Source organism: Rhodococcus sp. NPDC058521, assembly GCF_042719695.1.
Classification (GTDB): Bacteria; Actinomycetota; Actinomycetes; order Mycobacteriales; family Mycobacteriaceae; genus Rhodococcus_F.
This window is the reverse complement of sequence record NZ_JBHXNL010000006.1, coordinates 173015-228823: the sequence shown is the minus strand read 5'-3', so window position 1 is coordinate 228823 and position 55809 is coordinate 173015. Positions and strand designations below refer to the sequence as shown.

60 protein-coding genes, 3 tRNA genes and 2 pseudogenes (1 of these 65 running past the window's edge) are annotated in these 55809 nt (G+C 65.0%); 27 read left to right on the top strand and 38 right to left on the bottom strand.

The annotated features are described in order from the left end of the window. Positions 1–41 precede the first annotated feature (41 nt). The 4 genes from ACFWO3_RS12585 (at position 42) to ACFWO3_RS12570 (ending at position 2605) form a co-directional block, all read left to right on the top strand. Entirely contained in the window at positions 42–854 is an 813-nt protein-coding gene (locus ACFWO3_RS12585) for an alpha/beta hydrolase (protein ID WP_378577754.1), read from the top strand. Between the two features lie 2 nt (positions 855–856). Next, positions 857–1384 (top strand): DUF1697 domain-containing protein, encoded by a 528-nt coding sequence (locus ACFWO3_RS12580; protein WP_378577752.1) that lies wholly within the window; start codon positions 857–859, stop codon positions 1382–1384. Between the two features lie 7 nt (positions 1385–1391). Continuing rightward, on the top strand, positions 1392–1661 hold the full coding sequence (locus ACFWO3_RS12575) for a hypothetical protein (RefSeq protein ID WP_378577750.1): 270 nt from the start codon (positions 1392–1394) through the stop codon (positions 1659–1661). 89 nt (positions 1662–1750) lie between these two features. Further along, a complete protein-coding gene (locus tag ACFWO3_RS12570; protein ID WP_378577748.1) occupies positions 1751–2605 on the top strand; it encodes an ArsB/NhaD family transporter in 855 nt (284 codons plus the stop codon). Here the strand turns inward: ACFWO3_RS12570 and ACFWO3_RS12565 are convergent. The 4 genes from ACFWO3_RS12565 to cobC all read right to left on the bottom strand — a co-directional run bounded on the left by ACFWO3_RS12565 (position 2515) and on the right by cobC (position 6680). After that, positions 2515–3657 carry a bifunctional RNase H/acid phosphatase gene (locus tag ACFWO3_RS12565; protein ID WP_378577746.1) on the bottom strand — a complete coding sequence of 381 codons (1143 nt, stop codon included), beginning with the start codon at positions 3655–3657 and terminating at the stop codon, positions 2515–2517. The two genes, ACFWO3_RS12570 and ACFWO3_RS12565, sit on opposite strands and share 91 nt — an antisense overlap. Next, positions 3654–4391: a zinc ribbon domain-containing protein gene (locus ACFWO3_RS12560; RefSeq protein WP_378577744.1), complete on the bottom strand. Its 738-nt coding sequence runs from the start codon at positions 4389–4391 to the stop codon at positions 3654–3656. Before ACFWO3_RS12560 ends, ACFWO3_RS12565 begins: the two co-directional genes overlap by 4 nt. Before the next feature lie 79 nt (positions 4392–4470). Beyond that, entirely contained in the window at positions 4471–5613 is a 1143-nt protein-coding gene (locus ACFWO3_RS12555; protein WP_378577742.1) for a Nif3-like dinuclear metal center hexameric protein, read from the bottom strand. Beyond that, the gene (gene cobC / locus ACFWO3_RS12550) at positions 5610–6680 is read right to left on the bottom strand and encodes an Rv2231c family pyridoxal phosphate-dependent protein CobC (RefSeq protein ID WP_378577872.1); all 1071 of its coding nucleotides are present in this window, start codon (positions 6678–6680) and stop codon (positions 5610–5612) included. The genes ACFWO3_RS12555 and cobC overlap by 4 nt, the downstream gene beginning before the upstream one ends. Before the next feature lie 53 nt (positions 6681–6733). On the opposite strand from cobC, the gene ACFWO3_RS12545 reads away from it, so the two are divergent. The 3 genes from ACFWO3_RS12545 to ACFWO3_RS12535 all read left to right on the top strand — a co-directional run bounded on the left by ACFWO3_RS12545 (position 6734) and on the right by ACFWO3_RS12535 (position 8893). Next, complete coding sequence (locus ACFWO3_RS12545; RefSeq protein ID WP_378577739.1) at positions 6734–7414, top strand: HAD hydrolase-like protein; 681 nt, start codon at positions 6734–6736, stop codon at positions 7412–7414. Further along, on the top strand, positions 7407–7889 hold the full coding sequence (locus ACFWO3_RS12540; protein ID WP_378577737.1) for a low molecular weight protein-tyrosine-phosphatase: 483 nt from the start codon (positions 7407–7409) through the stop codon (positions 7887–7889). Before ACFWO3_RS12545 ends, ACFWO3_RS12540 begins: the two co-directional genes overlap by 8 nt. A gap of 92 nt (positions 7890–7981) precedes the next feature. Further along, positions 7982–8893, top strand: coding sequence for an SURF1 family protein (locus ACFWO3_RS12535; RefSeq protein ID WP_378577735.1), 912 nt, complete (start codon positions 7982–7984; stop codon positions 8891–8893). On the opposite strand, the gene ACFWO3_RS12530 is transcribed toward ACFWO3_RS12535, so the two are convergent. Both ACFWO3_RS12530 and ACFWO3_RS12525 read right to left on the bottom strand, forming a co-directional pair. Continuing rightward, positions 8804–9814 (bottom strand): cobalamin biosynthesis protein, encoded by a 1011-nt coding sequence (locus ACFWO3_RS12530; protein WP_378577733.1) that lies wholly within the window; start codon positions 9812–9814, stop codon positions 8804–8806. The genes ACFWO3_RS12535 and ACFWO3_RS12530 overlap by 90 nt on opposite strands. A gap of 93 nt (positions 9815–9907) precedes the next feature. Next, positions 9908–10147 (bottom strand): hypothetical protein, encoded by a 240-nt coding sequence (locus tag ACFWO3_RS12525; protein WP_378577731.1) that lies wholly within the window; start codon positions 10145–10147, stop codon positions 9908–9910. Between the two features lie 163 nt (positions 10148–10310). Here ACFWO3_RS12525 and ACFWO3_RS12520 point away from each other — a divergent pair, with 163 nt between their 5' ends. Beyond that, positions 10311–11111 (top strand): thioesterase family protein, encoded by an 801-nt coding sequence (locus tag ACFWO3_RS12520; protein WP_378577729.1) that lies wholly within the window; start codon positions 10311–10313, stop codon positions 11109–11111. 46 nt (positions 11112–11157) lie between these two features. Here ACFWO3_RS12520 and ACFWO3_RS12515 read toward each other — a convergent pair. From ACFWO3_RS12515 to ACFWO3_RS12500, 4 genes are all read right to left on the bottom strand, one after another. Continuing rightward, positions 11158–11232 (bottom strand) — tRNA-Val (locus ACFWO3_RS12515). 29 nt (positions 11233–11261) lie between these two features. Beyond that, the gene (locus tag ACFWO3_RS12510; RefSeq protein ID WP_378577727.1) at positions 11262–11726 is read right to left on the bottom strand and encodes a peroxiredoxin; all 465 of its coding nucleotides are present in this window, start codon (positions 11724–11726) and stop codon (positions 11262–11264) included. Between the two features lie 44 nt (positions 11727–11770). Next, complete coding sequence (locus ACFWO3_RS12505) at positions 11771–12196, bottom strand: DUF3052 domain-containing protein (protein ID WP_378577725.1); 426 nt, start codon at positions 12194–12196, stop codon at positions 11771–11773. Positions 12197–12365: 169 nt separating this feature from the next. Continuing rightward, the gene (locus ACFWO3_RS12500; protein ID WP_378577723.1) at positions 12366–12899 is read right to left on the bottom strand and encodes a hypothetical protein; all 534 of its coding nucleotides are present in this window, start codon (positions 12897–12899) and stop codon (positions 12366–12368) included. A gap of 363 nt (positions 12900–13262) precedes the next feature. Here ACFWO3_RS12500 and aceE point away from each other — a divergent pair, with 363 nt between their 5' ends. The 6 genes from aceE (at position 13263) to ACFWO3_RS12470 (ending at position 21619) form a co-directional block, all read left to right on the top strand. Beyond that, positions 13263–16004, top strand: a complete 2742-nt coding sequence (aceE, locus tag ACFWO3_RS12495) for a pyruvate dehydrogenase (acetyl-transferring), homodimeric type (RefSeq protein ID WP_378577870.1) — start codon at positions 13263–13265, stop codon at positions 16002–16004. Positions 16005–16082: 78 nt separating this feature from the next. Continuing rightward, complete coding sequence (locus ACFWO3_RS12490; RefSeq protein ID WP_378577721.1) at positions 16083–17354, top strand: PucR family transcriptional regulator; 1272 nt, start codon at positions 16083–16085, stop codon at positions 17352–17354. Positions 17355–17481: 127 nt separating this feature from the next. Next, on the top strand, positions 17482–18399 hold the full coding sequence (locus tag ACFWO3_RS12485) for an ACP S-malonyltransferase (RefSeq protein WP_378577868.1): 918 nt from the start codon (positions 17482–17484) through the stop codon (positions 18397–18399). A 110-nt stretch (positions 18400–18509) separates the two neighbouring features. Beyond that, positions 18510–18821, top strand: coding sequence for a meromycolate extension acyl carrier protein AcpM (gene acpM / locus ACFWO3_RS12480; protein WP_378577719.1), 312 nt, complete (start codon positions 18510–18512; stop codon positions 18819–18821). A gap of 8 nt (positions 18822–18829) precedes the next feature. Beyond that, positions 18830–20077 (top strand): KasA/KasB family beta-ketoacyl-ACP synthase, encoded by a 1248-nt coding sequence (locus ACFWO3_RS12475; protein WP_378577717.1) that lies wholly within the window; start codon positions 18830–18832, stop codon positions 20075–20077. 108 nt (positions 20078–20185) lie between these two features. Beyond that, positions 20186–21619, top strand: coding sequence for an acyl-CoA carboxylase subunit beta (locus ACFWO3_RS12470; protein WP_378577715.1), 1434 nt, complete (start codon positions 20186–20188; stop codon positions 21617–21619). Positions 21620–21841: 222 nt separating this feature from the next. Here ACFWO3_RS12470 and ACFWO3_RS12465 read toward each other — a convergent pair whose 3' ends face one another. Then, positions 21842–22024, bottom strand: coding sequence for a hypothetical protein (locus tag ACFWO3_RS12465; protein ID WP_378577713.1), 183 nt, complete (start codon positions 22022–22024; stop codon positions 21842–21844). Positions 22025–22254: 230 nt separating this feature from the next. On the opposite strand from ACFWO3_RS12465, the gene ACFWO3_RS12460 reads away from it, so the two are divergent. Then, entirely contained in the window at positions 22255–22731 is a 477-nt protein-coding gene (locus tag ACFWO3_RS12460; RefSeq protein ID WP_378577711.1) for an acetyltransferase, read from the top strand. Between the two features lie 31 nt (positions 22732–22762). On the opposite strand, the gene ACFWO3_RS12455 is transcribed toward ACFWO3_RS12460, so the two are convergent. From ACFWO3_RS12455 to ACFWO3_RS12440, 4 genes are all read right to left on the bottom strand, one after another. After that, positions 22763–23272 (bottom strand): DUF3145 domain-containing protein, encoded by a 510-nt coding sequence (locus ACFWO3_RS12455; protein ID WP_378577709.1) that lies wholly within the window; start codon positions 23270–23272, stop codon positions 22763–22765. A 129-nt stretch (positions 23273–23401) separates the two neighbouring features. Next, a complete protein-coding gene (locus ACFWO3_RS12450) occupies positions 23402–24241 on the bottom strand; it encodes a serine hydrolase domain-containing protein (RefSeq protein ID WP_378577707.1) in 840 nt (279 codons plus the stop codon). A gap of 22 nt (positions 24242–24263) precedes the next feature. Further along, positions 24264–25391: an NDMA-dependent alcohol dehydrogenase gene (locus tag ACFWO3_RS12445; protein WP_378577705.1), complete on the bottom strand. Its 1128-nt coding sequence runs from the start codon at positions 25389–25391 to the stop codon at positions 24264–24266. 114 nt (positions 25392–25505) lie between these two features. After that, entirely contained in the window at positions 25506–27746 is a 2241-nt protein-coding gene (locus ACFWO3_RS12440) for a glycoside hydrolase family 3 C-terminal domain-containing protein (protein WP_378577703.1), read from the bottom strand. A gap of 99 nt (positions 27747–27845) precedes the next feature. Here ACFWO3_RS12440 and ACFWO3_RS12435 point away from each other — a divergent pair, with 99 nt between their 5' ends. Together ACFWO3_RS12435 and ACFWO3_RS12430 are read left to right on the top strand one after the other, a co-directional pair. Next, entirely contained in the window at positions 27846–28391 is a 546-nt protein-coding gene (locus ACFWO3_RS12435; RefSeq protein WP_378577701.1) for a YdeI/OmpD-associated family protein, read from the top strand. Next, a complete protein-coding gene (locus tag ACFWO3_RS12430; RefSeq protein ID WP_378577699.1) occupies positions 28388–28927 on the top strand; it encodes a GNAT family N-acetyltransferase in 540 nt (179 codons plus the stop codon). Before ACFWO3_RS12435 ends, ACFWO3_RS12430 begins: the two co-directional genes overlap by 4 nt. A gap of 110 nt (positions 28928–29037) precedes the next feature. Here the strand turns inward: ACFWO3_RS12430 and ACFWO3_RS12425 are convergent, their stop codons facing one another. Continuing rightward, positions 29038–29445: a VOC family protein gene (locus ACFWO3_RS12425; protein WP_378577697.1), complete on the bottom strand. Its 408-nt coding sequence runs from the start codon at positions 29443–29445 to the stop codon at positions 29038–29040. A gap of 75 nt (positions 29446–29520) precedes the next feature. Between ACFWO3_RS12425 and ACFWO3_RS12420 the strand changes: the two genes are divergently transcribed. Further along, positions 29521–30099, top strand: a complete 579-nt coding sequence (locus ACFWO3_RS12420) for a TetR/AcrR family transcriptional regulator (protein WP_378577695.1) — start codon at positions 29521–29523, stop codon at positions 30097–30099. Positions 30100–30135: 36 nt separating this feature from the next. Here ACFWO3_RS12420 and ACFWO3_RS12415 read toward each other — a convergent pair. Beyond that, positions 30136–30209 (bottom strand) — tRNA-Ile (locus ACFWO3_RS12415). A gap of 123 nt (positions 30210–30332) precedes the next feature. Next, positions 30333–30405 (bottom strand) — tRNA-Asn (locus ACFWO3_RS12410). 137 nt (positions 30406–30542) lie between these two features. Between ACFWO3_RS12410 and ACFWO3_RS12405 the strand changes: the two genes are divergently transcribed. Then, positions 30543–30791: a hypothetical protein gene (locus ACFWO3_RS12405; protein WP_378577867.1), complete on the top strand. Its 249-nt coding sequence runs from the start codon at positions 30543–30545 to the stop codon at positions 30789–30791. 25 nt (positions 30792–30816) lie between these two features. Here the strand turns inward: ACFWO3_RS12405 and dnaG are convergent, their stop codons facing one another. From dnaG to ACFWO3_RS12385, 4 genes are all read right to left on the bottom strand, one after another. Beyond that, entirely contained in the window at positions 30817–32742 is a 1926-nt protein-coding gene (dnaG, locus tag ACFWO3_RS12400; RefSeq protein WP_378577693.1) for a DNA primase, read from the bottom strand. 16 nt (positions 32743–32758) lie between these two features. Then, complete coding sequence (locus ACFWO3_RS12395; RefSeq protein WP_378577691.1) at positions 32759–32974, bottom strand: hypothetical protein; 216 nt, start codon at positions 32972–32974, stop codon at positions 32759–32761. Between the two features lie 380 nt (positions 32975–33354). Next, positions 33355–34650, bottom strand: coding sequence for a deoxyguanosinetriphosphate triphosphohydrolase (locus tag ACFWO3_RS12390; RefSeq protein WP_378577689.1), 1296 nt, complete (start codon positions 34648–34650; stop codon positions 33355–33357). Positions 34651–34657: 7 nt separating this feature from the next. Then, positions 34658–35266, bottom strand: coding sequence for a YdcF family protein (locus ACFWO3_RS12385; protein WP_378577866.1), 609 nt, complete (start codon positions 35264–35266; stop codon positions 34658–34660). 147 nt (positions 35267–35413) lie between these two features. Between ACFWO3_RS12385 and ACFWO3_RS12380 the strand changes: the two genes are divergently transcribed. Then, positions 35414–37438 (top strand): TPM domain-containing protein, encoded by a 2025-nt coding sequence (locus tag ACFWO3_RS12380; protein WP_378577687.1) that lies wholly within the window; start codon positions 35414–35416, stop codon positions 37436–37438. On the opposite strand, the gene ACFWO3_RS12375 is transcribed toward ACFWO3_RS12380, so the two are convergent. Then, a complete protein-coding gene (locus tag ACFWO3_RS12375) occupies positions 37439–38233 on the bottom strand; it encodes a helix-turn-helix domain-containing protein (protein ID WP_378577685.1) in 795 nt (264 codons plus the stop codon). It abuts the gene before it with no gap. 133 nt (positions 38234–38366) lie between these two features. On the opposite strand from ACFWO3_RS12375, the gene ACFWO3_RS12370 reads away from it, so the two are divergent. Further along, entirely contained in the window at positions 38367–38729 is a 363-nt protein-coding gene (locus ACFWO3_RS12370; RefSeq protein ID WP_378577683.1) for a nuclear transport factor 2 family protein, read from the top strand. Next, positions 38726–39052 carry a DUF1330 domain-containing protein gene (locus ACFWO3_RS12365; protein ID WP_378577681.1) on the top strand — a complete coding sequence of 109 codons (327 nt, stop codon included), beginning with the start codon at positions 38726–38728 and terminating at the stop codon, positions 39050–39052. Before ACFWO3_RS12370 ends, ACFWO3_RS12365 begins: the two co-directional genes overlap by 4 nt. 56 nt (positions 39053–39108) lie before the next feature. Here the strand turns inward: ACFWO3_RS12365 and ACFWO3_RS12360 are convergent, their stop codons facing one another. Next, the gene (locus ACFWO3_RS12360) at positions 39109–40494 is read right to left on the bottom strand and encodes a glycine--tRNA ligase (RefSeq protein ID WP_378577679.1); all 1386 of its coding nucleotides are present in this window, start codon (positions 40492–40494) and stop codon (positions 39109–39111) included. A 239-nt stretch (positions 40495–40733) separates the two neighbouring features. On the opposite strand from ACFWO3_RS12360, the gene ACFWO3_RS12355 reads away from it, so the two are divergent. Beyond that, complete coding sequence (locus ACFWO3_RS12355; RefSeq protein WP_378577865.1) at positions 40734–41102, top strand: ArsR/SmtB family transcription factor; 369 nt, start codon at positions 40734–40736, stop codon at positions 41100–41102. Between the two features lie 5 nt (positions 41103–41107). Then, positions 41108–41527 carry a Fur family transcriptional regulator gene (locus ACFWO3_RS12350; RefSeq protein ID WP_378577677.1) on the top strand — a complete coding sequence of 140 codons (420 nt, stop codon included), beginning with the start codon at positions 41108–41110 and terminating at the stop codon, positions 41525–41527. A 69-nt stretch (positions 41528–41596) separates the two neighbouring features. Here the strand turns inward: ACFWO3_RS12350 and ACFWO3_RS12345 are convergent, their stop codons facing one another. The 5 genes from ACFWO3_RS12345 to ACFWO3_RS12325 all read right to left on the bottom strand — a co-directional run bounded on the left by ACFWO3_RS12345 (position 41597) and on the right by ACFWO3_RS12325 (position 45092). Further along, positions 41597–42235: a hypothetical protein gene (locus ACFWO3_RS12345; RefSeq protein ID WP_378577675.1), complete on the bottom strand. Its 639-nt coding sequence runs from the start codon at positions 42233–42235 to the stop codon at positions 41597–41599. Positions 42236–42335: 100 nt separating this feature from the next. Then, positions 42336–42728, bottom strand: a complete 393-nt coding sequence (locus ACFWO3_RS12340; RefSeq protein WP_378577673.1) for a YbjN domain-containing protein — start codon at positions 42726–42728, stop codon at positions 42336–42338. Then, positions 42725–43534: an isoprenyl transferase gene (locus ACFWO3_RS12335; protein ID WP_378577671.1), complete on the bottom strand. Its 810-nt coding sequence runs from the start codon at positions 43532–43534 to the stop codon at positions 42725–42727. The genes ACFWO3_RS12340 and ACFWO3_RS12335 overlap by 4 nt, the downstream gene beginning before the upstream one ends. Continuing rightward, the gene (gene recO / locus ACFWO3_RS12330) at positions 43500–44315 is read right to left on the bottom strand and encodes a DNA repair protein RecO (RefSeq protein ID WP_378577669.1); all 816 of its coding nucleotides are present in this window, start codon (positions 44313–44315) and stop codon (positions 43500–43502) included. The genes ACFWO3_RS12335 and recO overlap by 35 nt, the downstream gene beginning before the upstream one ends. A gap of 48 nt (positions 44316–44363) precedes the next feature. Next, positions 44364–45092: a DUF998 domain-containing protein gene (locus ACFWO3_RS12325; protein ID WP_378577667.1), complete on the bottom strand. Its 729-nt coding sequence runs from the start codon at positions 45090–45092 to the stop codon at positions 44364–44366. Positions 45093–45340: 248 nt separating this feature from the next. Here ACFWO3_RS12325 and ACFWO3_RS12320 point away from each other — a divergent pair, with 248 nt between their 5' ends. Together ACFWO3_RS12320 and ACFWO3_RS12315 are read left to right on the top strand one after the other, a co-directional pair. Continuing rightward, the gene (locus tag ACFWO3_RS12320) at positions 45341–46789 is read left to right on the top strand and encodes an amidase (RefSeq protein ID WP_378577665.1); all 1449 of its coding nucleotides are present in this window, start codon (positions 45341–45343) and stop codon (positions 46787–46789) included. Positions 46790–46808: 19 nt separating this feature from the next. Further along, positions 46809–47399 carry a TetR/AcrR family transcriptional regulator gene (locus ACFWO3_RS12315; protein WP_378577663.1) on the top strand — a complete coding sequence of 197 codons (591 nt, stop codon included), beginning with the start codon at positions 46809–46811 and terminating at the stop codon, positions 47397–47399. A 250-nt stretch (positions 47400–47649) separates the two neighbouring features. On the opposite strand, the pseudogene ACFWO3_RS12310 reads toward ACFWO3_RS12315, so the two are convergent. From ACFWO3_RS12310 to ACFWO3_RS12280, 7 genes and pseudogenes are all read right to left on the bottom strand, one after another. Further along, positions 47650–47739: pseudogene (locus ACFWO3_RS12310) on the bottom strand (pyridoxamine 5'-phosphate oxidase family protein); the annotation flags it as partial. 95 nt (positions 47740–47834) lie between these two features. Then, positions 47835–47957: pseudogene (locus ACFWO3_RS12305) on the bottom strand (pyridoxamine 5'-phosphate oxidase family protein); the annotation flags it as partial. 76 nt (positions 47958–48033) lie between these two features. Next, the gene (era, locus tag ACFWO3_RS12300) at positions 48034–48951 is read right to left on the bottom strand and encodes a GTPase Era (RefSeq protein ID WP_378577661.1); all 918 of its coding nucleotides are present in this window, start codon (positions 48949–48951) and stop codon (positions 48034–48036) included. A gap of 55 nt (positions 48952–49006) precedes the next feature. Next, positions 49007–50341, bottom strand: a complete 1335-nt coding sequence (locus ACFWO3_RS12295) for a hemolysin family protein (RefSeq protein ID WP_378577659.1) — start codon at positions 50339–50341, stop codon at positions 49007–49009. A gap of 23 nt (positions 50342–50364) precedes the next feature. Next, on the bottom strand, positions 50365–50910 hold the full coding sequence (gene ybeY, locus ACFWO3_RS12290; protein WP_378577657.1) for an rRNA maturation RNase YbeY: 546 nt from the start codon (positions 50908–50910) through the stop codon (positions 50365–50367). Between the two features lie 33 nt (positions 50911–50943). Then, a complete protein-coding gene (locus ACFWO3_RS12285; RefSeq protein WP_378577863.1) occupies positions 50944–51942 on the bottom strand; it encodes a PhoH family protein in 999 nt (332 codons plus the stop codon). Positions 51943–52068: 126 nt separating this feature from the next. Continuing rightward, positions 52069–52728 carry a TetR/AcrR family transcriptional regulator gene (locus tag ACFWO3_RS12280; RefSeq protein WP_378577655.1) on the bottom strand — a complete coding sequence of 220 codons (660 nt, stop codon included), beginning with the start codon at positions 52726–52728 and terminating at the stop codon, positions 52069–52071. Between the two features lie 137 nt (positions 52729–52865). On the opposite strand from ACFWO3_RS12280, the gene ACFWO3_RS12275 reads away from it, so the two are divergent. Then, positions 52866–54497, top strand: coding sequence for an MFS transporter (locus tag ACFWO3_RS12275; protein WP_378577653.1), 1632 nt, complete (start codon positions 52866–52868; stop codon positions 54495–54497). Here the strand turns inward: ACFWO3_RS12275 and ACFWO3_RS12270 are convergent. Both ACFWO3_RS12270 and ACFWO3_RS12265 read right to left on the bottom strand, forming a co-directional pair. Continuing rightward, positions 54462–55217 carry an alpha/beta hydrolase family protein gene (locus tag ACFWO3_RS12270; protein WP_378577651.1) on the bottom strand — a complete coding sequence of 252 codons (756 nt, stop codon included), beginning with the start codon at positions 55215–55217 and terminating at the stop codon, positions 54462–54464. The genes ACFWO3_RS12275 and ACFWO3_RS12270 overlap by 36 nt on opposite strands. Before the next feature lie 10 nt (positions 55218–55227). Continuing rightward, positions 55228–55809, bottom strand: the 3' portion of a protein-coding gene (locus tag ACFWO3_RS12265) for a 16S rRNA (uracil(1498)-N(3))-methyltransferase (protein ID WP_378577649.1). Its footprint extends 180 nt past the window's final position; the window shows 582 of its 762 coding nt (coding positions 181–762); the start codon falls outside the window, past its right edge; it ends in the stop codon at positions 55228–55230.

Below are 55809 nucleotides of genomic sequence, written 5' to 3'. Positions count from 1 at the left end.
GGACACGATCACCACGCGGCTCGTAGGCTTGGTGCGTGCCGATGAGCCTTCCCTCCCGCCTGACGCGGAATCACCTGCCACGGACGCCGATGCCACGCCTGGATTACGTCCACGGCGCACCTGGCGACGCCGACCTGGTGATCGTTGCACACGGCGGGCAGGAGAACTCATATGCCCGAGCTCATGCGCATCGCCCCGCGGCGCTGCGCATGTGGCCGTTCGTTCGGGCCGCTCACCGCGGTGCGCCGGGCGCCGCTGTCGCCCTGGTGCGCTATCGGTATCGAGGATGGAACGGCGACAGTTCCCATCCACTCGAAGATCTTCGGGCGGTCCTCGACGCGCTACCCACTTCCGTACGGCGGATCGTCCTGGTCGGACATTCGATGGGTGGTCGCACCGTCGTACAGTGCGCCGACGACGCGCGGGTGTCGGGAGTACTCGCACTCGCGCCGTGGCTACCGGACACCGATCCGACACCCGTTCCCGCCCGTCCGACGGAATCGTTGATCGTCACGGCTCACGGCACACACGACAGCGTGACCAGCCCGCGTGCGACATCGAAGTTCGTCCGCCGACTTCGCGAATCCGGCGTCCCGGCAGCCGAATTCCTCGTCCACGACGACGGTCACCCGCTGCTGGAGCGCCACGGCGACTGGGACGAACTGGTTCGCCGGTTCGTTGCCACTGCGGCCGACACGGACCCGGAGCCTGTTCTGCTGGGCGCCCGCACCGCCGACCCCGCTCACGAACCCGACGCACTACCGTCCTGGAGCGCCGAACGGGGAACGGCTCGAGCTGCGTTGTCGATTGCCCGTACTCGACTGAAGCTGTCGGACCGACGGTCTATCGTCTGAGAATGACCCGCTACACCGCACTCCTGCGAGGCATCAATGTCGGCGGTATCAACATCAAGATGGCCGACCTGCGTAACGTCTTCTCGGAGCTGGGTTTCACCGAGGTTCGAACGGTACTCGCCTCGGGCAACGTGCTCTTCGAAGCGGCCGCATCCGACACTCGACAGTTGAAAGCAACCATCGAACATGCGCTGTCGGAGCGCTTCGGATACGACGCGTGGGTGTTCGTATTCGAGCTTTCCGTGATCCGCGAGGTCGTGGCTGCGTATCCGTTCGATCCCGATCGCGAAGGTTGGCACGCGTACGTGGTGTTCGTGGATGGGAGCGAGCCTCTTGCGACCCTCCTCGAAGGGGCAGAGAACCTGGACCCGGCCTCGGAACGGGTCCAACTCGGCGACGGTGTCGTGTACTGGGAAGTCGAACGTGGACACACTCTCTCGAGCCGGTTCGGGAAGGCATCGGGCAAGGCGAAATTCAAGGCAGTGACCACCACCCGAAATATCCGTACACTTCAGAAGCTCCTGAAATGATCTGCCGTTGACGGTCCTCGCCGTCGGTCTCGTCTCACCCGAACGTGCGTGGTCCGAAATCTCCGAACTGGCACCGACGGTCGCGTTCCTCGTCGCCATCCTGGTACTGGGGCACCTTGCGGATGCGATGGGCGTGTTCGCCTGGTTGACGGAGGTGCTCGGCCGCCGATCCGCTGGTTCACGGCAGCGCCTGTTGACCTGGTGTTCGTGGTTGCCGCCGCGACAACGGCGATTCTCAGTCTCGACGCGACCATCGTTCTGCTCACCCCGGCCGTGATCCCAGCGGCGTGATCGGCCCGTACGAAAGTCGAGACACACTCCTACGCCGCAGCGCACCTGGCCAACAGCGCGTCCACGCTGCTGCCGGTGTCCAACCTCACCAACCTCACCAACCTCATCGCCTTCTCGGCGACGGGCCTCGGCTTCACTCGATTGGCCGCCCTGATGGCGTTGCCGTGGATCGTCACGATCGTCGTGGCGTATGCCGCTATTCGATTGTTCTTCCACCGTGCACTCTCTGCGCGACCTGCACTCACTGCACCGATCCGAGCCGTGCAGCAGAAGCCTGTGCCGTCGTTCGCGCTCGTCGTCATCGCCGCGACCCCCATCGAGTTCGGTCTCAGCGGTGTCGTGGGCGTCTCGCCGTTCTGGCCGGCCCTGGCGGGCGCCCCGGTTCTGGCGGTCCAGGCTCTCCGCGACGGTCGCACCGCGTTGCGGCGAATCTCCTATGCCGCCGACCTGTGGTTCTGCGGTTTCGTTCTCTTGCTGGGTGTGGTGGTTGCGGGGCTCGCGGACGGCCCCGTCGGATCCACGATCGCGAGCGTTCTCCCGTCCGACGTCGGTTTCCCGTCACTGCTCACGGTCGGCGTGGTGGCCGCCCTCGCCTCGAACCTGATCAACAACCTCCCGGCCACCCTGCTACTACTGGCCGCTCTCGGACCCGACGCTCCCCCAGCTCTCGTTCTCGCCCTCCTCATCGGAGTCGACCTCGGGCCGAACCTCACTTGTGTGGGTACCCTCGCGACGATGTTGTGGCGGCGTGTGACCGCACGATCGGGAGCACCGGCAGACCTACGCACCTACCACACTGCTCGGCCTGACGACGATCCCACTCACGCTGATTGCCGCGATCACCGCGCTGTGGGGAGTGGTGTGATCGCTGGATCAGGCAGATGCGAGGTGTCGTTGACGAGTCGTACCGACGCTCCACCGTCACGGTAGAACTCCGCGATGCTCAGCGAAGCCAGGTCCAGGTGCAACCGGTACAGAAGCGCCGGTCCCGCATCCAGAGCCAGTTGAAGCAGTGTCTTGATGGGGGTGACGTGAGTGACGACCAGAATCGTGCGACCGGAGTAGGTGCTGACGAGCTCGTCACGAACGTCGACGATGCGGGCACGAACCTCGTCGAAACTCTCACCTCCGGGCGGCCGGACGGAGGTGTCCGACAACCATTTCCGGTGATCCTCGGGGTACTGCTGGGCGGCCTCGCGGAAGGTGAGACCTTCCCACCTGCCGAAGTCGGTCTCGGTCAATCCGTCGTGCACGACGACGGGAAGACCCAGTGCGTCGGCGACCGCACCGGCCGTCTGCCGTGCCCGCCCCAGGGGCGAAGTCACGACGGCATCGATGTCATCGCGGGCACTCAAGCGCGCGGCCGCTCCCCTGGCTTGCGCCCGACCGAGGTCGGTGAGGTCCGGGTTGCCACGTCCGGAGTATCGGCGCTCCACCGACAACGGCGTCTGACCGTGACGGAGGAGCAACATCCGGGTAGGTGTTCCGACCTCGCCCATCCACCCGGGAGAAGTGGGAGGCGTCTTCGAAGCGGTTGCGTCCTCGACTGCGCCGGGTACCGCGTCGATGTCCGAATCACGGTCCATCGCCTTGTTGGCCAGCCGGTCCGCATGTGCGTTCTCCGCGCGCGGAATCCACGTATAGGTGACCTGATCGAACCCGGATGCCAGCTCGGCGGCACGGCGCTGCAGCGGAATCATGTCCGGGTGTTTCACCTTCCAGCGGCCGGACATCTGTTCCACGACCAACTTGGAATCCATGCGAACCGCCACGTCGACGGCCCCGAGTTCGGCCGCCGCACTCAAACCGGCCACCAGGCCCCGGTACTCCGCGACGTTGTTCGTCGCGACACCGAGACTCTCCATTCGCTCTGCGAGGACCCGGTGGTCTTCGGCGTCGAAGACCACCGCACCGTAACCGGCCGGACCCGGATTACCTCGTGATCCGCCGTCGGCCTCGACGATCACCCGGGTCGAACTCACAGACCGGACTCCTTGGTGCGCACCAGGATCGCGCCGCACTCCGAGCATCGAACGACGACCTCCGGAGCCGTGCCCGCGATGCGCGCGATTTCACCGCGATCGAGTTCGATCCGGCATGCACCGCAGCGCCGGGCCTGCAGCAGAGCCGCGCCGATCCCGTTGGATGCCCGCTGACGTTCGTACACGGCGGAGAGGTCCTCCGGGACCCCCTCCGCCAATCGCGCGCGATCTGCGCTGCGAGCCTGCTCGGTGGAGTCCAGGTCGGCGAGCGCATCGTCTCGGCGGCGCCGCGCGTCGATCAGTTCGTCTTCGATCTGCGACAGCTGAGCTCCCGCATGCTCGTGATCCGCTTGCGAGGCCTCACGCCGTTCCATCACCTCGAGGAGCTCGTCCTCGAGCAGACTCTGTCGTCGCACGAGGCTGCCGAGCTCGTGCTCGAGTTCCGTCAACTGCTTGGCACCGACGGTTCCGCTCTCGAGCAGCTTCCGATCTCGGTCCTCGCGTTGGCGCACCGCGTCCACTTCGCTTTCGAGCTTGCGAATGTCTCGGTCCAGATCGTCCAACACGATCTCCACGGCCACGGCTGCATCCTTGCGAGTGACCCGCTCGGCGTCGAGCGTGTCGACTTCCTGCTGTTCCGGAAGCGTCTTGCGCCGATGTCCGATCCTCGACAGCTCCGCATCGACGCCGGCGAGTTCGAGAAGCTTGGACTGCACCTGTGGTTCGACGTTCACGCGTGGTAACTCCTGCTGTCTGCTGTTGAGGTCGTGGGCCGTAAGGCGGTTCCTGCAACCGTACCCCGCTGACCGGCCGTCACCGTGCGCTGTGCGACCAAGGGTCCGTCCGAATCTCGCAAACTCGAACCGTGAGGCCCGCTGCTTCGCCGAACGCGCCGTCGAGCACGCCTTTCGCCTGGCCGCACCACGGAAACTCGCTCGCCCAGTGTGCAACGTCGATCAGGGCCGGGCCGCCTGCCCGCATGTGCTCGTCGGCCGGGTGATGGCGCAGATCGGCAGTGACGTACGCGTCCACACGCAATGTCCCGACCCGGTCGAGGAAGGAGTCGCCGGCGCCGCCGCACACGGCCACGGTCGAGACCATCCGGTCGGGATCACCTGCGGCGCGGACGCCCCAGGTCGTTGTCGGCAGTGCGCGTGCCACGCGTTCGGTGAAGTCACGCAACGAGACCGGCTCCTCGAGTACCCCTACCCGACCGAGCCCACGCGAGCTGGGCAGTGCCGCGATCTCGAAGAGGTCGAACGCCGGCTCCTCGTACGGGTGGGCGGCACGCAGCGCAGCGAGAATCGCAGACCGCGAGCGCCTCGATGCGACGACTTCCACACGATCCTCGGGAAGTTGCTCGAGTTCCCCCACCGTGCCGATGGCCGGGTTGGCCTCGCCCACTGGTAGGAATTGCCCGAACCCACCGGTCGACCAACTGCACTGCTCGTAGTTCCCGACACGGCCCGCACCCGCAGCGAACAACGCGGATCGGACGTGCGCGGCGTCATCGCGGGGCACCATCACCGCCCACTTGTCCAGCGGTTCGTCGGATTTCGGATCGATAGGACCGGTGACCTCGAGTCCGAGCGCCGCGGCCAACGCATCGGACACACCGGGATCCGCAGAGTCGGCGTTGGTGTGCGCGGTGAACAACGCACAGCCCGCCCGCACGAGCTTGTGAATCAGCGCACCCTTCGGCGTGTGCGCCCCGACCGTATCCACACCGCGCAGCAACAGGGGGTGGTGGGTGACGAGCAGCTCGGCTCCCCATTCGATCGCCTCGTCGACGACCTCGGCGGTGGGGTCGACCGCGAACAGGACCTTCGTCACCGGATCTGCCGGATCGCCACAGACGAGACCCACCGAATCCCAGGACTCGGCGAGCGCCGGCGGATACGCATGTTCGAGTTCGGCGATGACGTCCGACACTCGCAGCACTCGGTGTTCGGTCACAGAATCTCCTTCAACGCGTCGACCAGCATGTCGGTTTCGGTGGGTTCCCGGACCGCCACCCGCAGGTGGTCCGAGGACAGGCCGGGGAACGTATCGCCGCGCCGGACGGCGATTCCGCGGCTGCGCAACTCATCCCGCACTGCGTTCCCGTCCGGCACGTTCAGCAAGAGGAATGGCGCTGCAGCGGGGGTGTGAACACTGACGCCGATCGAGTCGAAACGCTCGATCATGGATCTCCGGAGAACGCCGATCCTGTCGGCCTTTTCGCGTGCCAGATCGACCGCGAACGTCTCGCAGCACGCCGTTATCGCCTCGACCTGAAGGCTTCCCAGGGGCCAGTGCGCCCGCCCACGTCGCAATCGTGCCAGCACGTCGGGGTGGCCGAGCGCATACCCGCACCGCAATCCTGCGAGCGCCCAGGTCTTGGTCAGACTGCGCAGGACCACGACATCGCGGAGGGATTCACCGGCCAGCGACTCCACTTCTTCGGGGATCGCATCCGCGAATGCCTCGTCGACCACGACAATTCGTCCTGGACGCCGGAGCCGGTGGATGTCCTCCGCCGAATGCAGAACCGAGGTGGGATTGGTCGGATTGCCGACCACCACCAGATCCGCAGTGTCGGGAATCTCCACGTCCAACCGGTACGGGTGTCCCAGAATCACGCGGACGATCGGGACGCCCGCCTCCCGCAGCATCCATTCCGGTTCCGTGAACGACGGATGGATCAGGGCCGCCAGGCTCGGTTCGAGGCGGGGCAGCATCGCGAATCCCTCGGCGCCGCCGGAAAGCAGGAGCACTTCTTCGGGCGACCTGCCGTGCCGAGCGGCAACGGTCTCTCGTGCGCGCAGGTTTGCTGCAACCGATGGGTACGACCCGAGACCATCCAACGACGACACCAGGCGGCGCTTCAACCACTCCGGCGGTCTCGTCCCCTGCACGTTGACTGCGAAGTCCAGAAGCCCCGGACCGGTTTCGGCATCGCCGTGATGACGCAATGCTTCCACGTCGGCTGCTTCGGTCTTCACAACCACCGAGCCTACGACGCCCGCACATCCGTCGTTCACGGCGCGGCCGATGCCCACCGGTCACTCGCCGCGAGGTGTAGGACAATACGGGAGTGTCTGTTGAACCCGCCTCCACCGCGACCCGCATCGTCCTCTTCGATCTCGACGGAACCATCACCGATTCGGCCCCGGGCATCCACGAAGGGTTCCGACGTGCACTGGCGGCGGTCGGGATGCCCGAACCCACCGAGAAAATGCTCGATCGGGTCGTCGGGCCACCGATGGTCGACACGTTCCGATCGTTCGGCCTCCACGATGCGACGGTGGACCGCGCGATAGCCGCGTACTTCGGGTACTACGACGCTTCGGGCTGGATGGAGAACACCGTATTCGACGGCATCGGGGGTCTTCTCGCGGAGATCGACCGATCATCGACACGCCTCGCCGTGGCGACATCGAAGAACGAGACGATCGCCGTGCGCATCCTCGAGCATTTCGGTCTCGCCGATCACTTCGAGTTCATCGGCGGTGCCAGCGAAGACGGCACGAGGCGCGCCAAATCGGATGTCATCGCACATTCACTCGCGGCGCTGGGAGTGGAGACGGCCGAAGGAGCCACCTCCGGTGTGGTGATGGTGGGCGATCGAGACCACGATGTCGACGGCGCAGCGCGCTGGGGCATTCCGACCGTGTTCGTCGAGTGGGGTTACGGCGCACCTGAGGAGTCGACGCACGCCGCATGGACTGCGGCCGACACCACCGAACTTGGCAGGATTCTCGCCGACCATGTCTGAGTCATCGACCACTCCCCTGCACGTCTCCTTCGTGTGTACCGGCAACATCTGCCGGTCGCCGATGGCGGAGAAGATCTTCGCCGAACACGTCCGCCGGGAGAACCTTCAAGACGTGGTGACCGTGAGCAGCGCGGGCACCCACGGCTATCACGTGGGCCGTGAAGCCGACATTCGCACGGACAAGGTTCTGCGCGCACATAACTACCCGACGGGCCATACCGCGGCGATGCTCGGGGACTTCCATCTGGATGCCGACCTCGTCGTCGCTCTCGCGACCGGGCACGACCGCCATCTCGCTGCGCTCGGCGTGCCGTCCGATCGCCGCCGTTTGCTCCGCAGCTTCGACGCCAACGCCGACTCGGACTCGGTCGCCGACCCGTACTACGGCGACGTCGACGACTTCGAGCGCGTCTACGACGAGATCGTCGCAGCGGTCCCGGGGATGCTCGACTGGGTACGCGAACGTCTCGGGTAGCCCCTTCGACCACCGGGAACAGCCAGGGACGAGGCTCACACCGTTGAGCCCCACGAACACGCACCCAACCACAGGACCGCTACCGTGGAGCTGTGCGAAGACTGAAGTTTCTGTTGCGTCCGGGCTGGGTCGTTCTGGCTTTGGTGGTCGCCGGCTTCGCATTTCTGTGCTTCACGGTCCTCGCACCGTGGCAGCTCGGCAAGAACACCTCCACCGAACACCGGAATCAGCAGATTGCCGATTCGGTGGACGCGGACCCCGTCGCGGTCGAGTCGCTGTTCGACGACGGCGTGGCCGAAGAGAACTCGGAATGGCGGCGAGTCAACGCAACCGGTTCCTATCTGCCCAACAGTGACGTACTCGTCCGTCTACGCGCAATCGACTCGCAACCCGCCTACGAAGTACTCACCCCGTTCCGCCTGGACGACGGCGCAACCGTCCTGGTCAATCGGGGTTACGTGCGCCCGGTCCAAGGAACCGAAGCTCCTCCGATCGACCCGGCGCCGACGGGACAACAGACGCTGGATGGCCGGATCCGAAACTCGGAGGGCACGGTTGCGGGCAAGGAGCCGTTCGAGGAGGACGGCCGGAAGCAGGTCTACTTCATCGACACAGGCCAGGTCGCGGCATTGACCGGAACCGACCTGCTCGACGCATACGTCCAGCTCGAACCCGATCAACCCGGCGGACTCGGCACCATCCCGTTGCCTCAGCTCGATGCCGGGCCCTATCTCTCGTACGGGTTGCAGTGGTTGGCCTTCGGAATCATGGCGCCCCTCGGGCTCGCCTACTTCGTCCGCGCGGAATGGCTCGAACGGCGCAAGGAGAAGGCCGCTGCGTCTTCGGCACCCAAGCCGGGCGACGACGCTGCGAGCGCTCACGGAGCCGGTGCGCCGACGACCCGTACGGAACCGTCAGCGACGGAGTCGAGCGCGGCCGATTCGGCCACCACGCTCACGGCCACGCAGGCGAAGCTCGCCGATCGCTACGGCAAGCGCCGCTGACCCGACGGCAGCCCCGACCTGCACAGCACGCGACAGTTGGACACCGCGGCGAAGATCTCGCGGCGAAGGCGGGTTGCCACGGCCGAGGACCGGCCTCATCTCGACCCCGTGGGAGTACTCGGTGCGTCCACCCAGCGAGACCCCCAGCGCTCCGGCGGCCGTCGCCTCGGCGACACCGGCGTTGGGACTCGGGTGGTTGGCAGCGTCGCGTCGCCACGCCGACACCGCGCCCGCGACGCTCCCGCCCACCGACGGCGCAACCAGCGCGGTCAGTACGCCGGTGACCCGTGCGGGCACCAGGTTCACGACGTCGTCCCAACGGGCGGCCGCCCATCCGAAGTTCGTGTACTTCGCCGACCGGTATCCGATCATCGCGTCCAAGGTATTCGTCGCCCGATATGCCAGTAGTCCGGGCACCCCACACAGTGCGCCCCAGAAGACTGCCCCGACCATCGCGTCGGACGTGTTCTCCGCGACCGATTCGAGTGCTGCTCTCGCGAGGGCGCCAATGTCCAACTCGCTCGGGTCCCGTCCGCACAGCGACGGCAGCAAACGTCGTCCGGCGGCCGTGTCCTCTCGCTCGAGCAGGACCGCCATGTCTTCGCCTGTCCGCGCCAGGGAGGTCCCACCGAGCACCGACCATGCCGCGACCGCGGTAACCAGTGCTCGGCCGCCCCACCCCGCCCGACTCGACGCGGCTTCCACGACTGCACCCGCGACCACCGTTCCACCGACGAGCACGACCACGTGCACGAACCCGGCCGCTTTCGCATCGCGGTACGTCTTGGTTTCGACGCTCGACGCGAGCGTCCCGAACCCGGCAACGGGATGGAATCGGCGTGGATCGCCCAGCATGCGGTCGGCGACGAAACCGACCAGCAGACCAGCTGCGCGGGCTCCACTCTCACTGCTCCAGAACACCCCGTAGTTCTACCGTGTCCGCCGCACGAGCATCCCGCGCAGGTGGGTGCGTTCTACCGAACAGCACCCACCTGCGCGGGACAACGGGATGACTCAGGGCAGCGGCACCCAGCTGCCGAAGATCCAGAATCCGTGGCCCTGCGGGGCCGGCCGTTGGTGATTCTGCTGAGGCGCAGGCTGCTGATGCTGATGCTGATGCTGCTGTTCCTGTTGCTGCTGTGCAGGGGCGGGGGCGTGATCGACCGGTGAGGCATTGGCTACGCCCGCCCCTATGCCGAGCGCTGCAAGAGCGACTCCACCGGTGGCAACGGACTTCGTGACGATCGACTTCATGGATTCCTCCTGTGATGAGCGTCGGCGCTTTCCCGACACCGACCACAGTGGTCACCGTCGCTGGCACCGGGCTTGGCCCAACCTGTCAATTGCCTGGCGGGGTGGTCGATCCAATACACGCCAGGTTGTCTACTGTGACGAAAGGCGAGAAGAGGAGTCCGAAATGAGCGTCGAGACCGAAACTGGGAGCTACTTCCGACGAGTCGGCGAGCATCGTTTCGCACCGACACGTCACGTCGGCGGCGCGTGGACCACGGACGAACAACACTTCAGCCCGTTGGCCGGGCTGGTCGTCCACGAAATCGAACGGGTGCGTGAGAGCGAACAACGACCTCCCCTCACACCGAGTCGGTTCACGTTCGACATTCTCGGCCGAATAGCGCTCGAGGAGTTCGATGTTCACGTCGAGACCATCCGTCCGGGACGCACCATCGAGCTCACCCAGGCAACCGTGACCATCGCAGGACGAGTCGCCGTGACTGCTCGGGTCTGGCTACTCGACGATGGCGACACCGCCTCGGTCGCGGGTGGCGAGCCGGCCCGGCTCCCCGATCCAGAGACCGTCGACTCCTGGTCGTTGACGTCCGTGTGGCCCGGCGGGTTCATCGAGTCTCTCGACACCCGGGCCGTCGGCACGCCGCAGCCCGGACGCACCACAGCGTGGATCACCACACCCGTTTCACTCGTCGCCGACGAGGACGTCAGCATGCTCGCGTCCTACATCGCGCTCGTCGATACCGCCAACGGCATTGCCGTGCGGCAGGATCCCCAGAAGTGGATGTTTCCCAACGTCGACCTGAGCATCCACCTCCACCGCCAACCCGAGGGGCAATGGACCGGACTCGATACCACCGTCACCTTCGGCGGTGCCGGGCAAGGTTTGACCACAACCGTCCTACACGACATCCACGGACCGGTCGGCCGGGCGCATCAGATCCTCACCGTGCGACCGCAGCCCTCGTGAGAGATTGCACTCCGCGCCCTCGAAGGCGACCTGATGATCTCGAACTTGGTGGGCGCGGAGGGTTTCGAACCCCCGACCGCTGGTGTGTAAAACCAGAGCTCTACCACTGAGCTACACGCCCGAGCGTTCGGCGAATCCGCCGAACGCGCATCAGGACTCTAGCGCGGCGAGCGCCTTCTCCCAAGCTCCCTGGTCACGGGGCTCTCCGGGGCCGTTCATTTCCGAGAATCGGACGATGCCTTCCTTGTCGATCACGAACGTTCCGCGATTGGCGAAGCCGAGTTTGTCGTTGAAGACGCCGTAGGCCTGGGCAACCTCGCCGTGCGGCCAGAAGTCCGACAACAGCGGGAAGGTGTACCCCTGCTCCGCAGACCAGATCTTGTGGGTCGGTGAAGCACCGACCGAAATCGCCAGAATTGCCGTGTCGTCGTTTTCGAACTTCGGAAGTTCGTCCCGCACCTTGCACAATTCGCCCTGGCACGTGCCGGTGAACGCGAGTGGATAGAACACCAGGAGCACATTCTTCGCACCCCGGTAGTCGGAGAGCGTCACTTCCTGATTGTTCTGATCCTTGAGGGTGAAGTCCGGGGCAGTACTGCCCACGTCGAGTGGCATGTCAATCCTTGATCGGAGAAGGAACCGGTGTCGATGAGAACCGGTCAGCGCTTGTTGGCCGGCCGTGACTTCGGTTGCACCAGCCGGCTGCCCGACCACTGGCCGAGGTTGGCGGCCGAGGTCTGTGTCAGGCCGGCGGTAGGTGCAGACTCTGCGATCTCGCTGGGCTCGACGTGCCCCGGCTGCCCTGTCTTGGGGGTGAGGACCCACACGAAGCCCTCGTCCGACAAAGGACCGATGGCATCCATCAAGGCGTCCACCAGGTCACCGTCTTCGTCACGCCACCACAGCAGCACGACGTCGATCACCTCGTCGGAATCGTCTTCGAGAATTTCGCCACCGATCATGTCCTCGACCGCTGCACGCAGGTCGTCGTCGGTGTCCTCGTCCCAGCCCAGTTCCTGTACCACCATGTCGGCGGTGATTCCGAGTTTCTGAACATAGCTCTGGGCGTCCGCCGCGGCGACCACGGTGAGGTCCTCCTTTTGTCGTTGGTTCCCGGTAACCGGGCTCCGTACGGGTGAAGATCAATATGTGAAGCGAACATGCTCGACGGCTTTCGCGCAAGCCGACCACGCAGAAAACTTCCAGAAATGCACGAATTCGCAATTCGTCTCGACACTACGGCGTTGCGTGGTTCTAGGGGCATTCCGCGCCGATAGCGTCTTTGATGTCATCGCCGCGGTGGGCGAGATCGTTGAGGGCGTCCCCGGTCTGACCGCCGTCCACGGCACCAGCCAGGTCGCGATACGTGTTGGCGTAGTCGGTCAACAGACCCGCCAATTCGGGCGGCACTTTTGCCGCTTCCCCGGCCGCCACATCCGCTGCGGTGCGCAACGCGGCAGCAGCTCCCGATGCCTTCGCCTTCGCATCCGGTGCATCGGCATTCGCGGCGTCGATAAAGAGGTTGTAGGTGTCGACCGCTGCGTTCGACTCCTGGTAGAAGGCCGAACACGCCTCGTCGACGACTGCCTGTGCGTCGGCCGCAGCTCTGGACGACGATGCCGCCGCGGACGACGAAGTGACCTCGGCGGCGTATTCGGACGCCTCGGCGTCGTTCTGACGCGGGGTCCCGTCGACCGCCGTGCTGCACCCGGCAATCAGGGCGACACCGATCGCCACGGCGCCGACCGTGCTCGTCAGACCGAGGCCACGTGGTGCGTTGCCCCGCATGAATCTCCCCCTCCCGCGTCGACGGTGTGCCACCTTCCGACGGCACTGTCCGATTCAACAAGCTTCACCCGTACCAGCGCAAACTCTACTCGCGAGTAACCGAAGGGGGGCGTGCCGACCGTCACGCAATGGGGAAAGATGAGGGTTGCGCCATAGATACCGAAGACGCGACGGACCGAGCCCACCATTGCCCGGTCGCATGGAACGAACGCCGCACCAGGTGTTCAACCACAACGAGGAGCAACCTTGTCAGACCTGATTCAGGAGCCCGCTTCGCAGTCGAACCCCGCCACACCCGGTGGAGCGAAGAACGAGACCTCCGGTCGTGACGGCACCCCCGCGCCACACGGTGACCGTGTCCGCGTGATCCGAGAGGGTGTTGCGTCGTACCTGCCGGACATCGACCCGGACGAGACCCACGAGTGGCTCGAGTCGTTCGACGGTCTACTCGACCGTTCAGGGCCCACCCGGGCCCGCTATCTGATGCTGCGCATGCTCGAGCGCGCGGGCGAGAAACACGTGGCACTGCCGGCATTGACGTCCACGGATTACGTCAACACCATTCCGACGGAGAACGAGCCGTGGTTCCCCGGCGACGAAGAGGTCGAGCGCCGCTACCGAGCGTTCATCCGCTGGAACGCCGCCATCATGGTGACTCGCGCTCAGCGCCCCGGTGTCGGGGTGGGCGGCCACATCTCCACCTACGCGTCGTCCGCTGCGTTGTACGAAGTGGGTTTCAATCACTTCTTCCGCGGCAAGGACCATCCCGGCGGTGGCGACCAGATCTTCATCCAGGGTCACGCATCGCCCGGCATCTACGCGCGCGCCTTCCTGGAGGGTCGCATTCCGGCGGAACAACTCGACGGATTCCGGCAGGAACACAGTCATGCCGACGAAGGCGGCGGACTGCCGTCCTACCCCCATCCTCGGCTGCTACCCGATTTCTGGGAGTTCCCCACCGTCTCGATGGGCCTCGGCCCCATGAACGCGATCTATCAGGCGCGGTTCAACCACTATCTCCACGATCGCGGCATCAAGGACACGTCCGATCAGCACGTGTGGGCGTTCCTCGGCGACGGCGAGATGGACGAACCCGAGTCGCGCGGCCTCGCGCACGTCGCCGCGACCGAAGGCCTCGACAACCTGACGTTCGTCGTCAACTGCAACCTCCAGCGTCTCGACGGCCCGGTTCGCGGTAACGGGAAGATCATTCAGGAACTCGAATCCTTCTTCCGGGGTGCCGGCTGGAACGTCATCAAGGTCGTGTGGGGCCGCGAGTGGGATGCACTTCTGCACGCCGACCGCGACGGCGCCCTCGTCAACCTGATGAACGTCACCCCCGACGGTGATTACCAGACCTACAAGGCCAACGACGGAGCGTTCGTCCGCGACCACTTCTTCGGTCGCGATCCCCGCACGAAGAGCCTCGTGAAGGACCTTTCCGACGCGGACATCTGGAACCTCAAACGCGGCGGCCACGACTACCGCAAGATCCATGCCGCGTATGCGGCCGCAATGGCACACAAGGGTCAGCCGACGGTCATCCTCGCCAAGACGATCAAGGGATACACGCTCGGCAAGCACTTCGAGGGCCGCAATGCGACCCACCAGATGAAGAAGCTGACCCTCGAAGACCTCAAGTACTTCCGCGATCAGCAGCGCATTCCGATCTCCGACGAAGAGTTGGAGAAGAACCCGAAGATGCCGCCGTACTACCACCCGGGGCCCGATGCCCCGGAGATTCGGTACATGCTCGAACGTCGGCGCGCACTCGGCGGGTTTCTCCCGTCGCGCAACACGAAGGCATCCCCGTTGCCGCTGCCACCGGACAAGACCTACGACGTCGTGCGGAAGGGTTCCGGGAAGCAACAGGTCGCCACCACGATGGCCTTGGTGCGAGTTCTGAAGGAACTTCTTCGCGACAAGGAGATCGGCAAGCGAATCGTGCCGATCATCCCGGACGAGGCACGGACCTTCGGTATGGACTCGTGGTTCCCCTCGCTGAAGATCTACAACCGCAACGGCCAGCTCTACACCGCCGTGGACGCCGATCTGATGCTCGCCTACAAGGAGAGCGAAGTCGGGCAGATCCTGCACGAGGGCATCAACGAGGCCGGTTCCACGGCGTCGTTCACGGCGGTCGGGTCGTCGTATGCGACGCACGGCGAGCCGATGATTCCGCTGTACATCTTCTATTCGATGTTCGGTTTCCAGCGCACGGGCGACGGCTTGTGGGCTGCGGCCGATCAGATGGCGCGAGGATTCGTTCTCGGTGCGACCGCCGGCCGGACCACGCTGACAGGCGAGGGACTGCAGCACGCCGACGGGCATTCGTTGCTGCTCGCCTCCACCAACCCGGCCGCCGTTGCCTACGACCCTGCCTTCTCCTACGAGATCGCGCACATCATCAAGGACGGACTGCGCCGCATGTACGGCGGCACGGAGGGTGTCGAAGGGTTCGGCGGAGAGAACATCTTCTACTACATCACCCTGTACAACGAGCCGTACGTGCAGCCGGCCGAGCCTGAGAATCTCGACATCGAGGGGCTCCTCGAGGGCATCTATCGGTACAAGGAATCCTCCGGGTCAGGGCCGAAGGCGCAGATTCTGGTGTCCGGTGTCGCCATGCCCGAGGGACTGCGCGCACAAAAGCTTCTGGCCGACGACTGGGGTGTGCAGGCCGACGTCTGGTCCGTCACCTCGTGGGGAGAACTCCGCCGCGATGGCGTCGAGTGCGAGAAGAAGGCACTCCTGTCCGCCGGTCAGGAGACGCCGGTGCCCTACGTGACAACGGCACTGTCCGCAGCCGAAGGCCCGGTCATCGCAGCATCGGACTGGATGCGTGCCGTAGCGGACCAGATTCGGCAGTGGGTTCCCGGCGACTACACCACGCTGGGAACGGACGGATTCGGGTTCTCCGACACCCGGCCCGCCGCGCGACGGGTGTTCAACGTCGACGCCGAGTCGATCGTGGTCGCCACCCTCGTTGCCCTGGCGAAGGAGGGGTCCGTCGACTCTTCCAAGGCAGTGGAGGCCGCCCGTCGCTATCGCATCGACGACGTCCACGCCGCCGCCGTGTCCTACACGGACCCCGGCAGCGCCTGAGCTGCAGCTCGAACCGACGATCACGCCCACCGCCGTGTTGCTTCATGAGCGCACGACGGTGGGCGTAGGTTCGTGAGCATGGCCGAGCAGAGTCCGTTGGTGTCCCGCCGAAAGCAGACGCGCGATCCCTTGCCCGACGCGCTGCTCCGCCGGGTCAAGCAGTTCTCGGGACGACTGTCCACCGAGGCCGTCACGACGATGCAGGATCAGCTGCCCTTCTTCGACGACCTTGACGCCTCCCAACGCGCCAATGTGCAGTTGCTGGTGCAGACGGCCGTCGTGAACTTCCTCGAATGGCTCAAGGACCCCGAGAACGACATTCGCTTCAGCTTGGACGCCTTCCAGGTCATCCCCCAGGATCTCGCTCGGCGCCTCACTCTGAGTCAGACGGTGGACATGGTCCGAGTGGCCATGGAGTTCTTCGAACAGTGGCTGCCGGCTCTCGCCCGCAACGACGAACAGCTCGTGGCACTCACCGAGGCAGTATTGCGGTACGGCCGCGAGCTCGGGTTCGCGGCGGCATCGGTGTACGCGAGCGCGGCCGAGTCCCGTGGTGCGTGGGACACGCGCCTCGAGGCGTTGGTCGTCGATGCGGTGGTTCGTGGGGACACCGGCTCCGACATGCTCTCGAGGGCGGCGACGCTCAACTGGGATGCGACTGCCCCGGCAACCGTCATCGTCGGCACTCCCCCTCCGGACGAGCGCGTGTCGGTGGTTGGGACCATGCACACGATCGCCGAGAAGCATCAGCGCGCCGCGTTGGCCGTGGTGCAGGGGTCGCGCTTGGTGATGGTGGTCAGTGGCGAGCTCCACGAGCCTGCGGGTCGCTCACCTTTCATGATCGATCTGCTCACCAAGTTCGCAGACGAGCCGGTTGTCATCGGCCCTACGACCCCCACTCTGGGTGCGGCTCATTTCAGCGCCGTCGAGGCCCTGTCGGGTCTGCAGGCGGTGTCCGGTTGGCGGGGAGCTCCTCGACCGGTCTTCGCAGCCGAGTTGCTACCCGAACGTGCACTTCTGGGCGATTCGGCGGCCGTGGCGGCCCTCAACGATTCCCTGGTCGCGCCGCTGTCAGCGACGGGTTCGGTCCTCACGGACACTCTCGACGCATACCTGGACTGCGGCGGCGCGGTCGAGACATGTGCTCGGCAGCTGTTTGTTCATCCAAATACTGTGCGGTATCGACTCAAGCGAATCGCAGAAGTTACCGGTCGGGAACCTACGAATCCCCGTGATGCGTACGTTCTCCGGGTCGCGGCCACTGTCGGTCGTTTGACTCAATCTCATCACGAACCGACCCCTCGTTTAACAGCTGTCACACCATTCACATATGGAGAAGTCGTCTTGTAACGCCCAGAGGCTTACCGACGATGCGTGATTCCCACGTGGGAATTTGTGGAAACCCTACAAATCTGGTCGGCAGAGTTCATGGCCTACGACATCTCGCATCCCGGGTGTGACGGTGTTCTCTTGAATGGTGATTTCGTTGCTCGCCCCGGGTCAGGGCTCTCAGACGCCCGGGATGCTCAGCCCTTGGCTGGAGCTTCCCGGTACACAGGATCGACTCGAACTCTGGTCGAAGGCTGCCGGCCTCGACCTCGTTCGTCTCGGCACCACCGCAACCGCAGAGGAGATCACCGACACCGCGGTGACCCAGCCACTCGTCGTGGCAGCGGCTCTGCTCGCCTACGAAGAGATCGAGCGCCAGGGCTTGCTCCCCGACGACACGATCGCTGCCGGACACTCCGTCGGTGAACTCGCAGCTGCCGTCGTTGCCGGTGTGCTCACCGCAGACGACGCCGTCGCGCTGGCCGCGATCCGCGGAGCGGAAATGGCGAAGGCCTGTGCGGTCGAGCCAACCGGTATGTCTGCCGTGCTGGGCGGAGACGAAGCGGCCGTGCTCGGCCGCCTCGAGGAGCTCGGACTCGAGCCCGCCAACCGCAATGCTGCAGGTCAGATCGTCGCTGCAGGTCTTCTCACTACGCTCGAAGAACTCGCTGCGAACCCGCCGGAGAAGGCGCGCGTCCGCGCACTGCCGGTCGCCGGCGCATTCCATACTCGCTTCATGGCGCCGGCGCAGGAAGCTGTCACCGCCGCCGCCGCGAAGATCACCCCCTCGGAGCCCACGCGAACCCTGTTGTCCAACGCGGACGGCGCGGCGGTCGCATCCGGCGCCGATGCTCTGACTAAGCTGGCCGCGCAGGTCACCAAACCTGTGCGTTGGGACCTGTGCACCGCGACATTGCGTGACGCCCAGGTTTCCGCGATCGCGGAACTCCCCCCGGCCGGAACACTCGTCGGCATCGCCAAGCGTGAAATGCGTGGCACGCCGACGCAGGCACTCAAGACCCCCGGGGACATTCCCGCACTGGCCGAGCTGAGCAAAGTCGGTTAGTTTGCTGCGCGCACCTGCGGGTGCGCGCAGGGCCGCGAGTCCGAACCACCCGGTTCGGGCCTGCACAACTGGAAATTGACCATCTACACCGAACCAGAAGGGAGCCACCCGTGGCACTCACCCAGGAAGAAATCGTTGCCGAACTCGGACAGATCATCGAGGAGGTCACCGGCATCGAACCCTCCGAGGTGACCGTCGAGAAGTCCTTCGTCGACGACCTCGACATCGACTCCCTGTCCATGGTTGAGATCGCTGTCCAGACCGAGGACAAGTACGGCGTCAAGATCCCCGACGAGGATCTCGCGAGCCTCCGCACCGTCGGTGACGCAGTCGGCTACATCCAGAAGCTCGAGGCCGAGGGTGGCGCCGAGGCAGAAGCTGTGAAGGCGAAGCTCGAAGCATCCAAGAACGACGAGGAGTGAGCCTTACCGTGACTTCCGCAACCCGCAACGGGAATTTCCCCAACATCGTCGTCACGAGCCTTGCAGCTTCGACGTCGGTCGCCGGTGATGTGGATGGCACGTGGAAGGGCTTGCTGGCCGGCGAGAGCGGCATCGACGTCCTTCACGACGCCTTCATCGAAGAGAACGATCTCCCGGTGAAGATCGGTGGCCACCTCAAGGTGTCCCCCGACGAGTCGCTCTCCCGCGTCGAACTCCGGCGTATGAGCTTCGTCGAGCGCCTCGCCCTCGTTCTCGGCCGCAAGGTCTGGGGCGAGGCGGGATCGCCGGAGGTCGACAAGGATCGTCTCGGTGTCGTCATCGGCACCGGGCTCGGCGGCGGTGAGGCTCTCGTCGAGGCAGTGGACAAGATGAAGACCGGCGGCTACCGCAAGGTGTCCCCGTTCTCCGTCCAGATGGTCATGCCGAACGGCCCGTCCGCAACGGTCGGGCTCGAACTGGGTGCCCGGGCAGGAGTTATCACTCCGGTCTCGGCATGCTCCTCCGGTTCCGAGGCCATCGCTCACGCCTACAGAATGCTCGTGATGGGCGACGCGGACATCATCGTGGCCGGTGGTGTCGAGGGCTACCTCGACGCCGTGCCGATCGCAAGCTTCGCGATGATGCGTGCGCTGAGCACCAACAACGAGAACCCGAAGGCTGCGTCGCGTCCGTTCGACAAGGATCGCGACGGCTTCGTCTTCGGTGAGGCAGGCGCGCTCATGGTCCTCGAGACCGAGGAGCACGCCAAGGCTCGCGGCGCGACCATCCACGCTCGTCTTCTGGGCGCGGGTATCACGTCGGACGGCTTCCACATCGTCGCGCCGGACCCTTCGGGCTCCGGTGCAGCACGGGCGATGACACGGGCCATCCAGACAGCAGGCCTGACGAAGCAAGACATTCAGCACATCAACGCGCACGCCACGGCAACTCCGATCGGCGACACTGCAGAGGCCAACGCCATCAATTCTGCTGTCGGTAATCACGCCGCGGTGTACGCACCGAAGTCCGCGTTGGGGCACTCGATCGGCGCGGTCGGCGCGCTCGAATCGGTGCTCACGGTCCTGAGTGTGCGGGACGGAATCATTCCGCCCACGCTCAATCTCGAAAATCAGGATCCAGAAATCGACCTCGATGTCGTCAAGGGCGAAGCCCGTACCGGCCAGATCGATTTCGCGCTCAACAACTCGTTCGGGTTCGGTGGGCACAATGTCGCGCTCGCCTTCGGCCGGGCATAAGAGCTCGGCTCGAAACAGCTAGATCGCGGGTGGAGATTCCGCACGACGCGTAACGCGGAATCTCCACCCATCGACAGCCCCAGTGAGGGCCCGCTACAGGAGGACGCGATGACAATTCTGGCACCGTCGACGAAATCTGATCCGTCGACCGACCCCCGCGACCCCCTGGCCCGCCTGGAGCGTCTTTTCGACACCGGCACCGTCACCACACTTCACGAGGCCGACAAGTCCGGCGTACTCGCCGCGGTCGGCACCATCGACGGCGTTCGCAGCGTCGCGTACTGCTCCGACGCCACCGTCATGGGCGGCGCAATGGGCGTCGAGGGCTGCAAGCACATCGTCAAGGCGATCGACACGGCCATCGAGGAAGATGTCCCGATCATCGGCCTGTGGCACTCCGGTGGCGCCCGTCTCGCGGAAGGCGTCGAAGCCCTTCACGCGGTGGGACTCGTCTTCGAGGCGATGGTACGAGCGTCCGGTCGCATCCCCCAGATTTCCGTCGTACTCGGCTTCGCCGCAGGTGGCGCCGCCTACGGGCCGGCCCTCACCGACATCGTGATCATGGCTCCCGAAGGGCGTGTCTTCGTGACAGGCCCCGACGTGGTCCGCAGCGTCACCGGTGAGCAGGTCGACATGGTCTCGCTCGGCGGACCCGACACTCACACCAAGAAGTCCGGTGTCGCGCACATCGCAGCCCGCGACGAGGACGACGCCTTGCACCGCGCACGGCGACTCGTCTCGATGATCGCCGAGCAAGGCGAGTTCGATCATTCCGCGGCCGAGCACGGCGACACCGATCTCCGCGCGTTGATGCCCGAGTCGGCGAAGCGCGCCTACGACGTACGCCCGATCGTTCACGAACTCCTCGACAACGTCGAAGGCGAGTCCAGCTTCGAGGAACTTCAGGGCAATTACGCCCGCAGCATCGTCACCGGTTTCGGGCGCCTCGGTGGGCGCACCGTCGGTGTCATTGCCAACAACCCACTTCGACTCGGCGGTTGCCTCAACTCCGAGAGCGCCGAGAAGTCTGCACGATTCGTCCGCCTGTGCAATGCGTTCGGAATTCCGCTGGTCGTCCTCGTCGATGTGCCCGGATACCTGCCCGGGGTCAGCATGGAATGGGAGGGCGTGGTTCGTCGTGGCGCCAAACTGCTGCACGCCTTCGCCGAGGCCACCGTTCCGCGCGTCACGGTCGTGACTCGCAAGATCTACGGCGGCGCCTACATCGCAATGAACTCCCGCGCATTGGGTGCAACAGCGGTGTACGCCTGGCCGGGCGCCGAGGTCGCCGTCATGGGCGCGAAGGCCGCAGTCGGCATTCTGCACAAGCGGGCACTGGCCGCAGCACCGGAAGAAGAGCGTGAAGCTCTTCACGACCGCCTCGCCATAGAACACGAGGCCATCGCCGGCGGCGTCGCACGTGCCGTGGAGATCGGCGTCGTAGACGACGAGATCGACCCCGCGAAGACCCGAAGCGTCGTGGCAGCAGCACTGGCGGCCGCACGTCCGGCACGCGGCGACCACAAGAACATTCCGTTGTGACGGCGAGCTGACTCGGGCTACGTCGTGCCCTCCTGATCGAGTAACTCCTCGCCGTGGGTGTCGATGCCGACGAGCGCGAGTTCGACCGGCAGCCGACGCTCGTCGAGACCCTGACCTAGTAGGTGCGTAGCGTTTCTCGCAGCCGGGCCGGTACCGCACCGGTCGCCGCCAGGCCGTCCAGTTCTCGACGAACGAGTGCACGAAGGGTGTCCCGATCGTCCGTCATGAGACATGCGACCTGCACCGAGTCGTACAGCGTGACCGAGCCGGTTTCGAGGCACCTGTGCCGATGCGACGCACGGCGAGTGCTTCACGGTGGCTACGCGCGAACCCTGCAACGCCGTGGCCGGACGTGCCGATCGCAACGTGCAGTCCCTGCCCCGCGGGCAGGTTCTCGGACAGCAACTGTTCCGTGCACCGGAAGTCGCAGGATTCTCACTGTGGGCGTGCCACGCCCACAGTTCACGAGCCCCCCGAGGGCATACTCAGCGGGCGCGTTTCTCCCGCGACGTTGCGCGCACACTCGGTCAGAGTGCCGAGAATGTCCGACAGCGGATCCGCCTGCGCGGTCCGCACGACGAAGGCAGTGTGATGCCGGCGCAGCGGGTGATCGAAGGTAGTGGGAACATGTGCCCATGTCCCCTCGGAATGACCCCACGGTGGCTCCCACGAACATTCGTCCATCGATCGGCGCCGCCGAGTATCCAGCACTCGCTGCAATCTGGCGTAGCGCCGTGGACGCAACGCACGACTTCCTCGCAGACGTGGATCGAGGCGAGATCGAGGCGAAACTACAGTCCGATTACTTTCCTGCAGTTCTGCTCTCGGTCGCAGAGCGAGACGGTCGACAAGTTGGCTTCTCCGGAGTACTCGACGGAAGGCTGGAGATGCTGTTCGTCGACGCAGCCCAACGCGGCAGTGGCATCGGCACGGCACTTCTTTCCCATGCAATCAGAGAACACGCAGTTGCGGGCGTCGATGTCAACGAGCAGAACGTCTCGGCTGCGGAGTTCTACGCTCACCATGGATTCGAGGTTGTCGGTCGCAGCGAAACAGACGAGGCAGGGCGTCCGTATCCGTTGCTCCACCTACAGCTCACCAAGGTGTCATGATCCGCTGATCGCGACGTCCGGCCAGCTTGTTTCAGCCCACCTGTCTGGGCAGCCAGGTCACCTCGGCGCCTTCACCACCATTGCGGAACGGCTCGAGCGCGGCATCCCATTCGGATCCGAGCGCACGGTCGAGTTCCGCGGCCACGTTGCCGCCGACGGACATGATCGCCCGAAGGCGCATCTCCCCCACGACCACATCACCGTTGGCACTCGTCGAACCGTGCCACAGGCCGAGTCCGGGAACGTGACTGTACCGCTCCCCGTCCACGCCTTCACTGGCATCCTCGGTGACCTCGAAGCGCAGCATCGGCCACGCGCGGAGGGCGTTGACCAGGCGTGCGCCGGTTCCCACCGGGCCGACCCAGTTGCTCGTCGCCTGCAAGACGCCGCTCGACGCGGGCTGCGCCGCCCACTTCAGGTCCGCACGACTGTCCAGGGTGGCCGTCAGGGCCCACTCGATGTGTGGACACAGCGCGGCCGGCGACGAGTGGATGTAGACCACTCCGGTCGTCACGTCCGCGAACTGATTCAATGCGCGCACTTTGAGCCTCCTGCAATTCGACGAGGGACGTCTTCCCCAACGACCTCGGTCGACATGCTCCAGAGCACTCGATTTACCAGTGTGCCTCGTGTTAACCGTGTTGCGCCAGTGGTTGGCGAGAAATTTATGTCAGGATATCTGGCTTCCTGCTCGGCAATCCCGGATCACGGCGTCGCTCAACTCGGGCCACACCGGCTTCGCCCAATCCCCGAAGTCACGATCCGTGAGCACGACGCAGGCAGTCCGGAGTGCGGGGTCCACCCAGAGAAAGGTGCCCGACTGACCGAAGTGGCCGAAGGTGCCCGGCGAGTTCGCCTCCCCGGTCCAGTGCGGATTCTTCGAATCCCGGAGCTCGAATCCGAGTCCCCAATCGTTGGGCCGCTGCCAGCCGTAGCCGGGCAACAAACCATCGAGACCCGGGAACTGGACCGACGTCGCAGCATCGAACGTCTGCTGAGCGACCAGTGTCGGGGCCAGGAGCTCGGCAGAGAATCTAGCGAGGTCGGCGACGGACGCCCGGGCCCCGTGTCCGGCCGGGCCGGACAGTTCGGCTGTGTTCATCCCGAGCGGTTCGAACACCGCTTCCCGCAGATAGCTCGCGAACTCGATTCCGGATTCCTCGGCTACGAGCTGTGCCAGCACCTCGTAGCCGGCACTCGAGTAGATCCGTTTCGTTTCCGGGGGTGCCGATACCGTGTTCTCGTCGAATGCGAGTCCAGAGGCGTGTGCCAGAAGATGGCGCACGGTCGACCCTTCAGGGCCCGCCGGCTGATCGAGTTCGACGGCACCTTCCTCGGTGGCGATCAGAACCGCATAGGCAACCAGGAGCTTGGTCACCGAGGCCAGCGGAAATACACTGTCTACGTCACCTCGGCTTCCGATGGTGCCGGTCCGGTCGACGACGGCAGCAGCCGCATTGTCCACCGGCCACTGCGCGATCAGGCCGAGAGAGTTTTCGAGACTGTCCACGCCGAACAGCCTACGAGAGGCGTCAGCGGTCGGCCTCGGTGTAGCGGATCACCCCGCGAATGTTCTTCCCGTCGAGCATGCCGCGATAGCCGTCGTTGACCTCTTCCAGGCTGTAGGTGCGCGTGATCATGTCGTCCAGGTTGAGTTGTCCGGACTTGTACATGGCCAACAGGTTTGGCACGTCGGTCCGTGCGTTGCCGCCGCCGAAGATGTTTCCTTGCAGATCCTTCTGCAGCATGGAGAACAGGAACATGTTGAGTTTGACGTCCATGTCCGCCATGTGACCCATCGCGGTCACTACGCAGCGCCCGGCCTTGCTGGTCAGGATGAGCGCTTCCTCGATGTACTCGCCTCGCATCTCTCCGACGGTGATGATCGACTTCTGCGCCATTCGCCCCTCCGTGAGAGCGATGATCGGCTCGATTGCCGCTGCCGCACTCTCGAACGCATGAGTCGCACCGAATTTCAGCGCCTGCTCCCGCTTCCAGGGCACCGGGTCGATCGCGAAGATCTGGCGTGCGCCCGAGGCGACAGCACCCTGCAACGCGCTCATACCGACACCACCAACACCCATGATCACCACCGACTCCCCCGGACGCACCTCGGCAATTCGCGTCGCGGAGCCCCACCCGGTCGGCACGCCGCAACCCACCAGCGCGGCAACCGCGAACGGGATGTCCTCGTCGATCTTCACGACGGAACTTTCGTGAACCGTCATGTACGGCGAGAACGTTCCCAGCAGACACATCGGGATGACGTCCTGGCCGCGGGCCTGGATCCGATAGGTGCCGTCACTGATGGCGAGACCACTCAGGAGCCCCATCCCGAGGTCGCACAGATTCTGATGGCCGGCCGAGCACGCGGGACACCTTCCGCAGGCGGGGATGAACGAGAGGACCACGTGATCTCCGACCTCGAGGTCGTGGACCTCGGGCCCCACCGCCGTGATCACGCCGGACCCCTCGTGCCCGCCCATCACGGGGAAGGACGGCATCGGCGTGGCGCCCGTGACGAGGTGATGATCGGAGTGGCACATTCCGGCGGCCTCCATCCGGATCTGCACCTCACCCGTGCGCGGGTCACCGATCTCGATGTCCTCGACCGACCACGGCTCGTCGAGCCCCCAGAGAATCGCGCCCTTGGTTTTCATCGACCTGCCCTTCGTCACATGTGCACACCCGTGAATGTGACGATAGACACAAAACATGGCAATTGAAGCGCGTTCTACACGACGCCTAAGTCGGGACGTTCCGGCGCGTGACCTCTACTCGCGCATCTCCCCAGCCCTTCGCACCAGCTCGCGCACCTGCTTGGAGTCGACCGGCGCGCCAGGGAACGACGCGACTCGGTTCAGCGGCATCGAACCCATCATCTTCAGCAGACCCGGGTCGTCGAACATGGTCGGCCCGGCCTTGTCCATCGCCTCACGCAGAAGGTCGCCGCCCACCGGGTGTGTTGTCCACTCTTCGATCGTCGACTCCTCGGACAGGATCTGCATCGGCTCGTTGCCGTCGATCGTCACGGTCGTTTCTCCGCGAAGATCGCGCGAGGACGCACCCACGTACACGTGATAGTCACCCGACTCGAGTACCCACTGCGAGAGGGATTCGTCGAAGTACGAGAGGTCCTCTCGTGCGATGTCGATCGTCACCGCCTTCGCTTCACCTTTCCGGACGAACTCGTTGGCGAACGCCTTCAACTCTCGAACCGGACGCATCACGGACGAGTGCGGAACTCCCACATAAACCTGGACCACGTCACGCCCGTCTCGATTCCCGGTGTTGCGGAGCGTTACGGACACGACGACTCCCTTGTCGGACGGGCGAGCGCTGATGTCGGAGTACTCGAAGGTGGTGTAGGACAGTCCGTGCCCGAACGGGAAACTCACCGGAATCTTCCGGGCGTCGTAGTGCCGATATCCGACGAAGAGTCCCTCGCCGTAACGGACGTGGCCCGCCTCCCCCGGGAAGTTCAGGTAGGCAGGGGTGTCCTCGAGTCGAAGCGGAATCGTTTCGGTCAGGCGGCCGGACGGGTCGACCCGCCCGAACAGCACGTCGGCAATTGCGCCTCCGCCTGCCTGCCCGAGCAGCCACCCCTCGACGATCGCAGAAACGCCCTCGGCCCAGTCACCGACACGGACGACGCTGCCGTTCGACAGAACAACCACCACTCGGGAATTCACGTCGAGCACCGCACGCAGAAGTTCCGTCTGTTCGGCCGGCAGGTCGATGTGCTCGCGATCGAAGCCTTCCGACTCTGCGTCTTCGGGCAGGCCGAGGAACACCACCGCGACGTCTGCACTTCTCGCCGTATCCACGGCTTCGGTCGCAAGATCGGTAGCGTTCGTTGTGGGCTCCCCGAGGGGGAATCCCTGCGTGAAGGCCACTGTCCAGCCACTGGCGATTTCACGGATCTCGTCGAGGGCATTGTCGAGTCGGGTGGGGTTTATCTGCGAGCTGCCCGCGCCTTGATAGCGCGGCGTTCTCGCGAATTCACCGATCACGGCGAGGCTGCCGTTTCGGTTCGGGTCGAGGGGAAGAATCCCGTCGTTACTCAACAACACGATGCTCCGGCCAGCGACCTCGCGAGCAAGCGCGTGATGCTCGGCCGAATCGAACGATCCCTCTTCGCGGCTGTTCTCTCGTACCCGGTTCACGAGGGTGATCACTCGCTGGGCGGCGGCATCGAGAACGGACATCTCGATGTCGCCGGATTCGACTGCGGCAGTGACCTCGGCGTCGGAAACGCCACTCGTCGAAGGCATCTGGAGGTCCAGCCCAGCGGACAGAGACGGAACTCTCTCCGCCACAGCGCCCCAGTCCGAGACGACCAGTCCGTCGAACCCCCATTCACCACGCAGTACGTCCGTCAGAAGCCACCGATTCTGCGAGGCATACGTGCCGTTGATGCGGTTGTAGGAACACATGACCGTCCAGGGGGCCGCAGTGCGCACCACGTGCTCGAAGCCGCGGAGATAGATCTCCCGCAACGTGCGCTCGTCGACTTCGGCGCTCACGCGGAGTCGTTCGGTCTCCTGATTGTTCACGGCGAAGTGTTTGAGCGACGCGCCCACTCCGTTGGCCTGCAGTCCATCGACGAGTGCTGCAGCGAGCCGGCCGGCCAGAATCGGATCCTCGGAGAAGTACTCGAAGTTGCGTCCACACAGCGGCGACCGCTTGATGTTCATGCCAGGCCCCAGCAGCACTCCGACCTGCTGCGCCTTGGCTTCCGAGGCAAGAGCAGCGCCGACTCGTTCGAGCAGTTCGGTGTCCCACGAAGACCCGAGTGCCACTGCCGGTGGGAAACACGTCGCCGGCGCACTGTCACCGATGCCCAGATTGTCGCCACCCTCGTTCTGCTTTCGCACACCGTGGGGCCCGTCGGTGAGAAGGATCGAGCTCATGCCGACCCGCTGGACAGCTTCCGTCTCCCAGAAGTTCTTGCCACTCGTGAGGGATGCCTTCTCCTCGGTGGTGAGATCGGCCAGGTAAGGCGAGGTGACCATCGTGAATCCTCCGTTCGTAGGTCGTACCCACGCTACGGAGTCGACGAACCGGTCACTATTGAACAAGCACGTGCCGACACTCACACTTACGCTGGAAACATGGCTGACACGACATCGACGCGGATCGAGTTCGACGGACATGTCCAGACGATCGGCGACGCGACGATCCTGAGGTTCCCGGACCGGGCGAGTGCAGAACTCCCCTCGCGCGGCCAGGTTGCGGTCGAGGCTGAGCTGAACGGCAGGCCCTTCGAGACCGTTGTCGAACCCGACGGCATGAAGGGACACTGGCTTGCGATCGACGAGGAGCTACTCCGAACCCTGGCCCTCGATGACGGCGATCCCGTGACGCTCGAGGTCCGACCGACCAAGAATTGGCCGGAGCCCGACGTGCCGCAAGACTTTCGGGACGCACTCGCCGAGGCCTCTGACATTGCCGACACCTGGGACAGCATCACACCGATGGCGCGGTGGGAATGGATCCGGTGGATCCGATCCACCAAGAACCCCGACACCCGAGCACGCCGCGTCGAGGTCGGCATCTCGAAACTGCGTTCGGGAAAGCGTCGGCCGTGCTGCTTCGACCTGTCGGCCTGCACCGACCCGGACTTGTCCAAGAACGGCAAGCTCGTGGACGCGGTGTGACAGCCTTCCTTCCCGTCACCACGGACCGCCTCGTCCTTCGTCCGTACGTCTCCAGCGATCGCGCCGAATTCCACGCCGTCTACTCACGGCCGGAGGTCGCCAGGTTTCTGCTCGAGGAACCATGGACGGAACACGTTGCCGAGCAGAAGGTCGCCGAACGCAGTGAGCAAACCTGCCTGAACGGCCCTGGCGGAACGCTGGCACTCGTTGTCGACCTCGAGGGTCGAGCGATCGGCAACGTCATGCTGTGGTTCACGGATCGCGAACATGGGGTTGCCGAAATCGGATGGGTACTCGACCCGACGTTCGGCGGCCGTGGCTATGGCGCCGAAGCCGTTCGCGCGGTGCTGAACCTCGCCTTCGACCACTATCGGATTCACCGCGTCGCGGCACAGATGGACGGTCGCAACACAGCTTCCGCGCGTCTCGCGAAGAACGTCGGGATGCGACACGAAGCGCATCTGCGACAGGACTGGTGGAGCAAGGGTGAGTGGACCGACACCGTGATCTTCGGGACCCTCGCGAGCGACCGTTAGTGGATGGCGTCGCGATCCGGCCGAGCGGGCGGGTCCAGTCCACTGGCTCGCCACACAGCCGGTAGCCGTCGCCAGCACCCATCATTCACCGAAAACGCGGGGACCACGGCTCACGTCTGAGCATAGGCATCCGCGTACTCGTCGCTGGGCGGTACAGGTTGGATCACGTCGAGAAGGACGCCGTCGGGAGCCGCGACGATGAAATGGCGTTGCCCGAAGTCCTCGTCGCGAATAGGCAGGACGACCTCGATATCCGCATGACCGGTCACGCGGCGATGGACCGCATCGACGTCGTCGACTTCAAGATTCACTATGACCCCGCGCGGAGGGGCGCCGTACCCAGCCGGAATCGTCGTGTGGTCGTGAGCCAGGATCGCCAACTCGAATGCGTCCAGCCGCAGGCTGACGTACCAGTCAGACTCGAAGGTCGCCTCGAAGCCGACCACCTCACGGTAGAACGACGCCGCGGCCGCGACATCCCGAGACATGAGCACCGGATAGAAGCCCATAACAGACATGGAACCACTCCTTTACGTACACTGAGTATCTAACGAAATCAGGATACATACGTTGCGTACGTAAAGGAAGACTCGATGCCCCGTGCCTCCGCCGCCCACGCGGCCCAAACAGCCCAGTCAGTTCTGGGGTCGGCGACCGATCTTTTCGCATCGCAGGGCTTCGTGGACGTCTCGCTTGACGATGTCGCCACGGCGGTGGGGGTTACGCGGGGAGCGGTCTACCATCACTACAGGAGCAAGGCGGGACTGTTCGGCGCAGTGGTGGACAGGCTGCAGTCTCAGGTCGCCGCCGCCGTCGTCGCGGCCGCGAAAGAGGCCGGCCCACTCCCGAGCGATCAACTCCGCGCCGGATCCCACGCATTCCTCGATGCGATCACCTCCGGCACCGCCGCCCGTATCCTGCTCATCGACGCCCCATCGGTGGTCGGCTGGCAGGAGTGGCGACGGCTCGACGCCGAGAATTCCGCAGCACACCTGCGCGACGCCCTGCGAAACGTGGGGGTGCCGGACGATCTTCTCGACGCGACCACCGCGCAACTCTCGGGAGCGATGAACGAAGCCGCCCTTTGGATCGCCCAGCAAGAGAACACCGATGTGGCTCGAGTACAGGCGCACTCCGCGCTCGACCGACTCCTCGCTACCTACCACTCGTGACGTCTCGTCCGAGCCGGACGGGCACACGTAAGACGGTGGGGCGGGCGGGGCTCGAACCCGCGACCAATGGATTATGAGTCCACGGCTCTAACCGACTGAGCTACCGCCCCATCGCGAGGGAAATCCTCACAGCGCGTGGAATGTTACCGCCACTTCGCGGCGCGCTCGTAGGCGGGATCGCCCACCCGAAACGACAGAAGCCCGCCAACGAGAGTCGACGGGCTTCCTGCGTGCTCCCCCGGCTGGACTCGAACCAGCAACCGTCCGATTAACAGTCGGAAGCTCTGCCAATTGAGCTACAGGGGATTATCCTTCGGTGCCTCGCCGTCTCCGGCGTTGCCTGGAAGACTTTAGCCTATTGCCCCACCCCAGTACCAAATCGCCTGCCGAACGATGCGTCAGGCAGGATGGTGGAGATCGATGTGCACCGGGAGGAAGCGGGAATGATGCGGTTGTTGATCGGTATCGCGGCAGGATACGTCCTGGGTACGCGCGCGGGACGTGCACGATACGAACAGATCAGTAAGGCAACGAAGGCCGTGGCGACGAGTCCGGCCACCAAGAAGGTGCTGCAGGTCTCCCGTCAGCGCCTGTCCGATTCACTCGACACCAAGCCGAAGCTCGAGCCGATGCGGCCGATCAGCGAGGACACCACCATTCTCGTACCGCAGGATCAGCTGAAGAAAAAGTAGCGGTCGGCCGGAAGCAGGGCCTGTGTCAGCCTGCTAGACCGTCGCCGCTCGAGTCGCCGATCGCCTGATCGAGAAGGCTACGGCGATACTGTTCTAGGGCGACCAGGTCGCCGAGGAGGGAGTGGAACTCTTCGGAGGCGGCAGCCGGGGATACCCGTTGCAGCCGCGATTTGAGTTCCGCAACCTGCTCCCCCACCCATACTTCCTGCAGCCGTGCGAGCACACCCGAGATGTATCGGGGAACCGTGTCTTCCTCCGCGGGCAACGACTCGACCGCAAGTTCCGACAGGAGCGACGTGGCGACCGGGTCGTCGAGGCTCCGGCCCACAACGTCCAGCCATTCGGCGCCGCCGAGTCCTGCGCTGGCTCCTCCGGCCGCGGCCATGGCCTGGCGGATCGCTGAGTACGCGGGGTGAGTGAAAGTTTCGGTCGGCAGTGAATCGAACACGGTGCCGGCGATGGCCGGGTACTGCAGCGCACCCTTGATCGCCTCTCGTTGGGGCCACAACGTGGGATCGTTCGGACGTGGCCGAGGAATCCCTGTGCGCGCCGCGTCCTGCGGTGCTGGTTCCTCCCGAATTGTGCGACGAGTCGACGGCGCGGCACCGCCCTTGGCCCGCCGCTGCGCCTCCTCACGGACGCGACGACGAACGGCCGGAATATCGTCCCAACCGACCCAGCCGCAGAGCTGTACGGCATAGCTGTCGCGGAGTGTGGGTTCCTTGATCTGCGCCACAACCGGTACGGCTCGGCGCAGGGCCTCTACACGCCCCTCCGCCGTTTCGAGATCGTGGTCGGACAGCATCGACTTCACGACGAACTCGAACATCGGGGTACGTCGCGCCACGAGATCCCGGACCGCCCCGTCGCCGGACTCCTGTCGGAGCTCGCACGGGTCCATGCCTGCGGGCGCAATGGCGACGAACGTCTGACCGGCCATCTTCTGGTCGCCCTCGAAGGCCTTCATCGCGGCAGCCTGACCGGCCGCGTCGCCGTCGAACGTGTAGATGATCTCCCCGCGAAAGTAGCTGTCGTCCATGAGGAGTCGGCGCAGCATCGACAGGTGGTCGTCGCCGAAGGCAGTACCACACGCTGCCACCGCCGTCTTCACACCGGCGAGATGCATCGCCATCACATCGGTGTACCCCTCGACCACCACTGCCTGGTGCCCTTTCGCGATCTCGCGTTTGGCGAGATCCAGACCGAACAGCACCTGAGACTTCTTGTACAGCATGGTTTCCGGCGTATTGACGTACTTGCCGGGCATGGTGTCGTCGTCGAACAGTTTGCGCGCGCCGAATCCGATCACGTCGCCGGACAAGTTGCGGATCGGCCACAGCAGTCGACGGTGAAAGCGGTCGATGTGCCCACGCCGACCTTCTCTGGACAGGCCGGCGGCCTCGAGTTCCTTCAACTCGAACCCCTTGGACAGCAGATGCTTCGTGAGGTTGTCCCAGCCGGCCGGCGCGTAGCCGCATCCGAAGGTACGTGCGGCGTTCTCGTCGAAATTGCGTTCGGTGAGGTAGTCACGGGCTGCCTGCGCGTCCGGCTCGTTGAGACGGGCCGCATAGAACTCCTGGGCGGCCGCGTTCGCCGCCACCAGCCGTGCGCGGGTACCCCGATCCCGCTGCACCGAGGTGCCGCCACCCTCGTAGGAGATCGTGTAGTTGGCCCTGTCCGCGAGCTGCTCCACCGATTCCACGAAGGTGATGTGGTCGATCTTCTGCAGGAACGAATAGACGTCGCCGCCCTCGCCACATCCGAAGCAGTGGTACGTGCCGTGATTCGGGCGAACATGGAAGGACGGCGACTTCTCGTCGTGGAAGGGACACAGGCCCTTCATGGAATCGGCGCCGGCTCGCTTGAGGGAGACGTACTCCCCCACGATGTCCTCGATTCGAGTGCGGTCGCGAATCGCCGCTATGTCGCGATCGGGGATTCTGCCAGCCACGCCGACAGTCTAGGCCCTAGCAGTTGGACGGAGCAGGCACGCCTGCGAAGCGATCGCCGAGGTACCCGGAGGCTCCCGCCGCGCCCGCCATCGCGGTGCCGTGATCGGCTCCCGGCAGTTCGAACAACTGGTGCGACGGCGCACACTGCAGACCCAGCGCGTTCACGAACGGTTGGTACGAGACCAACGGCGCGTCCGGGGCAGTGCCGGCCGGCACGCGCACGGTGGTCATCGCAGCGATCGGGTCGCCCGCGGAATTGGTCGACCGATAGCGAATCGGCCAGGAGCGGCAGCACCGGGAAATCCGGGTGCCGCACCCTGCAGACTGTCCAGCACGTCGCCGTCAGCGTGCGTTCCGAGATCAGGATCCGCAGCGTAGAAGGGATCGGGATCGGCCGGCGGATAGAGCGGGCGCCGCTTGGGCAGCCGGAGTCGAGAAAACCGAGCCGAGGGCTACGGTGAGCATTACCGAGACTGCGGTGGTGGTTCTGCGAAGCGCTGACCTCATCTGGTCCCTCTCGCTGAATGCGGGGCGTCATGTGACCTTCGCCCCAGTGCATTCGGAGCCGCCGTGACGGCGGATGGGTTCGCTGGAGAAGCCTGTCGAGCCGATCAGCCCCAGCTGGCTTGCGCCCCCAGGCTCGATTTGTCCACCCGCTCGAGCCTGCTCTCGGTGTACGACGCGATCTGATCGACGATCACGCGTACCCGTGCCGAATCGTCCGCGGCCCGCTCCCACGCCGGCAGCAACAATGGGTCGAGCCCGGCGGGCGCTGTGGTGAGCAACCATTCGGCCACCCGATGCACGCGGTCGCGTTGACGATCCTGTCGCGCCTTGTGTCCCTTGTCCGACATCACGTAATGCAGAGCAACGGTCTTGAGCAACGCGACCTCGGCACCGACAACCGGCGGTATGACCAGGTCGGCGTCGTATCGGGTCAGCGCCGTCGCTCCACCCACCTCCTGGGTGCCCGCTATCGCGGCCGTGGCGAATCGCCCCACGAGTTCACTGGTCAGATTCTTCAGAGCCACCGAACTGCCGAGAGTTCCGTCGTATCGGCCGACCTCGGACACCACGGGGAGCTCCGACAGACGCCGGGCAGCCTCCACCAGATCGTCGACGACCAGCCCCGAGAATTCCGATGCGCCCAGCGTCGCCAGTGCGCGCTGCTCGACCGGATCTGCCAGTGACCGCAGGTCGATGCGGCCTGCAATGACGCCGTCTTCCACGTCGTGGACCGAATACGCAACGTCGTCCGCCCAGTCCATCACCTGGGCCTCGAGACAGCGGCGCCCCTCCGGCGCACCCGATCTGACCCACGCCAACACGTCCGCATCGTCGTCGTAGGCACCGAACTTGGCGCCGGGCCGGGGACGAACCCAGGGGTACTTGATCGCCGCGTCGAGCGCAGCCCGAGTCAGATTGAGCCCGGCGCTGTTTCCCGAGGAGTCCAGCACCTTCGGTTCGAGACTCGTGAGAATCCGCAGGTTCTGGGCGTTCCCCTCGAATCCACCGCAGGAATGCGCCACCTCGTCGAGGGCCTTCTCCCCGTTGTGTCCATAGGGCGGATGCCCGATGTCGTGGGCAAGGCCGGCCAGATCGACCAGGTCCGGATCGCAGCCGAGACCGTCGGCGATGCCGCGACCGATCTGCGCCACCTCGATCGAGTGGGTGAGCCTGGTGCGTGGTGTGTCCCCGTCCCGCGGACCGACCACCTGTGTCTTGTCGGCAAGTCGGCGCAGGGCCGCCGAGTGCTGAACACGTGCGCGATCACGCGCGAAATCGCTTCGGCGATGGGCCGCATCCCGGTCGGCGCCCGGCAGTGCCGCACGCTTCGCCGACTCCGAGACGCGACGCTCGACGTCGTGCTCGCCGTACTCACCGCGCACCGATGGAGGAGTCGTCATCCGTTGATCACTGGCCCGCCGTGTAGGGGAAGTCCGCGGAGAAGTGCGTGAGCTGATACCAGATCAAAGCACCGGTCTCGCGGGCGATTCCGTGTAGTTGTGACTCGCGTGTGAACACCGCGGGCCCCTGCCGGGTGGGCGCCGTCCAGGCGTCGAGTCCGGCGTCCCGTGCCATCGTCCGCGTGCGGAGCGAATGCCACGGGTCACTGACCAGTACCGCGGTGTTCAAGCCTCGAGACGACATCTCCTCGCTCACGGCTTCGACGCTACGGAGAGTGTCCGAACCGACCTCGACGGCCGTGATGCTGTCCGCAGGCACACCCCGTTCGGTCAGATAGTTCTTACCCGAGGCGGCCTCGGTGTACTCGTCGCCCTCCTGCTTCCCACCCACGGTTACGACACGCGGAGCGACGCCCTGCTCGTACAGCTTGTAGGCCTGCTCCAGACGAGCTTCGAACACCGACGAAGGCGTGCCGGAGTACTGCGCCGCACCGAGCACCACGATCGCGTCCGCCGCCGACTTGTCGTCGACCCTCGCGACCTGCCACACCCGAAGGGCGGTCCCGGCCACGAGCACCACCCCCACGAGAAGCGTTCCCACGACGAGACGGCGCATCCACCGGAGCACACCGTCGAAGAAGCCGCTGCGCGTCGAGCTGTACGTGACGGTGCCGCGGTCGAACTCTGAATTCACCCCACGATTCTGCCAGTTCTGCGCCGGGTGCCACCGTCTCGACTCGCCACAACGGTTAGATTCGATGCCATGTCATCCGCACCGCAGGCTGTCCACCGACTGATCGCGGGAGCTGCCGCAGCCTTCCTCCTGGCATTCCTGTCCTTCGCCGCAACCCCCGCCGTCGCCGGCGCGGACGCTCCGTCGCGGCTACCCGGGCAGATCACGGACACGGTCGGCGCTTTGGATTCCGATCAGCTCGACGACGTACAGAATGCGATCGACCAGCTGTATGCCGACCACAAGGTTCGCCTGTGGGTGGCCTACGTGACCGATTTCGGCGACCTCTCCGAGGAAGCGTGGGCAACGCAGACAGCAGAGATGTCGAGTCTGGGTGACCGCGACGTGCTCCTGTCGGTCGCCACGGTGGATCGGGCCTACTATCTCAGCACCTCGTCGGCCCTGAAGGACGTCAGCTCGTCGGAGGCCGAGTCCATCCGGGTGGATGCCGTCGAACCCGCACTACGCGAGGAAGACTGGGCCGACGCAGCGATCAGCACGGCCGGCGGCCTCGACGACGCGATGAGCTCCAGCGGTGGAATGTCCACGACGACCTTGCTCGTCGGCGGCGGTGTTGTCGCGGCCGGGGCTGGTGGCCTCGCGCTGTACTCCCGTAAGCGGCGAACGGACAGAACCAAGGCTGGTGCCCGGGCGGCGAAGAACATCGACCCGAACGACACCCCAGCTCTGGCAGCTCTCGATCTGCCCACCCTCGACGAACGTGCCAAGGAAGTTCTCGTCGAGACCGACAACGCCGTCCGGACCAGCCAGGAGGAACTCGAGCTGGCCCGTGGTGAATTCGGCGAACGGGCCGTCGAACCGTTCGTGAAGGCGTTCGCCGGCGCCCGCTCGGCACTGACGTCCGCGTTCGAGATCCGGCAGCGTCTGGACGACGAGATTCCGGAGACCCCTGCCCAACAGCGCGAGATGCTCATCGAGATCATCACGTCGTGTGGTCGCGCCGATCGCGAACTCGACGATCGCGTCCGCGAATTCGACGGTCTACGAAACCTCCTCATCGATGCCGGTGACCGGCTGGACGAACTCACCCGGAAGGTCGTCGCGGTGTCCGTTCGCGTTCCGGAATCGGAGAAAACCCTGGCCCGCCTGCGTGAAGAGTTTCCTGCCGAGTCGATCGCGTCGATCACCGACAACGTGACGATGGCCGGTGAGCGACTGAAGTTCGCCGAGGAATCAATCGACCGCGGTCGCGACACCGTGTCGTTGCCGGCAGGCAAGCAGGGCCCCGTCGTCACTTCGATTCGCTCCGGGGAGTCGGCGATCGCCCAGGCTCAATCACTCCTCGACGGCGTCGACCACGCGGCCGAGAATATTCACCACGCCATAGCGACGCTGCCGGAGGCGGTCGCCGACCTACAACGCGGAATCGATGCGTCGGGACAGTTCTCCAAGCAGCGTGGTGACCGACTCGCGAAGGCGAAGGCGGGAGCAGAATCCGCACTCGCCACCGCGCACACGACCAAGACATCCGACCCGTTGGGTGCCTTTTCGGCAATCGTCGAGGCCGACGCGGAACTCGATGCCGCACTCGAACAGGCCCAGCAGACGAAGGAAGAGGCGGACAAGGCGATTCAACGTCTCGACCGCGAGATCACCGCAGCCCAGTCTCAGGTGACTGCGGCCTCGGACTTCATCTCGACACGGCGTGGTGCCGTCGGTGCGGACGCACGCACGCGACTGACCGAGGCGCAGCGGCACCTGGACGCTGCTCGCCAACTCTCGAAGAGCGAACCGGACAAGGCGTTCCAGCACGCTCGCGCGGCAACGAACCTGGCAACCCGAGCACTCAGCGCCGCCCGTAACGATGTCCAGAGGTGGGAATCCACTCAGAGCCCGCGACGGGGCGGCGGCAGCGGAACCGCGGGTGCAGTGCTCGGCGGCATTCTCATCGACAGCATGATTCGCGGCGGTATGCGCGGCGGCCGTCGAGGCAGCTTCGGTGGTGGTTTCGGTGGTGGCGGTTTCGGGGGCGGCCCGGGATCCTTCGGCGGGCCGAGCAGCTCGGGCCGTACCGGTGGTGGCGGCCGCTTCTGATCAGCGTCGACCCGCTCTTCGTCGGAAGAACGCCGCAGTGGCCTCGTCCGCGGGATAGAACGCCTCGATCGCGATCTCGGACAACGTCACGTCCCGAGGCGTTCCGAACACCGTGGTGGTGCTGAACATGGATATCTCGGTGTCGTCTACCCGGTACGTCAACGGGACCACCAGTGACGACTCGTGTTCGATGCGTCCCGTCCCGCCACCCGGGTAGGCGGACAACTCACGGTGCAGGTCCGTAAGGGACACGTCACCTGTGATCTCCACTTCGCGCCACAACCTTTCGAGCAGATGTGCTCGCCACTCCCCCAGATTCACGATCCGCGGCGCCATGCCCTCCGGGTGCAGGCTCAACCGCAGGACGTTGACGGGCGGTTCCAGCAAGTGCTCCGCCGCACCCTCGATCAGCACGCCGATCGCATCGTTTCCCGCGACCAGCTCCCAGTCACGGTCGACGACCACCGCGGGGAACGGCTCGTGCGCGGACAGTATGCGGTCGATCGCATCACTGACCGCGGACATCGGCGTATCCGACAACGCATGACGAGAGAAGGCGGGTGCGAAGCCCGCCGCCAACAGAAGCGTGTTCTGCTGACGCAGAGGAACTTCCATACATTCGGACAGTCGGAGAATCATCGACCTCGTGGGTGTGGATCGGCCGTTCTCGACGAAGCTGAGATGTCTGGCCGACACCCCCGATTTCGAGGAAAGCCCCAATTGGGTGAGGCGCCGCATCTCCCGCCACCGTCGCAGAAGGACTCCCACGGGCTCCGCAGTCTCGGTCGATGTCATGTCACCAACGTAGCGAGGCGAGGTCACCGCCACGATTACCTTCGGAGTAATCGACCGGACGCAGTTCGCGGCGCACTGTGGTTCCCACACCGCATCGCCGACCGGAGCGAGGGTGACATCGAAAGGACGAACCATGACCCACTTCGACGAACTTGCCGGCCGCTACATCGAGACCTGGAACGAAACGGACGAGCACAAGCGGCGCGAACTCATCGACCGCTACTGGTCGCCGAATGCCCGCTACATCGATCCGCTCGGAGTGGCACGGGGACCGGAAGCAATCGCGAGCATGATCGCGGGCGCACAGTCACAGTTCGCGGGTTTCGAGTTCAGTTTGGCGGGCTCGGTGGACGCCCATCACGATCTGGCCCGTTTCAGCTGGCACCTCGGCAAGTCTGGCGAGGCTCCGGTCGTCGTCGGATTCGATGTGGCCGAATGCGATTCGGAGGGCCGACTGACGTCGGTGCTCGGGTTCCTCGATCAGGTGCCGGCATGAGCGTGCCGACCTACGCGATCGCACATCTGCGCACCGTCGACCTCGGCGACGGCATAGTGGAGTACCTCGAACGAATCGACGGAACGTTGGCGCCGTTCGGCGGCAGATTCATCGTCCACGGCGCAACCCCCGACGTCCGGGAAGGGGCATGGACCGGCGACTTGATCGTCATCGAGTTCCCGAGCGCGGCGAAGGCGGTCGGATGGTACGACTCACCCGAGTATCGGGAGATCATCCCGCCTCGGACGGACAACTCGGACGGTTCGGTATTTCTCGTCGAGGGCGTCGAACAGCCACACCGAGCAACGGACATACTGGCCTGACACAGCAGCGGGCGGACACCGTGTTCGGTGTCCGCCCGCTGCTGTTCAGTTGTCGGTCAGGAGCCGATCAAGCGCTGCGCGAGGTAGCCCTCCACCTGGTCGAGAGCAACGCGCTCCTGTGCCATCGAGTCGCGCTCACGCACCGTCACAGCGTGGTCGTCGAGGGTGTCGAAATCCACGGTGATGCAGAACGGCGTTCCGATCTCGTCCTGGCGGCGGTAGCGGCGACCGATCGCACCGGCGTCGTCGAACTCGACGTTCCAGTTCTGACGCAAGGTCGCGGCCAGGTCCTTCGCCTTCGGAGTGAGATCCGCGTTGCGCGAGAGCGGCAGGACCGCGGCCTTCACGGGAGCGAGACGCCGATCGAGCCGCAGGACGGTTCGCTTGTCGACGCCGCCCTTGGAGTTGGGTGCCTCGTCCTCGGTGTACGCGTCGACCAGGAACGCCATCAGCGAGCGGGTGAGGCCCGCTGCGGGCTCGATGACGTACGGCGTGTACCTTTCGCCCGTCGTCTGGTCGTAGTAGTTGAGTTCTGTTCCCGAGTGCTTCGAATGCGTGGACAGGTCGAAGTCGGTGCGGTTCGCGACGCCTTCCAGCTCACCCCACTCACTACCCTGGAAGTGGAAGCGGTACTCGATGTCCACCGTCCGCTTCGAGTAGTGCGAAAGCTTGTCCTGCGGGTGCTCGAACAGGCGCAGATTGTCGCGATCGATTCCGAGACCGGTGTACCAATCCATTCGGTAATCGATCCAGTACTGGTGCCACTCCTCGTCGTCACCCGGCTTGACGAAGAACTCCATCTCCATCTGCTCGAACTCGCGGGTGCGGAAGATGAAGTTGCCCGGCGTGATCTCGTTGCGGAAGCTCTTGCCGATCTGGCCGATTCCGAACGGGGGCTTCTTGCGAGAGGTGGTCAACACGTTGGCGAAGTTGACGAAGATGCCCTGGGCCGTTTCCGGCCGGAGGTAGTGCAAGCCTTCCTCGTTGTCCACGGGACCGAGGAACGTTTTGAGCAAACCGGAGAATGCGCGAGGTTCGGTCCACTGGCCGGGTTCCCCCGTTTCGGGGTCACGGATATCCGCAAGGCCGTTCTCCGGCGGGTGTCCATGCTTGTGTTCGTAGGCTTCGACCAAGTGATCGGCCCGGTACCGCTTGTGCGTGATCAGCGACTCGACGAGCGGATCGGAGAAGGTCTCGACGTGACCCGAAGCCTCCCATACCTGGCGCGGAAGAATCACCGACGAATCGAGACCGACGACATCCTCTCGGCTGGTGATCATGTTGCGCCACCACTGCTTCTTGATGTTGTCCTTCAGCTCTACGCCGAGCGGACCGTAGTCCCATGCGGACTTGGTACCGCCGTAGATCTCACCGCACGGGAAGACCAGGCCACGCCGCTTGGCGAGGTTGACGACGGTTTCGACTTTGGACTTGGGTGCCACTCGGCTGCTCTCCATCTGGGTAATAGATGCATGATCACGTGCGTTTTTCGGAGACCAGCCTATCTGCTCGGAGTTGTCGTTCTCATCCACCCGGTTGACATGCGCAAACGTGCATATCAAAATGGAATCGGTTTGCAATAACGTGCCGTAGGGTCGGAGCACCGACCTGGGTACCGCACAACGTAAGGGGGTTCACTGTGAGAGTGACCGAAACCGGTGAGCTCCACGAGGCCGAGTCCGTGCATGTGGCCGAGTCCGGGCATGTCGGAGCGGCGCAGGCGCATGCCCACGATCCGTTCGACACCACTCCCGCGGCGCCCGTTCCCCCGAAGGAAACGCTCACCGCGGCCGGAGACCTGCTTCGCGCCCTCGCCGCCCCGGTGCGCATCGCCATCGTGCTCCAACTGCACGATTCCGAACGATGCGTTCACGAACTCGTCGGCGCACTTGGGGTCACCCAACCATTGATCAGCCAGCACCTGCGCGTACTGAAAGCGGCCGGCGTCGTCCGCGGCGAACGGAACGGCCGCGAAGTTCTCTACCGTCTGGTCGACGATCACCTGGCGCACATCGTCGTCGATGCCGTCGCCCATGCCGAGGAAGGATAGAACTGTTGCCCCAGCAGACGCGACGTGCACCGGCTGAGGTAGGGGTGCGCTCCACCAAGCAACGAAGCGCCATTTCGGCACTGCTCGACGACATCGAGGAGTTCCGCTCGGCCCAGGAACTCCACGACGAGCTGCGCAAGCGCGGAGAAGGCATCGGCCTCACGACGGTGTATCGAACGCTGCAGGCTCTTGCCGACACGGGCACGGTGGACGTTTTGCGCACCGACACAGGCGAATCCGTGTATCGACGGTGTTCGTCCGGGCATCACCACCACCTGGTGTGCCGGGACTGCGGATTCACCGTCGAGGTCGAAGGTCCCACCGTCGAACAGTGGTCGCAATCGGTCGCCGATTCGAACGGGTTCAGCGACATCAGCCACACAGTCGAAATCTTCGGTGTGTGCCGGGAGTGCGCAACCAAATAACGTCCGCCACAACGAGGAGCCCGCATGTCATCGAACGTGCGGGCTCTTCGCTGTGTTGCGAACTTGCTGTCAGGGCTGGCCGGTGAAGTACTGGTAGCCCGCGTCGATCAGCGGCTGCCCACCGGTGTTGACCAGGCCTGCGACGCCGCCGACGGCCGCTCCGATCAGAACACCCGGGATGCAACCCACGAAGACTCCGACGACACACCCGACGACGAGGCCGATGCCGGCGCCCACCGCTGCACCGACGCCGCCGCCGAACGAAGCCCGGTTCAGTTCGTCACTGAAGCGCGCTGCGGAGTTGATGTCCGTTAGCGCCACGGATGCGACCGTGGTCGCCTTCGCCGGATCGGTCTCCGGGGTGAGCGTGAGGCTCCGGCCGTTGTCGCCGATGAGCGACTCGATCGAGAACTCCTGGTCGTTCACGCGGTAGCTCAGCGGAACGGAACCGACGACAGCCCCCTCCGCGTCCACGACCTCGATCACGTCTGCACCCTTGTCGAGACGGAAGGTGCCCGCATCGAGAACGGTCGTGAGCGAATCGCCGTCCTCGTCGATGCCGGTTTCGTAGCCGACGCCCTGATCCACACCCTGCACGAGGGCGGGCGAATCCAGAACGGCAGGTTCGGCATGCGCCGTTCCCGCTGTGACCCCCAGCGCTGCAACCGCCAGAACAGCTGTCGTGGAAAGCTTCCCGAACTTCTTCAAAGCAGTACTCCCCGTTATGTCCCGAGTCGATTACCCGGGAACTGGAAGCACAATAGACCGAAAGCAGACAAAAGCCACTACTTCCGCGCCCTTCCGGAAGCTAGGGCAACAGCCCCTGCCTCGCGGTATCGGCACCGGACAGAACCAGCAGCAGCATCGTGGTCAGCGCCTCTTCACTCAAACCTGCAGCTGGGAAGGTGTACCGCAGGATCACGTCGCCGAAGCGGCCGTGCGCGAACAAGGCCACCGACCCGAACTGCACCGACTGGTTGCGCTCCGCCACCTTCTTGTGAAGAGCCGCACTGATCGGCCGATCCCATGCAAGCACGCACGTCAACGACAGCACGTCGAGACCATCGGAGAGGGTCATGGCACTGAGCGAACACAGTGCCCCCGCGAACTCGAATCCCAGTGATCCGTCACCGGCAGCATCGACGGCCACGAAATTGGCCAGTGCCCGGGAGGCCCTCTCCTGCAACTCTTCCGACGTCACTTCACTCCCCCGAACCGCCGATCTCGTGACGCGAACTCGACACAAGCCGCCCACAGATCGCGCCGGTCGAAATCGGGAAAGAGCTTCTCCTGGTAGACCATTTCGGCATACGCCGACTGCCACAGCAGAAAGTTGGACGTGCGCTGTTCTCCCGAAGGGCGGAGAAACAGATCGACGTCCGGCATGTCCGGCTCGTCCAGGTAGCGGCCGATGGTGGCCTCGGTGATCTTGTCCGGATCGAGCGTGCCGGCCGCAACCCTGCGTCCGATCTCACGAGCAGCGTCCGCGATCTCGGCCCGCCCGCCGTAATTCACGCACATCGTCAGATTCATGACGGTGTTGTGCTTTGTCATCTCCTCGGCGATCTCGAGTTCCTTGATGACACTTCGCCACAGTTTCGGACGGCGACCCGCCCAACGAACTCGGACCCCCATTTCGTGCATCTCGTCACGTCGACGCCGAATCACGTCCCGATTGAACCCCATGAGAAAGCGCACTTCCTCGGGGCTGCGCTTCCAGTTCTCGGTCGAAAACGCATACGCGGACAACCACTCGACGCCCATCTCGATGCAGCCACACACGGTGTCCATGAGGACGGCTTCACCGCGTTCGTGTCCTGCGGTACGCGCCAGGCCGCGCTCCTGGGCCCACCTGCCGTTGCCGTCCATCACGAGCGCGACGTGGCGCGGGATCAGCTCGGTCTGCAACTTCGGTGGTGTGGACCCGGACGGGTGCGGGTCCGGTGGACGTACAGCCCGACCGGCTTCGGAATCATGCCGTGCTCGCGGTTCGCGTCGTCGAATCACGCTCCCCATCCTGCCTGACCGAGCCGGACTCACCTACCGGCGCATGAGGGCGGGACCTTTCGATGAGCGGCAACGTGCGAAGTTGCCGTTCGAGATGCCATTGGAGGTGCGCGGCCACGAGCCCGCTGGCCTGCGACCGAAGTGCCGGTGGCGTCACCTCTGCGCCTGCCCACTCCCCTCGCACCAGCGCGTCCATGTGATCGAGTACGCCGGGCGAGGGCGTCGCGGCTCCTGGCGGTCTGCAATGCACGCACACGGCCCCACCTGCTGCCACGTGAAAAGCGCGATGCGGACCCGGCACCGCACATCGCGCGCACTCCTCGAGAGCAGGCGCCCAACCGGCGAATCCCATTGCCCGCAACAAGAAAGCATCCAGCACGAGCTCGGGAGCACGTTGCTTGAGCGCGACTGCCCGGAGCGCGCCCACCGTGAGGCTGTGGAGTTGTTGCGCAGGCGCTCGCTCTTCACCGGCGAGACGCTCCGCGGTCTCGAGAATCGCGCAGGCCGTGGTGTAGCAGCCGTAGTCGTCGACGATGTCCACCGCGAACGCGTCCACGGTCTGAACCTGGGTCACGATGTCCAGGTTGCGGCCTGGGTACAGCTGGACGTCGATGTGCGCGAACGGCTCGAGCCGCGCACCGAACTTCGAACGCGTGCGGCGCACACCTTTCGCCACCGCCCTGACCAGTCCGTGCCGACGGGTGAGAAGTGTGACGATGCGATCGGCTTCGCCCAGCTTGTGCTGGCGCAGCACCACCGCGTTGTCCCTGTACAACCTCACCGGTCAAGTCTCTCACGGCGAACCGACATCGCCCCGTAAGCACGCAGATCACCGAGCAGGCGCACACACGGGACAGGCCAGGTTCGTGATGTCGTGCAACGTCAACCCCCGACCTCGAGGAACCACGGCAACGTCGGGCAGCGCAGTGCGTCCGAAGCCGAACAACGCCGACCGCCGTAACACCGACACGAAGATCGCCACACCGACGACCACCATCCAGATGGGCAGCGGGTACAGCACGAGCCGCTCGGTCAGCCCGAAGTAGGCATCCGGGAAGGCCAGCAGAACGCCTCCCACGAGTCCGATCAGGGCACACACCGTTGTCCACACGGCAGTCCAGCGCATCCGGCGCCACAACACCCAGGCGACCAGGATCAGCAGGATGTGCCTTCCCACAAACCCTGGCAGCACCGCGACGAAGTGCCCGATCGGGTTGGCGTTCGCCGGGAAGAATCCGGTTGCGGCGGTACTCACGCCGATCACGATCGCCAGGCCGACCGCCCAGCGACGCCGCCTTCCGCGTGGTATGTGCCTTCGCAGCAGAATCGCCCCCGCAGTCATCAGCAGCCCCATGACGACGAACGAGATGTTCATGTACCAGTGCAACGGTGAGCACACCTGCACACAGTCGGTGACGCCGAGGTCGCTGATCGAGTTGTGGACGTAGCTGTAGGGCGTCGACCACGCCTCGGCCGTGAAGGCCTCCGACACGAGGTACCCGACCGCGAGAATCCAGAGAAGGCTGCCCACGAGGAGTCGAATGTCGTGTGTGTCCATACCCTGCTTCCGCCGGTCGTCCGAAAAAATCCCGGACCACGCTACCCGGTTCGACACCTCGGCGTTATCCGTTCGTTATCGAAATCGGTCGGCAATCCACCAGCGATCCCGCTCCGACCTCCTCGAACCGCCTTTCACGATCCGCGACACGCATCGACGGCCAATTCGACCAATGGGGACATCAGTGGCACCCAACACACCCGCTTTGCTACTGTTCGTTCGAACGAACAACAGCCGAAAGGGCGGGCATGAGCGCGGAGCACACGGGCGAACAGGACTTCGAAGTAACCACCGGCGGCGAGGCTCACGCGCCCACCCTCGTGGATCAGGTGGCCGATCTGGCAGCCTCACGAACCACGGCCACCGAGGCCACTCTCGCCACCCTGGACCGAATCGACGCGAGCCAACCGACGCTCAACGCGTTCAAGATCGTGCGACGCGAGAAGGCGCTCGCGGAAGCCGCAGAGGCCGACCGACGACTGGCTGCGGGTGAACGGCTCCCCCTCCTCGGGGTCCCCATGGCCGTCAAGGACGACGTGGACGTTGCGGGAGAACCGACCGCGTTCGGCGCCCCCGGCAACTTTCCGCCCAAGGCCACCGACTCCGAACTCGTGCGTCGACTCCGCGCCGCCGGCGCGATCATCGTCGGCAAGACGAACACCCCCGAACTCGGACAGTGGCCGCTCACCGGTGGTGAGTTCGGCTACACCCGCAATCCGTGGAACCGAGAGCACACACCGGGCGGATCGTCCGGCGGTGCTGCTGCGGCAGTCGCAGGCGGCCTCATCGCCGCCACCATCGGCTCCGACGGTGCGGGGTCCGTCCGCATTCCTGCCTCGTGGACCAATCTCGTCGGCATCAAACCTCAGCGGGGTCGGATCTCGACCTGGCCGCACGCCGAAGCTTTCTACGGACTCACCGTCAACGGGCCGCTCGCGCGAACGGTCGCCGATGCGGCGCTACTCTTCGATGTCGCGGCCGGGAACCACGAGAGCGACATTCACACGCCCGAACCCGTGACCGTCGGTGACGCAGTCGGTCGCGACCCCGGCACACTGCGCATCGCCCTGTCACTGCGCATTCCCTTCACGGCCACCCCGACGAAGCTCGATCCCGAAATCCGCGCCGCCGTCTGGTCGATGGCTCAGACACTGCGCGGACTGGGTCACGAGGTCGTCGTCGACGACCCGGATTACGGAATCCTGTTCGGGCTCAATTTCCTTCCGCGGTCGATGTCCGGCCTCGACGACTGGCTGGCCACGTACCCCGAACCGCACCTCGCCGATCCGCGGACGAGACGCAACGCGCGCAACGGGCGCATCATGAGAGGACTCCCATTGCGGGCTGCCCGAGCCGCCGAACCGCGCATGCGCCGGCGAATCGGCGCGATCTTCGACCGGTACGACATCGTCCTCGCACCCTCGACCGCTACCCCAGCGCCGCGCGTGAACGCCATCGACGAAGCCACCTCGTGGCAGACCGACAAGGTGATCACGGCCGTGTGCCCTTACGCTTGGCCATGGAACGTCCTCGGGTGGCCGAGCGTCAACGTCCCCGCAGGGTTCACCGAATCCGGGTTGCCCATCGGCGTGCAGCTGATGGGACACGACAACTCCGAGCCCATGCTGGTGTCGGTGGCAGCTCAGCTCGAGTCGGTTCTGCACTGGGAACGATCCACGCCGGAACGGTGGTGGTAACTATTACGGGAGGTCGTCCGTGAGCGTCTCGACGGGGGCACGAGAGAAGATTCTCGCCGCAGCCCTGCACATCGTCGGCACGGACGGAATACCTGCGCTCACCAACCGTGCCATCGCCGCACGCGCGCAGGTATCCCTCGGCTCGATCACCTATCATTTCCCGAGTCAGTCCGATTTGCTCCGATCTGCGTTGACCGGATTCGTCGAGGAAGAGACCCGACGGCTCACCGAGGTAACCGAGCAATACCGCGACAAGGGTCTGACGTTCGAGGATGCTGCCGAGCTCACCGAGAGGATCGTAAAGGACCTCGCCTTCTCGGCCGAAAGGATCGCACCGTTCGAGCTGTTCATCGAGGCTGGCCGCGACCATGCACTTCGCGATTCTGCGGCGGACTGCTTCGCGGCCTACGACCAACTGACACTAACTATTCTCACAACGCTCGGGGTCCCCGATGCGGAGTCGGTGGTGCAGACGGTCGTCGCCGTCATCGCGGGGATGCAACTTCGCCGGCTCGCCACCGGGAGCGCCGACCAGGACATCGCCGCCGCCCTTCTTCTCCTGCTGCGCGGCGCGATCGCCGCAGCCCTGGATTCGAAGGTGAACTCGTAGCCGGCCAGGAACGTTCGGCGACGAGCCTGGCGACCGACTCCGGTACCGCATCATCCCCGGACACCCACGGCGCAGCGGCCGGATCGCCCGCGACCGTTCGCAATGGAACCACCCCTGCCCAGGCGTCACCTGGTTCCTCGGGTCGACCGGGCGGAGCGTCACGCACCTTGACGGTCCACTGGCCTTCGATGATCGGCAGCGCAAGCGCGAGCGTCGCCGCAACTTCCTTGTTCCGGGGTCCCCGAACCTCCCTGCTGCGCCCCGGGATCATCGCATCGGAGAACAGGTCCAGAGCATCACGCGATTCCTCGTCGCCGAGCGTGACCAGATTGCCGCGCACCACGGCGGACCGGTAGTTCGCAGACGAGTCGACAGGGTGTCCGCCACCACGATGCCATCGAGCGAGGTCACACACACAATGCGGCGGGAGCACCCTCTCCAACCTGCCGCAACGCCGGCACCCGTCGAGCCGTCCAGCAGGACTCGATTGCCGTCACGGGCGTAGAGCATCGCCACCGCCCACGGCAGACCGTCGACGACGGTTGCGAGCGTGCCCACACGGCAGGCATCCAGAACGTCGTTCAACTCACCACGTTCGGTTCGAGCTCGATCCGGGTACCGCGGTCCAACTCTTTCAGAACCCCAAGCGGCCCAATTGCTTCGGATCACGCTGCCAGTCCTTGGCGACCTTCACGTGTAGTTCGAGGAAAATCTTGGTGCCCAGAATCTTCTCGATCTGACCGCGGGCCTTGGTACCCACGTCACGAAGGCGTGCGCCGCCCTTGCCGATCACGATGCCCTTCTGACTCTGCCTTTCGACATAGAGAAGCGCATGCACGTCGAGAAGCTCACCCTGCTTCTCGGTCCGCCCTTCACGCGGGATGACTTCCTCGATAACGACTGCCAGGGAGTGTGGCAGTTCGTCGCCGAGTCCTTCGAGTGCCGCCTCACGAATCAGTTCGGCCATGAGGACTTCCTCCGGCTCGTCGGTCAGTTCACCGTCCGGGTAGAACGCCGGGCCGGGCTCCATCTGCTGTGCGAGGACGTCCACCAACAGTTCGACCTGCTCACCCGACGCAGCGGACACCGGGACGATCTCCGCATCCGGGCCCAGCAGGGTCGACACGGCAAGCAGTTGCTTCCCGACCGCATCTCGCCCGACCTTGTCGATCTTGGTGACGATGCCGACGATGCGGGTCTTCGGCGCGATCTGCTTGACCTGCGAAACGATCCACCTGTCGCCGGGTCCGATCGCCTCGTCCGCAGGAATGCACAGGCAGATCACGTCGACCTCGGAGTACGTGTCCTGAACGAGGTCGTTGAGCCGCTGTCCGAGCAGGGTGCGCGGTCGATGCAGACCGGGGGTGTCCACGAGAATCAACTGCGCGTGGTCACGGTGGACGATCCCGCGGATCGTGTGCCTCGTCGTCTGCGGCCGCGACGAGGTGATCGCAATCTTGCTTCCGACGAGGGCATTCGTCAGGGTCGACTTGCCGGTGTTCGGCCTACCCACGAAACAGACGAACCCGGAACGGAACTCGGTCTCACTCATGTCACTCCTCGATCACGGATCCATCGGCTTGCGGGGGCCGGTCGCGCGTCGCTACTCATCGGCCTCCGTCGTCTTCCGCGCCAACCGGATACGATCCACCTTCGCCGTCATCCGGCTCGGGTTCCGCTTCTCGGCGGACCAGCACGGTGTGTATTCGGACGCGGCCGCGGACATCACTCGCACCCTCACCGACGAGAACGAGTCCGTCGACGGTCACCGCAGAACCTGGCAGTGGAACCCTGCCGAGGACGTGCCCCAGCAAACCGCCCACCGTCTCGACCTCGTCATTGGTCATCTCGACGTCGTACAACTCGCCGAGATCCTCTACCGGCAGTCGTGCGGAGACCCGATACTCGCCACCACCCAGGTCTTCGACGGGCGGCGTCTCCCCCTCGTCGTACTCGTCGGCGATCTCGCCGACGATCTCCTCGAGGACGTCCTCGATGGTCACGAGACCGGCAATTCCGCCGTACTCGTCCACGAGCACCGCCATGTGATTGCGATCGCGCTGCATCTCGGCGAGCAAGCTGTCGAGCGGCTTGGAATCGGGAACGAACACCGCAGGACGCATGACGGCATCGACTTGCACGCTGCGTCCACCGTCGCGCGAGTGATACGTCTGCTGCACGAGGTCCTTGAGATACACGACACCGAGTACGTCGTCGACATTCTCACCGACCACCGGAATACGGGAATGTCCGCTGCGCACCGCGAGCGACGTCGCCTGCCCGGCACTCTTGTCCGATTCGATCCACACCATCTCGGTGCGCGGCACCATGACCTCTCGCGCCGACGTGTCGCCCAGTTCGAACACCGACTGGATCATCTTGCGCTCGCCGTCCGCGACCACACCGCGTTCCTGTGCCAGATCGACGAGTTCGCGAAGCTCGATCTCGGACGCGAACGGTCCGTTGCGGAAACCACGACCGGGGGTGATCGCGTTTCCGACGAGGATCAGAAGGCGACTCACCGGTCCGAGCAGCACCCCGATGACATGCAGGGGCAACGAGGCGGCGAACGCTATCGAATACGCATGTTGGCGCCCCAGGGTTCTCGGACCGACACCGATGACGACGTAGTCGACGAGCACCATCACGACAGCCGTCGCCAAGAGTGCCCACATGGGCGAAATGAGATCGCTGAGCCCTCCGGCCAGTACGACCGTTGCGGTGATCTCGCACAGAATGCGCAACAGCACCATCAGGTTCACGTACCGCGGACGGTCCTCGAGGATCCGCACCACCCGAGCAGCGCCGGCCCGCCCGTCCTTCGCCATCTCTTCCACACGAGCGGACGAGATCGTGTTCAGGGCCGAGTCCACACCCGCGAACACGCCACCGAGAGGAACCAGAACAACAGCGAGAACGATCAGCGGAATCGCGTCGCTCACCGGCGTGCCTCCGACGTCGACATCTAACGGGGCTCCGTGCCGTCGAAGAAGCCGGTCGTACCCAGCAACTTCTGATCGCGGGCTGCGAGTGCCGCATCACGCTCGGCGCGACGGAGATCGTCGTACCAATCCTCGAGCAGCCGGTTCTGCAGGCCGAACATCTCCTTCTCCTCCTCCGGCTCGGCATGGTCGTAGCCGAGAAGGTGCAGAACACCGTGGACGGTGAGCAGTGCCAGTTCGTGCGCGAGAGGGTGGCCTGCCTTGTCCGCTTGATCGGCGGCGAACGAAGGGCACAGGACGATGTCACCGAGCATCGAGGGACCGGGCTCGGGCGCGTCGGGCCTACCGCCCGGCTCGAGCTCGTCCATCGGGAACGACATCACGTCGGTCGGGCCCGGGAGATCCATCCAGCGCATGTGCAGATCCGCCATCGTCGCGGAGTCCACCAGCACCATCGACAACTCGGCGGCCGGATGAACGTCCATCCGCGCGATCACGAAACGGGCGACGCTGATCAACTCTCCTTCGGAGACGTCCACGCCCGATTCGTTCGAGACTTCGATGCTCATGTATGCAGTTCCTCCCGGTCTTCCGCGCTCACCCTACCGCCGAGGCGAACGCGCATGCGCCGACCTTCGCTGCGCACGATTACCCAGCGGGCCATCGTCGCGACTCTCCTCGAACCGGGCATAGGCGTCGACGATGTCCGATACCAGCCGGTGACGAACGACGTCGCTGCTGTTCAGTTCCGCGAAGTGAATGTCGTCGATGCCACCGAGGATCTCGGTTGCCGCGCGCAACCCCGAACGGGCGCCACCGGGAAGGTCCACCTGCGTGACATCGCCGGTGACGACAACCTTCGAACCGAAACCCAACCGCGTCAGGAACATCTTCATCTGCTCCGCGGTGGTGTTCTGCGCTTCGTCGAGAATGATGAAGGCGTCGTTGAGCGTACGACCACGCATGTATGCGAGGGGCGCAACCTCGATCACCCCGGACTGCATGAGCTTCGGAATCGCTTCCGGGTCCATCATGTCGTGGAGCGCGTCGTGCAACGGACGCAGGTACGGATCGATCTTCTCGTGCAGCGTTCCGGGCAGGAACCCGAGACGCTCGCCTGCCTCCACGGCGGGTCGCGTGAGAATGATGCGGGTAACCTGCTTCGTCTGCAGCGCCTGAACTGCCTTAGCCATGGCCAGGTAGGTTTTGCCCGTTCCCGCGGGTCCCACTCCGAAAACTATGGTGTTCGCGTCGATGGCATCGACGTACCGCTTCTGATTGAGCGTCTTGGGGCGGATCGTCTTGCCGCGCCGGGACAGAATGTCGAGCGATAGCACCTCCGCCGGCGATTCGCCGACGCCCTGCGTCAGCATTCCCACCGTACGACGAACCGCATCGGGTGTGAGCTGGTTGCCGCGCGTGACGATCGACGCGAGTTCCGCGAGTGCCCGCTCGGCCAATGCAACGTCTGCGGGTTTCCCACTCAGCGTCACCGTGTTGCCTCGAACGTGCACGTCCGCGTCCAGGGCCCGCTCGAGGGCACGCAGATTCTCGTCCGAAGATCCGAGGAGTGGCATCACCGCCTCGGGGGCGAGATCCATGGTCGACGTCACGATGCGCTCCGACGGCGGCGTCTCGCGATACTCTCCTGCTTCACTCACGTGAGGAATGTGACCTTCTTTCGGGGATCTTCGTCGCAGCACCACACTGCGACCGTTGACCAAAGTCTAACGCTCGCTGCGAACCGCGCCCGCTATGTTCACGGACAGCCGAGATGCGGCCTGCGCGGTCACTTCCCCGGCACGCTCAGGGGTCAGCCCGAGAAGCACCAGACCTGTGATCGCACACGTCTCGCCCCTGTCGTTCACGACACCACGATTTGCCTGCTCGAGATGTCCCATGATCAGCGCTTCACCGGTGCTCACCAACAAGGTTGCGGGCAGATAGTCCGAGAAGACCCCGAGGTCCTGACCGTGCGCGACGATTCCGGATATGAGGCGCCGCATGGGTTCGAGTAGGGCGTGAATGCGATTGTCTCCGATCTCGTTGCGCGCACTCGACAACAGCAGGCGAAACCGGTCGCCGACAGGCCAGATTCGCAACGTGAACTCCGCCATGGTGCTCGCAGGGTCAGCCTCGTCGACCTGCATCTGGTCTGCCGCCGCCATGAGTTCCGAGAACGCCTCTTGCGCAATCCCTTCCATCAGGTCCGCACGGCTCGGGAAATGCGCGTACACGGTCCGCCGGACTACACCGGCCGCTTTCGCCACATCTGCCATGCTGGCGTCCGGATCGGCAGCGAGCGCGGCGATCGCCGCCTCGACTATCGCCACCCGATTCGCACGCGCGTGCCTCCGTTGCGGCCGACCGCTGCCCACGTTACCCATCCAACCCGCACCTCCTCGTCACAGCTTGCACCGCAGGGCCTCGCTGTGATCCACGACCACAATAGTTGCACACCATCGTGTAACTAACTAAATTGCACATGGATGTGCAATCAGCTCTCTCACGCGAGGAGGACGCGATGTCCGTGTTGGCGAAGCAACCCGTGTCGCGAATGAACAGTCCCTATCCGCGGCGATGGGCAGCCCTCGGCGTGCTGTGCCTGAGCCTTCTGATCGTGGTGATGGCAAACACCGCACTGATCGTGGCGGCGCCGAGCATGACCCGCGAACTCGGACTTTCGAGCGCCGACCTGCAGTGGGTGATCGACGGATACACGGTCCCCTACGCAGCGATGATGTTGTTGTTCGGCGTGATCGGCGACAAATACAGCCGTCGTGGCGCACTCGTGACCGGCCTCGTCGTGTTCGGTGCGGGAGCCGTGCTGGGCAGCCTCGCCGACACCACTCAATTCGTCGTTGGTGCGAGAATCGTGATGGGTGTCGGCGCCGCGATCATCATGCCCGCGACCCTGTCCCTTCTGGTCGCCACGTTCCCGCGTTCCGAACGCGGCCGCGCGATCGCGGTCTGGGCTGCAACCTCGGGCCTCGCCATCGCCTTCGGCCCGCTGCTGGCCGGCTGGTTGCTCGAGTCCGGGTCCTGGAATTCGACGTTCCTGATCAACGTGCCGATCGCTGTTGCCGCCATCGTCGCCGCCTTTGCCCTCGTGCCCCCGTCGAAGTCGGAGCGGCAGGGCCCCATCGACTGGATGGGGGGCCTGCTGTCGGTCGCAACGATCGGCGGGCTCGTCTACGCGATCATCGATGGGTTCCACTTCGGAATCGGGTCGTCCACGATTGTCGCGGGACTGGGATCGATCGTCGGCGGGCTCCTCTTCCTGGCCTGGGAACTCGAGCACCCCCGACCGCTCCTCGACGTCCGCAAACTCGGTGACCGCACCGTGGGCGGCGCGTCGCTGGCGGTTCTCCTGCTGTTCCTCACCGCATTCGGTGTCATCTACACGATCGCGCAGGAATTTCAGTTCGTGCTCGGATACGGTCCGCTCGAGACCGGCACGAAGCTGCTTCCGTTGGCGGTGGCCGTCTCGGTCGGGTCCGCACTGAGCAGCCGGATCGCGGCTCGTGCCGGTACGCGCGTTGCGATCGCATCCGGTATGGGCGTGGCAGCGGTAGGCACGCTGCCACTGCTGCAGGTGGACGGAAGTACCGGCTACGGCACATTTCTCGTATCCCTGATCCTCATCGGGGCGGGGATCGGGTTGGCCGTCTCCCCCGCCACCGACGCGATCATGGGCAGCTTCCCCGAACACGATCTCGGCGCAGCGGGCGGACTCAACGACACTGCGATCGAGTTCGGTGGTTCTCTCGGGATCGCACTTCTCGGCTCGGTTCTCGCAACGAATTACAAGGACGGCATCGCCGGTTTCCTCGACTCTCTGCCCCTCGGGCAACTCGGCGGTGCGCAAGCCGAACAGGCCCACCAGGCGCTCGAGATCGCCGGAGACTCCGTGGGCGGTGCCTCCCTTGTTGCCGAGGAACTGGCGAAGAACCCCTTCGCACAGTCGCAGGCAGAACCCATGTTGGCCGCGGCCGGTGACGCTTTCGCAGGTGCCATCACTCAGGCGGGCGCCGTCGGCGGGGCGATGCTCGCGGTCGGCGCCATCGTCGTCGCCTTCGTACTTCCCGGTCGCAGGTCCTCCGAAGTGGAAGATTCGGGTTCAGGACGAGAGTCCGTCGAGCACAGCCTCGCGTGAGAGCCGCCAGCATTCGGTATCGGATTTCAGGAAGGCGAAGTGGTCTTCGCCCTCGACCAGCTGAAGGTCCACTTCGTCTCCTGCGGCAACGGCCGCGTCGCGGTATCTACCGCTGACAACGGCAGGAACCTGACCGTCCTCCATCCCGTGTATGCACGTCACCGGGACCGAGATCGGCACCCGATGGCGAGGCGAAGCCGAACGGTACAACTCCGGGTCCTCGTCGAACGGAACCCCGAAGAGCTCTTCTATGTAGCGGATCCGCCGGCCTCTTTCCCCGGCGGTCGCCATGTCGAGCGCGCCCGCTTGCGACACCGCACGCTCCGGCCGGAACGAAAGGTCCTGACCCGCAAGCCATACCGCGAGCTGACCACCGGCGGAGTGCCCGACCACGCGAGCACGATCGAGGTCGAGCCCGGCCGGCACACCTGCCGCGACCGGGCCGGGTATAGCGTCCCACGCCGCCATCACGTCTGCGGATATCTCGGGCCAGGCACCGCCGGCGCCCAGCCGCCGGTACTCGATGTTCCACACCGCCACACCCCGCCGCGCGAGATCCAACGCGAACGTAGTCCCCAGGTTGAGGTGATAGTCGCCGCTCCAGAAACCACCGTGAATCTGCATGACGACGGGCACGGGGTCCAGCACAGGCGCGTCCGGCACATACAGGTGACCGAACTGCTGTGGTTCGCTGCCGTACTCGATGCGTGTTCGTGGCACGGACATCACGCTAACGGAGGGGTTCCGACCCCCATCTGTCGGTCAGCACTCCGATCGCGCCAAGCGCAACGGCAGCGGCCGTGGACGTGCGCAGGACCTGTGGTCCCAACAACACCGGTGCGGCGCCGGCCTCGACGAGTGCAGACACTTCCTCGTCCGACAATCCGCCCTCCGGCCCGACGACGAGCACCAACTCGGAGAGCCCCCGAAGTGGCAGTGCGGAGATCGCCGCGGTAGCAGACTCGTGCAATACGGCCACCTTTCCGCCCCGGGCGACCAGCTCCCGTACGAGCGACACCACATCCGCGGTCTTGTGCAGGTCGGCCACTTCGGGCACACGTGCCCGCCGGGACTGCTTCGCGGCAGCCTTCGCCACATTGCGCCAACGGGTGAGTGCCTTGGCGACCTTGGGCCCCTCCCAACGAGCCACACAACGAGCGGACTGCCAGGGCACGATCGCGTCGATACCCGCTTCCGTGGCGAGTTCCACTGCGAGTTCGGACCTTTCGGCCTTGGGAAGTGCTTGGACCAAGGTCACCGAAGGACTCGGTGCGGACACGGCCCGCCGCGAAACGATCGACAATTCCAATCG

Excerpts from the sequence above, each read along its gene's own strand:
- ACFWO3_RS12585 (WP_378577754.1), top strand. The coding sequence starts at position 42 with ATGAGCCTTCCCTCCCGCCTGACGCGGAATCACCTGCCACGGACGCCG.
- ACFWO3_RS12580 (WP_378577752.1), top strand. The coding sequence starts at position 857 with ATGACCCGCTACACCGCACTCCTGCGAGGCATCAATGTCGGCGGTATC.
- ACFWO3_RS12540 (WP_378577737.1), top strand. The coding sequence starts at position 7,407 with ATGTCTGAGTCATCGACCACTCCCCTGCACGTCTCCTTCGTGTGTACC.
- ACFWO3_RS12525 (WP_378577731.1), bottom strand. The coding sequence starts at position 10,147 with ATGAAGTCGATCGTCACGAAGTCCGTTGCCACCGGTGGAGTCGCTCTT.
- ACFWO3_RS12520 (WP_378577729.1), top strand. The coding sequence starts at position 10,311 with ATGAGCGTCGAGACCGAAACTGGGAGCTACTTCCGACGAGTCGGCGAG.
- ACFWO3_RS12510 (WP_378577727.1), bottom strand. The coding sequence starts at position 11,726 with ATGCCACTCGACGTGGGCAGTACTGCCCCGGACTTCACCCTCAAGGAT.
- ACFWO3_RS12500 (WP_378577723.1), bottom strand. The coding sequence starts at position 12,899 with ATGCGGGGCAACGCACCACGTGGCCTCGGTCTGACGAGCACGGTCGGC.
- ACFWO3_RS12490 (WP_378577721.1), top strand. The coding sequence starts at position 16,083 with ATGGCCGAGCAGAGTCCGTTGGTGTCCCGCCGAAAGCAGACGCGCGAT.
- ACFWO3_RS12470 (WP_378577715.1), top strand. The coding sequence starts at position 20,186 with ATGACAATTCTGGCACCGTCGACGAAATCTGATCCGTCGACCGACCCC.
- ACFWO3_RS12460 (WP_378577711.1), top strand. The coding sequence starts at position 22,255 with ATGTCCCCTCGGAATGACCCCACGGTGGCTCCCACGAACATTCGTCCA.
- ACFWO3_RS12445 (WP_378577705.1), bottom strand. The coding sequence starts at position 25,391 with ATGAAAACCAAGGGCGCGATTCTCTGGGGGCTCGACGAGCCGTGGTCG.
- ACFWO3_RS12440 (WP_378577703.1), bottom strand. The coding sequence starts at position 27,746 with ATGGTCACCTCGCCTTACCTGGCCGATCTCACCACCGAGGAGAAGGCA.
- ACFWO3_RS12435 (WP_378577701.1), top strand. The coding sequence starts at position 27,846 with ATGGCTGACACGACATCGACGCGGATCGAGTTCGACGGACATGTCCAG.
- ACFWO3_RS12425 (WP_378577697.1), bottom strand. The coding sequence starts at position 29,445 with ATGTCTGTTATGGGCTTCTATCCGGTGCTCATGTCTCGGGATGTCGCG.
- ACFWO3_RS12420 (WP_378577695.1), top strand. The coding sequence starts at position 29,521 with ATGCCCCGTGCCTCCGCCGCCCACGCGGCCCAAACAGCCCAGTCAGTT.
- ACFWO3_RS12405 (WP_378577867.1), top strand. The coding sequence starts at position 30,543 with ATGATGCGGTTGTTGATCGGTATCGCGGCAGGATACGTCCTGGGTACG.
- ACFWO3_RS12395 (WP_378577691.1), bottom strand. The coding sequence starts at position 32,974 with ATGACCACCGTGCGCGTGCCGGCCGGCACTGCCCCGGACGCGCCGTTG.
- ACFWO3_RS12390 (WP_378577689.1), bottom strand. The coding sequence starts at position 34,650 with ATGACGACTCCTCCATCGGTGCGCGGTGAGTACGGCGAGCACGACGTC.
- ACFWO3_RS12385 (WP_378577866.1), bottom strand. The coding sequence starts at position 35,266 with ATGCGCCGTCTCGTCGTGGGAACGCTTCTCGTGGGGGTGGTGCTCGTG.
- ACFWO3_RS12380 (WP_378577687.1), top strand. The coding sequence starts at position 35,414 with ATGTCATCCGCACCGCAGGCTGTCCACCGACTGATCGCGGGAGCTGCC.
- ACFWO3_RS12375 (WP_378577685.1), bottom strand. The coding sequence starts at position 38,233 with ATGACATCGACCGAGACTGCGGAGCCCGTGGGAGTCCTTCTGCGACGG.
- ACFWO3_RS12370 (WP_378577683.1), top strand. The coding sequence starts at position 38,367 with ATGACCCACTTCGACGAACTTGCCGGCCGCTACATCGAGACCTGGAAC.
- ACFWO3_RS12365 (WP_378577681.1), top strand. The coding sequence starts at position 38,726 with ATGAGCGTGCCGACCTACGCGATCGCACATCTGCGCACCGTCGACCTC.
- ACFWO3_RS12325 (WP_378577667.1), bottom strand. The coding sequence starts at position 45,092 with ATGGACACACACGACATTCGACTCCTCGTGGGCAGCCTTCTCTGGATT.
- ACFWO3_RS12320 (WP_378577665.1), top strand. The coding sequence starts at position 45,341 with ATGAGCGCGGAGCACACGGGCGAACAGGACTTCGAAGTAACCACCGGC.
- era (WP_378577661.1), bottom strand. The coding sequence starts at position 48,951 with ATGAGTGAGACCGAGTTCCGTTCCGGGTTCGTCTGTTTCGTGGGTAGG.
- ybeY (WP_378577657.1), bottom strand. The coding sequence starts at position 50,910 with ATGAGCATCGAAGTCTCGAACGAATCGGGCGTGGACGTCTCCGAAGGA.
- ACFWO3_RS12285 (WP_378577863.1), bottom strand. The coding sequence starts at position 51,942 with ATGGATCTCGCCCCCGAGGCGGTGATGCCACTCCTCGGATCTTCGGAC.
- ACFWO3_RS12280 (WP_378577655.1), bottom strand. The coding sequence starts at position 52,728 with ATGGGTAACGTGGGCAGCGGTCGGCCGCAACGGAGGCACGCGCGTGCG.
- ACFWO3_RS12275 (WP_378577653.1), top strand. The coding sequence starts at position 52,866 with ATGTCCGTGTTGGCGAAGCAACCCGTGTCGCGAATGAACAGTCCCTAT.